General features: G+C 44.1%; 56 protein-coding genes, 1 tRNA gene, 1 pseudogene and 1 riboswitch. Of the genes and pseudogenes, 26 read left to right on the top strand and 32 right to left on the bottom strand.

What is annotated here, in order from left to right:
• Positions 1–157 precede the first annotated feature (157 nt).
• From rlmA to ACK5MF_RS03750, 4 genes are all read left to right on the top strand, one after another.
• On the top strand, positions 158–976 hold the full coding sequence (rlmA, locus tag ACK5MF_RS03765; RefSeq protein WP_416919508.1) for a 23S rRNA (guanine(745)-N(1))-methyltransferase: 819 nt from the start codon (positions 158–160) through the stop codon (positions 974–976).
• Between the two features lie 240 nt (positions 977–1,216).
• Complete coding sequence (locus ACK5MF_RS03760; RefSeq protein ID WP_416919506.1) at positions 1,217–1,573, top strand: hypothetical protein; 357 nt, start codon at positions 1,217–1,219, stop codon at positions 1,571–1,573.
• A 326-nt stretch (positions 1,574–1,899) separates the two neighbouring features.
• On the top strand, positions 1,900–2,262 hold the full coding sequence (locus ACK5MF_RS03755) for a hypothetical protein (RefSeq protein WP_416919504.1): 363 nt from the start codon (positions 1,900–1,902) through the stop codon (positions 2,260–2,262).
• 4 nt (positions 2,263–2,266) lie between these two features.
• Positions 2,267–2,857 (top strand): DUF2335 domain-containing protein, encoded by a 591-nt coding sequence (locus ACK5MF_RS03750; protein WP_416919503.1) that lies wholly within the window; start codon positions 2,267–2,269, stop codon positions 2,855–2,857.
• A gap of 114 nt (positions 2,858–2,971) precedes the next feature.
• Here the strand turns inward: ACK5MF_RS03750 and ACK5MF_RS03745 are convergent, their stop codons facing one another.
• A complete protein-coding gene (locus tag ACK5MF_RS03745) occupies positions 2,972–3,424 on the bottom strand; it encodes a YcgN family cysteine cluster protein (protein WP_416919501.1) in 453 nt (150 codons plus the stop codon).
• A 164-nt stretch (positions 3,425–3,588) separates the two neighbouring features.
• Here ACK5MF_RS03745 and ACK5MF_RS03740 point away from each other — a divergent pair, with 164 nt between their 5' ends.
• Entirely contained in the window at positions 3,589–3,837 is a 249-nt protein-coding gene (locus ACK5MF_RS03740; protein ID WP_416919499.1) for a YkgJ family cysteine cluster protein, read from the top strand.
• A 34-nt stretch (positions 3,838–3,871) separates the two neighbouring features.
• Here ACK5MF_RS03740 and recR read toward each other — a convergent pair whose 3' ends face one another.
• From recR to ACK5MF_RS03710, 6 genes are all read right to left on the bottom strand, one after another.
• Entirely contained in the window at positions 3,872–4,474 is a 603-nt protein-coding gene (recR, locus tag ACK5MF_RS03735; protein ID WP_416919497.1) for a recombination mediator RecR, read from the bottom strand.
• A gap of 14 nt (positions 4,475–4,488) precedes the next feature.
• Complete coding sequence (locus ACK5MF_RS03730; protein WP_042486139.1) at positions 4,489–4,818, bottom strand: YbaB/EbfC family nucleoid-associated protein; 330 nt, start codon at positions 4,816–4,818, stop codon at positions 4,489–4,491.
• A gap of 78 nt (positions 4,819–4,896) precedes the next feature.
• Complete coding sequence (gene dnaX, locus ACK5MF_RS03725) at positions 4,897–7,026, bottom strand: DNA polymerase III subunit gamma/tau (protein ID WP_416919494.1); 2,130 nt, start codon at positions 7,024–7,026, stop codon at positions 4,897–4,899.
• A gap of 88 nt (positions 7,027–7,114) precedes the next feature.
• Complete coding sequence (gene apt / locus ACK5MF_RS03720; RefSeq protein WP_416919492.1) at positions 7,115–7,660, bottom strand: adenine phosphoribosyltransferase; 546 nt, start codon at positions 7,658–7,660, stop codon at positions 7,115–7,117.
• A 136-nt stretch (positions 7,661–7,796) separates the two neighbouring features.
• On the bottom strand, positions 7,797–8,189 hold the full coding sequence (locus ACK5MF_RS03715; protein ID WP_416919516.1) for a YbaN family protein: 393 nt from the start codon (positions 8,187–8,189) through the stop codon (positions 7,797–7,799).
• A 379-nt stretch (positions 8,190–8,568) separates the two neighbouring features.
• Positions 8,569–9,672 (bottom strand): response regulator, encoded by a 1,104-nt coding sequence (locus ACK5MF_RS03710; RefSeq protein WP_416919490.1) that lies wholly within the window; start codon positions 9,670–9,672, stop codon positions 8,569–8,571.
• 237 nt (positions 9,673–9,909) lie between these two features.
• On the opposite strand from ACK5MF_RS03710, the gene ACK5MF_RS03705 reads away from it, so the two are divergent.
• Entirely contained in the window at positions 9,910–10,785 is an 876-nt protein-coding gene (locus ACK5MF_RS03705) for a LysR family transcriptional regulator (RefSeq protein ID WP_416919488.1), read from the top strand.
• 251 nt (positions 10,786–11,036) lie between these two features.
• Here ACK5MF_RS03705 and ACK5MF_RS03700 read toward each other — a convergent pair whose 3' ends face one another.
• The 4 genes from ACK5MF_RS03700 to ACK5MF_RS03685 form a co-directional block, all read right to left on the bottom strand.
• Complete coding sequence (locus ACK5MF_RS03700) at positions 11,037–11,585, bottom strand: NAD(P)H nitroreductase (RefSeq protein WP_416919486.1); 549 nt, start codon at positions 11,583–11,585, stop codon at positions 11,037–11,039.
• Positions 11,586–11,806: 221 nt separating this feature from the next.
• Positions 11,807–13,927 (bottom strand): fatty acid oxidation complex subunit alpha FadJ, encoded by a 2,121-nt coding sequence (gene fadJ, locus ACK5MF_RS03695; RefSeq protein ID WP_416919484.1) that lies wholly within the window; start codon positions 13,925–13,927, stop codon positions 11,807–11,809.
• Positions 13,927–15,249 (bottom strand): acetyl-CoA C-acyltransferase FadI, encoded by a 1,323-nt coding sequence (gene fadI / locus ACK5MF_RS03690; protein WP_416919514.1) that lies wholly within the window; start codon positions 15,247–15,249, stop codon positions 13,927–13,929. Before fadI ends, fadJ begins: the two co-directional genes overlap by 1 nt.
• A 509-nt stretch (positions 15,250–15,758) precedes the next feature.
• Positions 15,759–15,953 (bottom strand): hypothetical protein, encoded by a 195-nt coding sequence (locus ACK5MF_RS03685; RefSeq protein ID WP_416919482.1) that lies wholly within the window; start codon positions 15,951–15,953, stop codon positions 15,759–15,761.
• Between the two features lie 406 nt (positions 15,954–16,359).
• Here ACK5MF_RS03685 and ACK5MF_RS03680 point away from each other — a divergent pair, with 406 nt between their 5' ends.
• The 3 genes from ACK5MF_RS03680 to cobO all read left to right on the top strand — a co-directional run bounded on the left by ACK5MF_RS03680 (position 16,360) and on the right by cobO (position 19,941).
• The gene (locus tag ACK5MF_RS03680; RefSeq protein WP_416919480.1) at positions 16,360–17,619 is read left to right on the top strand and encodes an outer membrane protein transport protein; all 1,260 of its coding nucleotides are present in this window, start codon (positions 16,360–16,362) and stop codon (positions 17,617–17,619) included.
• A 299-nt stretch (positions 17,620–17,918) separates the two neighbouring features.
• Positions 17,919–19,199, top strand: a complete 1,281-nt coding sequence (locus ACK5MF_RS03675; RefSeq protein ID WP_416919478.1) for an outer membrane protein transport protein — start codon at positions 17,919–17,921, stop codon at positions 19,197–19,199.
• A gap of 136 nt (positions 19,200–19,335) precedes the next feature.
• Positions 19,336–19,941, top strand: a complete 606-nt coding sequence (gene cobO, locus ACK5MF_RS03670) for a cob(I)yrinic acid a,c-diamide adenosyltransferase (protein WP_416919476.1) — start codon at positions 19,336–19,338, stop codon at positions 19,939–19,941.
• 52 nt (positions 19,942–19,993) lie between these two features.
• Here the strand turns inward: cobO and ACK5MF_RS03665 are convergent, their stop codons facing one another.
• From ACK5MF_RS03665 to apbC, 3 genes are all read right to left on the bottom strand, one after another.
• Positions 19,994–22,144, bottom strand: coding sequence for an AsmA family protein (locus ACK5MF_RS03665; RefSeq protein ID WP_416919474.1), 2,151 nt, complete (start codon positions 22,142–22,144; stop codon positions 19,994–19,996).
• 152 nt (positions 22,145–22,296) lie between these two features.
• Positions 22,297–22,938: a uridine kinase gene (gene udk / locus ACK5MF_RS03660; RefSeq protein WP_416919473.1), complete on the bottom strand. Its 642-nt coding sequence runs from the start codon at positions 22,936–22,938 to the stop codon at positions 22,297–22,299.
• 249 nt (positions 22,939–23,187) lie between these two features.
• Complete coding sequence (gene apbC, locus ACK5MF_RS03655; protein ID WP_416919471.1) at positions 23,188–24,261, bottom strand: iron-sulfur cluster carrier protein ApbC; 1,074 nt, start codon at positions 24,259–24,261, stop codon at positions 23,188–23,190.
• Between the two features lie 158 nt (positions 24,262–24,419).
• On the opposite strand from apbC, the gene metG reads away from it, so the two are divergent.
• The 4 genes from metG (at position 24,420) to ACK5MF_RS03635 (ending at position 28,425) form a co-directional block, all read left to right on the top strand.
• Positions 24,420–26,498 carry a methionine--tRNA ligase gene (gene metG, locus ACK5MF_RS03650; protein ID WP_416919470.1) on the top strand — a complete coding sequence of 693 codons (2,079 nt, stop codon included), beginning with the start codon at positions 24,420–24,422 and terminating at the stop codon, positions 26,496–26,498.
• Between the two features lie 164 nt (positions 26,499–26,662).
• The gene (locus ACK5MF_RS03645; RefSeq protein WP_416919468.1) at positions 26,663–26,947 is read left to right on the top strand and encodes a type II toxin-antitoxin system Phd/YefM family antitoxin; all 285 of its coding nucleotides are present in this window, start codon (positions 26,663–26,665) and stop codon (positions 26,945–26,947) included.
• Positions 26,928–27,284, top strand: coding sequence for a type II toxin-antitoxin system RelE/ParE family toxin (locus ACK5MF_RS03640; protein ID WP_416919466.1), 357 nt, complete (start codon positions 26,928–26,930; stop codon positions 27,282–27,284). Before ACK5MF_RS03645 ends, ACK5MF_RS03640 begins: the two co-directional genes overlap by 20 nt.
• 334 nt (positions 27,285–27,618) lie before the next feature.
• A complete protein-coding gene (locus ACK5MF_RS03635) occupies positions 27,619–28,425 on the top strand; it encodes a hypothetical protein (RefSeq protein ID WP_416919464.1) in 807 nt (268 codons plus the stop codon).
• Positions 28,426–28,503: 78 nt separating this feature from the next.
• Here ACK5MF_RS03635 and udp read toward each other — a convergent pair whose 3' ends face one another.
• From udp to moaA, 7 genes are all read right to left on the bottom strand, one after another.
• Complete coding sequence (gene udp / locus ACK5MF_RS03630) at positions 28,504–29,262, bottom strand: uridine phosphorylase (RefSeq protein WP_416919462.1); 759 nt, start codon at positions 29,260–29,262, stop codon at positions 28,504–28,506.
• Positions 29,263–29,528: 266 nt separating this feature from the next.
• Entirely contained in the window at positions 29,529–29,945 is a 417-nt protein-coding gene (locus ACK5MF_RS03625; protein WP_416919460.1) for a CBS domain-containing protein, read from the bottom strand.
• A 168-nt stretch (positions 29,946–30,113) separates the two neighbouring features.
• Entirely contained in the window at positions 30,114–30,569 is a 456-nt protein-coding gene (gene moaE / locus ACK5MF_RS03620; protein WP_416919458.1) for a molybdopterin synthase catalytic subunit MoaE, read from the bottom strand.
• 2 nt (positions 30,570–30,571) lie between these two features.
• Positions 30,572–30,817 (bottom strand): molybdopterin synthase sulfur carrier subunit, encoded by a 246-nt coding sequence (gene moaD / locus ACK5MF_RS03615; protein ID WP_416919456.1) that lies wholly within the window; start codon positions 30,815–30,817, stop codon positions 30,572–30,574.
• Positions 30,814–31,293, bottom strand: a complete 480-nt coding sequence (gene moaC / locus ACK5MF_RS03610) for a cyclic pyranopterin monophosphate synthase MoaC (RefSeq protein WP_416919454.1) — start codon at positions 31,291–31,293, stop codon at positions 30,814–30,816. The genes moaD and moaC overlap by 4 nt, the downstream gene beginning before the upstream one ends.
• Before the next feature lie 12 nt (positions 31,294–31,305).
• On the bottom strand, positions 31,306–31,812 hold the full coding sequence (gene moaB / locus ACK5MF_RS03605; RefSeq protein ID WP_416919452.1) for a molybdenum cofactor biosynthesis protein B: 507 nt from the start codon (positions 31,810–31,812) through the stop codon (positions 31,306–31,308).
• A 140-nt stretch (positions 31,813–31,952) separates the two neighbouring features.
• Positions 31,953–32,942, bottom strand: coding sequence for a GTP 3',8-cyclase MoaA (gene moaA / locus ACK5MF_RS03600; protein WP_416919450.1), 990 nt, complete (start codon positions 32,940–32,942; stop codon positions 31,953–31,955).
• Positions 32,930–33,090, bottom strand: a riboswitch (molybdenum cofactor riboswitch). It overlaps the preceding gene by 13 nt.
• Positions 33,091–33,341: 251 nt before the next feature.
• Between moaA and ACK5MF_RS03595 the strand changes: the two genes are divergently transcribed.
• Positions 33,342–34,232: a YvcK family protein gene (locus ACK5MF_RS03595; RefSeq protein ID WP_416919448.1), complete on the top strand. Its 891-nt coding sequence runs from the start codon at positions 33,342–33,344 to the stop codon at positions 34,230–34,232.
• 171 nt (positions 34,233–34,403) lie between these two features.
• Here the strand turns inward: ACK5MF_RS03595 and luxU are convergent, their stop codons facing one another.
• The 3 genes from luxU to uvrB all read right to left on the bottom strand — a co-directional run bounded on the left by luxU (position 34,404) and on the right by uvrB (position 38,465).
• Entirely contained in the window at positions 34,404–34,766 is a 363-nt protein-coding gene (gene luxU, locus ACK5MF_RS03590; RefSeq protein ID WP_416919446.1) for a quorum-sensing phosphorelay protein LuxU, read from the bottom strand.
• Positions 34,763–36,166 (bottom strand): quorum-sensing sigma-54 dependent transcriptional regulator LuxO, encoded by a 1,404-nt coding sequence (luxO, locus tag ACK5MF_RS03585; protein ID WP_416919444.1) that lies wholly within the window; start codon positions 36,164–36,166, stop codon positions 34,763–34,765. The genes luxU and luxO overlap by 4 nt, the downstream gene beginning before the upstream one ends.
• A gap of 268 nt (positions 36,167–36,434) precedes the next feature.
• Positions 36,435–38,465, bottom strand: coding sequence for an excinuclease ABC subunit UvrB (gene uvrB, locus ACK5MF_RS03580; RefSeq protein WP_416919442.1), 2,031 nt, complete (start codon positions 38,463–38,465; stop codon positions 36,435–36,437).
• Between the two features lie 640 nt (positions 38,466–39,105).
• Here uvrB and ACK5MF_RS03575 point away from each other — a divergent pair.
• Positions 39,106–39,181, top strand: a tRNA-Asn gene (locus ACK5MF_RS03575).
• 197 nt (positions 39,182–39,378) lie between these two features.
• Here the strand turns inward: ACK5MF_RS03575 and ACK5MF_RS03570 are convergent.
• Positions 39,379–41,496, bottom strand: a complete 2,118-nt coding sequence (locus tag ACK5MF_RS03570; protein ID WP_416919440.1) for an alpha-galactosidase — start codon at positions 41,494–41,496, stop codon at positions 39,379–39,381.
• Between the two features lie 414 nt (positions 41,497–41,910).
• Here ACK5MF_RS03570 and ACK5MF_RS03565 point away from each other — a divergent pair, with 414 nt between their 5' ends.
• The gene (locus ACK5MF_RS03565) at positions 41,911–42,915 is read left to right on the top strand and encodes a substrate-binding domain-containing protein (protein WP_416919438.1); all 1,005 of its coding nucleotides are present in this window, start codon (positions 41,911–41,913) and stop codon (positions 42,913–42,915) included.
• An 8-nt stretch (positions 42,916–42,923) separates the two neighbouring features.
• Here the strand turns inward: ACK5MF_RS03565 and ACK5MF_RS03560 are convergent, their stop codons facing one another.
• Complete coding sequence (locus ACK5MF_RS03560; protein ID WP_416919436.1) at positions 42,924–43,223, bottom strand: glucose PTS transporter subunit EIIB; 300 nt, start codon at positions 43,221–43,223, stop codon at positions 42,924–42,926.
• Between the two features lie 306 nt (positions 43,224–43,529).
• Here ACK5MF_RS03560 and rsxA point away from each other — a divergent pair, with 306 nt between their 5' ends.
• The 8 genes from rsxA to gloA are packed head-to-tail and all read left to right on the top strand — an operon-like array spanning position 43,530 to position 50,258.
• A complete protein-coding gene (rsxA, locus tag ACK5MF_RS03555) occupies positions 43,530–44,111 on the top strand; it encodes an electron transport complex subunit RsxA (RefSeq protein ID WP_416919434.1) in 582 nt (193 codons plus the stop codon).
• Positions 44,111–44,698, top strand: coding sequence for an electron transport complex subunit RsxB (rsxB, locus tag ACK5MF_RS03550; RefSeq protein ID WP_416919432.1), 588 nt, complete (start codon positions 44,111–44,113; stop codon positions 44,696–44,698). Before rsxA ends, rsxB begins: the two co-directional genes overlap by 1 nt.
• Positions 44,699–44,706: 8 nt before the next feature.
• Positions 44,707–46,767, top strand: coding sequence for an electron transport complex subunit RsxC (gene rsxC, locus ACK5MF_RS03545; protein ID WP_416919430.1), 2,061 nt, complete (start codon positions 44,707–44,709; stop codon positions 46,765–46,767).
• The gene (gene rsxD, locus ACK5MF_RS03540; RefSeq protein WP_416919429.1) at positions 46,767–47,813 is read left to right on the top strand and encodes an electron transport complex subunit RsxD; all 1,047 of its coding nucleotides are present in this window, start codon (positions 46,767–46,769) and stop codon (positions 47,811–47,813) included. The genes rsxC and rsxD overlap by 1 nt, the downstream gene beginning before the upstream one ends.
• Before the next feature lie 9 nt (positions 47,814–47,822).
• Entirely contained in the window at positions 47,823–48,455 is a 633-nt protein-coding gene (rsxG, locus tag ACK5MF_RS03535; protein WP_416919427.1) for an electron transport complex subunit RsxG, read from the top strand.
• Complete coding sequence (locus tag ACK5MF_RS03530; protein ID WP_416919425.1) at positions 48,452–49,153, top strand: electron transport complex subunit E; 702 nt, start codon at positions 48,452–48,454, stop codon at positions 49,151–49,153. Before rsxG ends, ACK5MF_RS03530 begins: the two co-directional genes overlap by 4 nt.
• A gap of 37 nt (positions 49,154–49,190) precedes the next feature.
• Positions 49,191–49,832 (top strand): endonuclease III, encoded by a 642-nt coding sequence (gene nth / locus ACK5MF_RS03525; RefSeq protein ID WP_416919423.1) that lies wholly within the window; start codon positions 49,191–49,193, stop codon positions 49,830–49,832.
• Between the two features lie 9 nt (positions 49,833–49,841).
• Positions 49,842–50,258, top strand: coding sequence for a lactoylglutathione lyase (gene gloA, locus ACK5MF_RS03520; protein WP_416919421.1), 417 nt, complete (start codon positions 49,842–49,844; stop codon positions 50,256–50,258).
• Between the two features lie 69 nt (positions 50,259–50,327).
• Here gloA and motY read toward each other — a convergent pair whose 3' ends face one another.
• Positions 50,328–51,212, bottom strand: a complete 885-nt coding sequence (motY, locus tag ACK5MF_RS03515; protein ID WP_416919419.1) for a flagellar protein MotY — start codon at positions 51,210–51,212, stop codon at positions 50,328–50,330.
• A gap of 258 nt (positions 51,213–51,470) precedes the next feature.
• Between motY and rnt the strand changes: the two genes are divergently transcribed.
• Complete coding sequence (gene rnt / locus ACK5MF_RS03510; RefSeq protein WP_416919418.1) at positions 51,471–52,124, top strand: ribonuclease T; 654 nt, start codon at positions 51,471–51,473, stop codon at positions 52,122–52,124.
• Positions 52,125–52,153: 29 nt separating this feature from the next.
• Positions 52,154–53,479 (top strand): Na+/H+ antiporter family protein, encoded by a 1,326-nt coding sequence (locus ACK5MF_RS03505; protein WP_416919416.1) that lies wholly within the window; start codon positions 52,154–52,156, stop codon positions 53,477–53,479.
• Positions 53,480–53,608: 129 nt separating this feature from the next.
• Here ACK5MF_RS03505 and purF read toward each other — a convergent pair whose 3' ends face one another.
• The 5 genes and pseudogenes from purF to ACK5MF_RS03480 all read right to left on the bottom strand — a co-directional run.
• Positions 53,609–55,120, bottom strand: coding sequence for an amidophosphoribosyltransferase (purF, locus tag ACK5MF_RS03500; RefSeq protein ID WP_416919414.1), 1,512 nt, complete (start codon positions 55,118–55,120; stop codon positions 53,609–53,611).
• A 35-nt stretch (positions 55,121–55,155) separates the two neighbouring features.
• A complete protein-coding gene (locus ACK5MF_RS03495; protein WP_416919412.1) occupies positions 55,156–55,647 on the bottom strand; it encodes a CvpA family protein in 492 nt (163 codons plus the stop codon).
• Positions 55,648–55,709: 62 nt separating this feature from the next.
• The gene (locus ACK5MF_RS03490) at positions 55,710–56,261 is read right to left on the bottom strand and encodes an SPOR domain-containing protein (protein WP_416919411.1); all 552 of its coding nucleotides are present in this window, start codon (positions 56,259–56,261) and stop codon (positions 55,710–55,712) included.
• Entirely contained in the window at positions 56,262–57,527 is a 1,266-nt protein-coding gene (folC, locus tag ACK5MF_RS03485; protein WP_416919409.1) for a bifunctional tetrahydrofolate synthase/dihydrofolate synthase, read from the bottom strand.
• Between the two features lie 44 nt (positions 57,528–57,571).
• Positions 57,572–57,671, bottom strand: a pseudogene (locus ACK5MF_RS03480) (acetyl-CoA carboxylase carboxyl transferase subunit beta); the annotation flags it as partial.

Below are 57,671 nucleotides of genomic sequence, written 5' to 3'. Positions count from 1 at the left end.
CGAACCATGCACACTAAAAAAGTAATAATTCCTACAAACAAACACACACTTACCTACAAACCACTTTTTCTGGTCAGTTGCATGCCGTAGTTCGAGTCTTTTTATTTCACTCAGTTATCGCTACACTTATGCATCCATTTATTACCCTGAGAACACCATGGCTTATCAATGCCCGCTTTGCCAGCATCCCCTCACTCTTAACCAACGCACCTATTCTTGCATCAACAACCATCAGTTCGATTTAGCTAAAGAAGGCTACGTCAACTTGATGCCAGTTCAGCATAAGCGCTCGAAAGATCCAGGCGACAATAAAGAGATGATGCAAGCAAGACGTCGTTTTCTCGATGGTGGTCACTACAACCCAATGCGTGAAAAAGTTGCCCAGCTTTGCAAACACTTCTTACGAGGCAGTAACCACCAATTGCTCGATATTGGCTGCGGTGAGGGTTACTACACCACTTTCATTGCTGAACAATTAAAAGAACAATGCTCAGATTCGAATACCTTTGGTCTTGATATTTCTAAGGTAGCGATTCGATACGCTGCTAAACGATATTCAAACTGCGAATTTGCGGTGGCTTCAAGTCACCGTTTGCCTTTTGCCGATGAATCACTTGACGGGATTTTGCGTATCTATGCGCCATGTAAAGCCGATGAACTGAACCGCTGCATTAAGTCAGGTGGTATAGTGGTAACCGTGACCCCAGCCGCAAGACATTTATTTGAATTCAAACAAGGTATTTATCAAGATGTACGCTTGCATGAAGAGCAAGCTGAAGTGATTGAAAACTTCACTCTAGTGCACGAAGAAAAAGTGAATTATCTAATGACATTAAACGGTAGTGATGCGTTTGATCTACTGCAAATGACCCCCTTCGCATGGCGGGCAAGTGAAGCTTATAAAGCAGAATTAAAGCAATCAGAAAACGTAACCTGTGAAGCTGATTTTATGATTCGAGTTTTTAGAAAAGCATAATTCGTTTGTTATTCCTACTCATGCTTTGAAGTTGCAAGTAGTAAAATATCCTGCAACTTCAGCTCAAACAACACCGCTGTTCAACTATCTTCTGTCTCTCCACATAAACATCTCAGCTATGAACAAAAAGCAGGCACGCTAATTGCTTTGTAAGAATGTGGGTAAATTTGTTCAAAAAATAACACAAGTTTCACCTTAAGCTGTCGATACATATATTGAATAAGGATTCAGGAGAGCATTATGACCCCGGTAGGCGTAGGATCAGTATCTAATCTGAATGCCCCACAGGCGGCAAAAACTCAGGCTTTAGAAAGCACAGAGCCGACTTCGCCAGCTCCTTTAAAAGTTGAGCAAAATAAAGTTACCCTTTCTGATGAAGGGAAAGCTTTACTTGCGGCATTAAAAGAAGTCGAGAAAAACGGCAAAATACCTGAAGGTGATAAAACCATGACTGACAAAGTGGAATCTTTCACCTATGGCGCATTAGGCATGGAACACCCAACGAAAGTGAAAGAAGAGGAAGATTCTTCCTATTCTGCGGGGCAATATTTTTCCGCAGCGGCAACCATTGGTAGCTTATTGTTATTACTCGCTTAATCTGAGATCGCTTTAAGTTATCGACATCAAACTTATTTTTCTTGATCAAAGGATTTGACCACAAAACCAGTTTTGAGTTTCTTGCTATTTATATCCTGAGTGCAGGTTATACTAACACTATTGGGTAGCTAATCTTGATAGCGGCTTATATTAGTACATATGTTTATCTGTGCGAGTAGTAGCACAAGAATTGACATAGTAGTTATTGCACAAAATAAAACTGTCTATTAGCATTACGGACAAAAGGTGTACTTATTCATACACCAAAATTATGAACAGCTATCTTACTGATTCATAAATAGCCGAAAGGCTTTAAAGGAGAAGATATGAGTGCATTCCTTGCTGGCATTGGAAAGACTCTAAATATTTGGCCAGACACTGATTATCTAAGTTTAATACCCAAAAAAAGCCCTACACAAGAAGCGTGGGAAAACGTGGGTCGCTCTTTAGCGCACGCAATGAGTAAGCAAGATGATCTGATTAAAGAGTTGGAAACGAAACAACCCGATTATTTTTCTATTGAGCAAAAATCACACTTAAATAAGGCTAGACAGTTGCTAGATTCTTATGAAGTTGAGTCTGATAATGCCTATAGGAAAGCTCAATTAATTCAAATCGAAATCACTCGGTTAAACCAAGAGTTAGCTGAATTGCAAAGCAAACTAAACCAGTTGAGCAGCAAAGATTAAATACATGGAAGAAAAAGAAATTCGCTCAACAGATGAGACCCGAGAATCATCAGTTGATAAACATTCTAATGACAGTACCGAGAGCTCTATAGAAGTTGAAAATAAAGACTCATCTGATAATGCTATTGAAATTAGTTCAGAAGAATTAATAGAATTGGTTTCTCAAGAACAGCCAGAACTTGGCAATGTTATAAGAAACAACCCAAACGTTGAAAGGCTTGTAAAAGAAAATCCCGAGCTACTAACTCTTATCCAAGTAGCTCAAGTATCTCATCACAGAGGTCCGCTTCCTCGTCCAGATATACTCAAAGAGTACGAACAAGCTCTGCCAGGTCTCGGTCAGACAATCGTCAATATGGCCCTTGAAGATGCTGAACATAGAAGAACGATGGACGTCGCGATATTAAATGCTAAAAAACGTGACAATTTATTAGGTCAAGTTTTTGGATTTACAATAGGAACCATTGCCATTATAGCTGGTGCAGTCACTTCTACGATGGGTTCACAAATATTTGGCACCGTTCTAGGTGGCGGCGGAATCGCAGCTCTTGTTGCTGTGTTCGTCATAGGAAGAAAACCTAAAGAGCCATCTTAACAAAAACAATTACCTCAACAAGAATAACCTCACTGATTAGGTTGTCTTCACTGTCATACTAAACCTCATACTGTTCATACAATCATGTATGAACAGCACTCTCAACTTTGAAAGTTAATTATGAGGTTTTAGTCTATCAGGTAAGTTTTGGATGTGGTCCACCCAATCCACAACATCGATTTCATACACCACTTTATTACGCACGCTCTCTCCGGCAGCATGCATGGCGGCTTTTGAACCGGTAATGAGCGGATGCCATTGTGGCAGAGGCTCATTTTGTGAAAGCAGACGATAGGCACAAGTATCTGGAAGCCAGTGGAACTCATCAATTTTATCACGAGTTAACTTCAGGCACTCTTCGCCCGACTCAAAACGGTTTAGATAGTCTTTGCAAGCACAGGTTTTGCTGTTTAGCCAGCTACAAGCCACGTTGGTGTAATACACTTCGTCGCTGTCTTCATCCATCAGCTTATGCAAACAGCACTTACCGCAGCCATCACACAGTGACTCCCACTCTGTTTCTGTCATTTGATCGAGTGTCTTACTTTGCCAAAATGGAGTTGTCATTGCAGGATTCTTTTTATCAGTAACCGGGGGACGTGTTATACCGCCCCACCATTCAAATTTCAAGGGCAAATATGCTTAAAAAATCGGCTTAAAAAGTCTGCAACAGCAAATTTTTTCTGTTACCATCTGCGCCTTTATTTTCGCTTTTGCTTGCGTAGGTCTCAATGAATTGTCGACTTGGATGTGGTGCCTGTTGTATTGCACCTAGCATATCTTCTTCAATCCCAGGAATGCCGAATGGTAAACCTGCCGGTGTTCGATGCATTCAATTAAATGAAGACAACTTATGCAAGTTATTTGGTAAACCGGAAAGACCAAACGTCTGTCATGACTTCAAGCCTTGCCCTATCGTATGTGGTTCAAGCAACGCTCAAGCGCTAAAAAACCTAACCGATCTCGAACAGATGACCTGATACTGAGATCGGTTCAGTATACTACCCGGATAAATCAAGACAGTTTTTGACGACCAAGTAGAGAATGGGATAACGTTGTGCCATCAACCAACTCTAATTCACCACCGACTGGCACACCATGGGCAATACGACTTGCCGATACCTGATGTTCACGGCACAATTCAGCAATATAGTGAGCCGTGGCTTCACCTTCCACGGTTGGGTTAGTTGCCAAGATGACTTCACTAATCCCGCCTTTTTGCAGACGAAAATCGAGCACATCCAGACCAATATCACTCGGCCCAATGCCATCGAGTGGCGACAAGTGTCCCATCAGTACAAAATAACGCCCCGAGAACTGTCCAGTAGCTTCTAAAGCTGCAATGTCTGCTGGGCTTTCAACGACACACAGTTGACCATTTTCCTGGCGTTTAGGGTTATTACAGATATGGCAGGTCTCTTCTTCGGTGAATGTTCGACATTCACTGCAATGACCGATATCGACCATTGCCTGACCAAGAACTTCAGCGAGCTGGAGCCCACCTTTTCTGTCGCGCTGTAACAAATGAAAGGCCATACGTTGAGCCGACTTGGGGCCAACCCCAGGCAGACAACGTAAGGCCTCCATCAAATGCTCCAGCATATGACTGGTACGCATCAATCACCTACTTGTTAGAAAGGCATCTTCATGCCTGGTGGTAATTGCATACCGCCAGTAACCGCAGCCATTTTCTCTTTTGACGCTTCTTCGATACGACGTGCAGCATCGTTAAATGCCGCTGCAATCAAATCTTCTAGCATCTCTTTGTCGTCTTCCATCAAGCTTTCGTCGATATCAACGCGACGAACACTGTGACTGCCAGTAATCGTTACTTTTACCAAACCTGCACCAGATTCACCGGTGATTTCCATGTTTGCGATTTCTTCTTGCATCTTCTGCATGCGATCTTGCATTTGTTGGGCTTGCTTCATTAAGTTGCCCATTCCGCCTTTACCAAACATATTTATCTCTCTGGTTTATCTTTGATTATTCACATACAGTGGGGGTAAAAAGTCGAGATCTCAACCCCACTGTTTCGGTTAAATTGGTCTTACGCTGTCTTTATCCAGTTCTGCGCTAAAACGACGCTCAATAAATTGGACATTAGGATCCGATGATAGTTGATTCATGGCATGTGAAAGTTTTTCTTGGTAGAGCCTTTCACGCAGCTCAAGTGGCGTTTCACCCTCTTCCCCTAATGAGACAGACAACACGCACTCTTCACCTAATTTTGAATTGATAGCCTGTAGCAGTTCGCTTTGTGCTTTATCGGTATTGAGGTGAGCATGGCTAGAACGCAATAAAAGTTCAATCACATTGCCCTGCTTGCTATAAACCGAGTTTAATGCCAGTTGCTCTACCAGTTTTGCCGTTTCTAAACATTGGATCAGCTTTGCCCATTCATTTTGAGCACATGCTTCATCTATCAGTTTCGATGTCATCTCTGGGGTCTTTTCATGTTCCAAAGACTTTTTAATTTGAGTCGGTGTCAGTTCTTTTTTTACTTCGACATCAGCAACCGGCAAGGTTGGACGCCATTGATAAGCTTCTTGCTCTTCAGGCTCACTGGTATGATAAGAAGGCGACATCGGCGAAGCATTTTGAGCACGTAATGCCACTCGCTCCAGAACAGAAGTAGGTTTTGCAGATGCCGCTTCAGACTTTTTTGAACCGTTTCCTTGTTGACCGACATTGCCTTGCTGATGCAGACCTTCACGTTGCGATCGCAACTGATGTCTTAATCCTGTTAAAGACGACGATGTTTTGCGTTCTTGCTGAGCCGGTTCTGAAACGATTGCCTGTTCTGAAACAGTAGGCTGTTCTGCCTGCTCTGCCGGAACGTAAGGTTCTGGCTGAGAAACAGGATTTACCGGCGCCGGTTGAGCGTCACGCTGTACATTGTATTGCTCGGCATGATTCTGTGCAGGTTGACTCTGAGCTGGCGCTGATTGTGGCACAGTTTGAGCCGGAGCCGCTGAGTGTTGCGAAGCACTTGGTACTACAGGCACTTGAGCGGATAGCTCGACTTTTGTAGAGCGTGTTACTGGTTCACTTTGAGTCGATATCGCTGAGGTCAACGATACCTGAGATGGTCTGAATGCCATCATTCTCAAAGCGATCATTTCCATTCCGATACGGCCTGTTGGCGAAACCGCCAGATCGGTGCGACCTTTCAGTGCTATTTGATAATAAAGTTGAACATCCTGAGGAGTGAGCGATTGCGCTAGCCACTGGATTCTTTCTGCATCTGGTGCCGATTTATCTAAGCTTGCGGGAAGTGCTTGAAACATAGCGACACGGTGCAACTGAGTCGCAAACTGTTGCAGCAGTCCGTCCCATTCAACCCCATTTTGCGCAAAAGTCTCAATCGACTCCATCGCCTTCTGAGGTTGCTTAGTGCTGATTGATTGCAGTAAATGCAGAGCCTGGTCTGTATCCAACGTTCCTAACATGTGCGACACAATATCGTGGTTCACATGGTTATTACCAAGCGCAATAGCTTGGTCGGTCAGGCTCAACGCATCACGCATACTGCCATCGGCAGCATGGGCAATAAGACCCAGCGCTTTATTCTCAAATGCGATGTTCTCTTCACTCAGTACATGCTCAAGCTGTTGCTGAATGTTTTCGATACTAATGGGTTTGAGATGAAACTGTAGACAACGCGATAATATCGTCATCGGTAGTTTCTGAGGATCGGTGGTGGCGAGCAGGAATTTCACATACTCTGGCGGCTCTTCCAACGTCTTCAGTAAGGCATTGAAACTATGACGTGACAGCATATGAACTTCGTCTATCAGATAGACCTTAAAACGCCCCCGAGCCGGCTTATACTGAACGTTATCCAGAAGCTCACGAGTATCTTCAACTTTGGTGCGAGACGCAGCATCGATTTCTAACAAATCAACAAAGCGTCCTTGGTCAATTTCTTTACAGGTCGCACACTCGCCACACGGTGTCGATGTAATGCCTGTTTCGCAGTTAAGCCCTTTCGCAAAAAGTCGTCCAATCGTGGTTTTACCCACACCACGAGTACCACTGAAAAGATACGCATGATGCAGTTGATTGTGAGCCAAAGCATTTTCTAAAGCTGTTAATACGTGGGCTTGCCCTACCACTTCTTTAAATTTGGTAGGACGCCATTTACGCGCTAAGGCAAGATAACTCATGAAACCTTCCGTTGTAGATGTTTGTACCTAATGAATCTATTCAGTTATTGGGCATAAAAAACATAACGACCCGGCAACTGAAAAGGTATTAGTGACCTTCAAATTCACAGATGCTGTAAACGTTTAAGCCTAAACCTTCTAAACGCTTGTCACCACCAATTTCTGGTAAGTTGATAACAAATGCGGCATGTTCTACTTCACCGCCAAGTTGACGAATCAGCAGAGTTGTCGCTTCGATCGTACCACCTGTCGCTAACAGGTCATCGACCACAAGCACTTTGTCGCCAGATTTGATGGCATCGACATGGATCTCAAGTACATCAGTGCCGTATTCAAGTGCGTAGGATTGCGCGATAGTTTGGCGCGGCAATTTGCCGGGCTTACGCACTGGTACAAAACCTACGCCGAGTTCTAATGCTAATGGAGCGCCAAAAAGGAAACCACGAGCTTCTGTACCCACAACCTTGGTAAATCCCATATCCTTATACTTATCAACCAATAACTGAATAGTGGCTTGATAAGCTTGAGCATCTTCCAACAGACTCGTTACGTCACGGAACAAGATCCCTGGCTTTGGGTAGTCTTGAATAGATTTGATGCTTGATTTGATCAATGAAAGAGTTTCGGTTGTCATAACTAAATTAACTTCGGTTCGTTCAGTACAAGAATCTATGTACTGGTATTAAAATTCCGGCACACCCTAAATTAATATTTCATAGCGCCGAAAAAACAAACGCCCACTCGAAGAGTGGGCACACTTCCCGCTAATGCTAGTGATTTTCTTGCTGCTTAGCAACCAACTCGTAGGTAGGGATGCGCAGAAACCCAGTGATCAATACCACAAGCCCCAAAAACAGTAGAAGTTTTAGCCAAATATGAGCTGCAAAGCAGATAGAAAATGAAAAACTGGCGATGATGAATATGGTTCCACGAATCTTCACTTTTCTGGAAACCGCTCGATTCTGATGCCAATTTTCTAAAATAGGGCCGAATAAGGCGTGTTGATGTAACCAACTGTGAAAGCGTGGGCTCCCTCTGACGAAGCAAGCACTGGCTAACAAGATAAATGGGGTGGTTGGTAGTAAAGGAAGGATGATGCCCAGAATGCCTAGGCATACACTCACAGCACCAACAATATTATAGATGTAGCGACGAATACTGATGGTGAAACCTCTGAATTATTAGAAACCCTCGTAGCCACTAAATACGCGAATCCAAGTTAAGGTTGCGGGAAGCGTTGGGATCAATAGGGCTGCAATAAAACCTAAAAAATATAGAACGTTATATGGTTCTTTAAAATCTTTGTCTGCCATGGGTACGTCTCTAAGCTGGTGTTGAGTCTTTTTTGTTGCATCACGTTATGCGCGAGTAAATAAAATGATGCACGTTTGTTTTAGGCGCAGACTATACCTTAAACAAATGCACATAAACACTGAGCAACTGTAGGGTTATTAATTCGTAGACGCTAGCCGCATATAACTATACTTACCCATATAGCTGTACTCATCCATATAGCTATACTCAAATACTCACACCAAGCAGTTAGGAACCGACATTATGATGTATATCTAACAAGAAACTGCTTACCCCTACTTTACCTAAAGAGAGTTGGCACCCATCGTGGATAAGAAGATCTTTGGTAATAAAGTTTTTCAAACAGTTTTCACCGAGATCCACTCCTGCCGCAATATGCTGAGTCATATAACCATTTGACCATTGACTATCTAAGCCAGCGGGCAAAATTGACAGGGTACCATCGGTTAAATTGGCGATACCAAACAGTGCGGAAACAGGCTTGGCACAAGGGGAACATTCCAATCCTTTTTCTAAAATATCCGCCAAGTCTTTCAGATCGGCACTGAAGCTACGAAGGTTGCGTAAATAATCATGAAACAGCGCTCTCACCAATAACGTACTGGCTACATTCTCTTCGTCATTGCTCGCTGAGTCGACTAAATAAAAAGCAAACTGTCCGTTCATTAGCCATGCATAATCGAAAACTAATGGCATACTGCTCGTAGACTGCAGCAGACGATAACTGCATTTCCAGGCGCCTTGTGAAGTATCATTATCGGGCAACAGTGCATGCAGTAAATCGCGAGCGGCATTGGGGTTAGCGCGTAAAAAATCTAAATGCCAGTGAAGCTCTTGCTCTTCCGGAACATCACCCCCACCCTCAACGCGAAACCACTGACTGGAAAAATCGCGGTGGTCACCGATATGATTACTGGTATCTTCTAAAGTGCTCTGTATCGCACAACCTAAATGAGCTTGATTACCAATTGGTTTGACCAAAAAGTCTTTAATACCGTAACGTAAAGCTCTCGCCACATCAGACATATCCCCAGTTGCCGATACAACAATCAGAGGCAGCGATGGGTATTCCAAACTCACTTCTTCTACGAACTCTATACCATCCAAAACGGGCATAGATAAATCACACAAAACCAGATCGGGTTCAATCGTTCTTAACTTTTTCAGCCCATCGAGACCATTTTCAGCCTCCATGACTTCATAACCTTGTGCAGAGAGGTAACCATTCGTAACTCGTCTAAAAATGGGGTCATCATCAACCAACATAATTAGTTTCTTATAAACCGATTCAGGCATCGGATTCGGTTCCACTCGTGGAGGAGTCTTGTACATAGCCTAACCTCACTATGCGTTTGTTGTTTGCGATGATGTTGACTTCAAAGCAGATGAATTCGTTATTTAAAAAATAGTCAGTAAATAACGTTTATACAAATATTCCACTTTAACGCCCTGATCAATACTATATGTACGCAAAGTCACAAAATCGTCAAACAAGTTGACATGACTCAACCTTTGACTTTTGATATCCGTATAAGTTATGCAAATTCGTAAAATAATGTGTCAGGAAAAATGAAACTAGACGATCTCAATCTCTTTCGACTGGTAGTAGAGAATGGAAGTTACACGGCAACTTCTCGCAAAACGATGATTCCAGTTGCAACGATCACTCGACGCATTCAAGCCTTAGAAGACTCGTTAAATCTCAGGCTTCTCAATCGACACGCACGTAAACTTTCGCTGACAGAAGCTGGCGAACGTTTTTTTAAAGATTGCTCTCCTTTATTGCATCGTTTGGCATCAATGGCAGAAGAAATTACCGATGAATGTCGCGGCGCATCGGGTAAACTCAAAATTTCTTCACCATCAAATCTCACCAAACGTTTGATGATGCCGATGTTCAACGAGTTCATGAAGCAATATCCAGAAATTAATATTGAGCTGACAACAAGCAATCAAGCAGACCAACTCGATCCAACCGAATGGGATGTTATCTTTAGAATTGGTCCACAGCGTGACTCGAGCTTAATTGCTCGTAAAATCAGTGAAGTCAAAGATATTTTGGTAGCAAGTCCTATCTACCTAGCTAAGAGCCCTGCACCCAAGCATGCTGAAGAGTTAAGTCGCCATTCGCTACTCAAAGGACACCCGCTATTAAAATGGCAACTCACCAACACCGAAGGCGAAACAGTGATTAACCTAGATAAAGGGCGCTTTCAAGCCAACACCTTAGATGTGGTGCGTATCGCTTGTTCTGAAGGGTTAGGGATTACCTTGATGCCAGACGTGATGATCACTGAATACCTTGCTGAAGGCAGCCTGATCCGCGTTCTTGACCAGTGGAGCGCTAACCCACGCGATATCTACATGCTTTATAACCACAAAGATCACTTACCTGAAAAGGTTCGTCTCTTTATCGATTTTGTTATCGCTTACCACCTGCATTAATATCATTCTAGATAGAAATGTGACCAGAATGTGCATCTGTGTCACAGTAAATGGGCATCGAACACAAACACGCATAAACCCATCCATGGGGCTCCATCGAGCCATCCATGGCTCGGAGGGTTTGCTTATCGACACCCATTTACTGATCATAAACTTTTCCAGAATGGCATAATGTATCAAAAAAGGGTCTTTCGACCCTTTTTTGTTCATCTGGTTTTACTTCTGTTAGTAGCCGACAAACAAATAGTAACCTACAGAAATTCGACAAACTTGCTGAGCTCACGCTCTGGCACTTTCATGGTTGTACCTTCAGGTGTGCCTAAGTAAAGAAAACCCACCACCTGATCTTCGCCTTCTAAGCCAAAAGCATTTCTCACTTCAGAATGGAACATCAGATTACCGGAGCGCCAAATCCCCTGAAAGCCTTGTGCCACAGCTGCCATTTGCATTGCCTGAAGCGCGCAACCCGCGGATAAGTGCTGCTCAAATGCTGGTACTTTGTCATGAGGTGTTACTTTGGCGATAACGGTAATCACCATCGGAGCTCTAAATGGCGCATCTTTCATCTTAGCCACGGAAGCTTCATCGTTATTGCCCGCAGTTGCCGCTTTAACCAAAATGTCAGAAAGTTTATGAAGACCACTACCCTGAGCAATAACAAAACGCCAGGGAGTTAGGTTGGCGTGATCCGGTGCGCGCAAACCTGCACGAATAATATTTTCCAAAGCTTTACCTTCTGGAGCAGGTGCTTCCAGCTTAGCCATAGAGCGGCGATTGAGCAGCAGTTCGAGAGCATCCATAATAAGTCCTTCTTAAGCGCTTAATTTGTTGCAGATATGAATCTAAACCAATCCTAGCATAGAAACTTTTATTCTCATCAATGCAAAAAGTGAGGTTTTCACCTCACTTCAAACTGATGAAAAACCCAATATCGTCCTGCGAAGATAAAAATCTAAACCCCGTATTATGTGTAAGAGCGAGATCCCGGATAAATACTGCGTATTTTCCAGGATGACAGTCATCAATAGAATGTTTCGCCCGTTCCTGCGCGAGTTAGTAAACCATCACAAGGTGCAAATCTGTCACCATATTTCTCGGCATGCTGATTCATCATTTCCACCAGCTTAGGCAGACCGATATGATCCATATAGCGGAAAGGTCCACCTAAAAACGGCGGGAAACCAATGCCGAATATCGCGCCAATATCACCATCTCGTGGGCTACGGATAATACCTTCATCCAAACAACGTACAGCTTCATTGAGCATTGCTAACAAGCAACGCTGAGAAATTTCGCTCTCCTTGAGATGTGACTCAGGTTTCAAATTCAGTAGCTTATAGACTGACTTATCGACCTCTTTTTTCTTGCTGCCTTTGTAGATATAGAAGCCTTTACCAGACTTACGACCTTTGCGGTTGTCATTAAGCAACTTATCGAAAACCTCAGGGCCTTGAAAACGAGGGCCAAGTTCTTTAACCAATATCGGCATAATTTTGGCGCCAATATCAATACCGACTTCATCCAACAAAGTAATAGGTCCGACAGGGAACCCTGCATTTAGCAAAGCGGTATCAATCTCTTCGATAGGCACACCAGCCATCAATATTTGTGCCGACTCATTCATATAAGGCGCAAGAATACGGTTGACGTAAAAACCGGCTTTGTCTTTAACCACAATAGGTGTTTTACCTTGTTTGCGAGCCAGAGCGACAACCGTTGATACGGTTTCATCTGACGTCGTTGCGTGCGGTATCACTTCAACCAACGGCATCTTTTCTACCGGGCTAAAGTAATGCAGACCCACAACATTCTCAGGGCGAACCGCTTTTGCTGCAATTTGATGAATAGGCAGTGAAGAAGTATTGGTGGCGAAAATCGTCGTTGGTTTTGCGTGCGATTCAATGTCTGACACCATAGTTTGCTTCAAGGCGAGATCTTCAAATACCGCTTCAATAACAACGTCGGTCAAGTTGAACGCGGTAAAGTCTGTACCGCCAGACAACCTCATCATTTCATGCTGCACCTGAACGCTCGTTAAAATGCGACGTTTACGTTGCTTGTCAAACAGCCCATAGTTGTATTTCAATGCATTGAGCACACCGTCATTTGAGACATCTTTAATACGTACTGGCACCTTCGCTTTTGATGCGCTGACATGACTGATACCCGCGCCCATCAGACCACCGCCTAACACCCCTACTCGCTCGACTTTTCTTGGCTCAACATCACTACCGTTTTCTTTCTTCATTTCTGTAGTGGCAAAGAAGATAGAGCGCAGAGCTTTCGATTCGGACGTCATCACTAATTCACCAAATCTTTCCGCTTCTAACTGAAGCCCTGCTTTCATGCCTTTTTCTAAGCCAAATTGAATCACTTCCAATATCGCTTTAGCCGCAGGATAGTTTCCGCGCGTCTTTTGTTCTGTCTTCTTAGAGGCCTGTTCGAACACAAACTTACGGCCAAACTGAGTTCGCGAAATCAGTCTTTCTTTCGTCGTCAGTTTGCCTTTGCTGCGCTTTTTATTTTTCTCATTAACAAAGCGTTTGGCGACATCCAATAGCACACTATTCGGTACACATGCATCAACCACACCTAACTTCTTCGCTTTGGCTGCACGCAGTTGTTTGCCAGTAAGAATGAGATCCAAAGAGGCTAATAGGCCAATTAGTCGCGGTAGGCGCTGAGTACCACCAGAGCCCGGAAGTAAACCGAGCATCACTTCAGGCAAACCTAAACGAGTTTTGTCATCATCACTGCACACGCGGTAATCACACGCTAAAGCAAGCTCTAAACCACCACCCAAACATGGGCCATGAATCGCGGCAACGACAGGAAATGGCAGGTCAGATAACTGTTGGAATATCTGTTGTCCTTGGGCGGCTAACTCCTGTGCTTGTTTTGCCGAAGTGCAACCATCCAACATTCTCACATCGGCACCAGCAATAAAATTATCTGGTTTGAGAGAATGGATGATCAAACCTTTCACTTGGTTTTGAGGCTGATTGAGCTCTGAGAACACCTGTTGCATTTCTGCGGCGAACGCCGCTTGCAGAGTATTCATTTTTTCCCCTGGCACGTCGATAGCAAGCCAAGCAATACTCTCTGCATCAATTTTCAGATGGAACGCTTTTGACTCACTCATTACTCAACCTCCAAAATCATTGCTACACCCAGTCCACCGGCTGCACATGCAGTATTCAATGCAAGACCACCACCTCGTCGTTTTAGTTCGCGAAGCGTTTGAGTGATCATCCGAGCACCGGTCGCGGCAAACGGGTGCCCATAAGCAATTGAGCCACCAAGGACATTAAACTTATCCATATCCACTTCACCGATCGTCTGGCTACGACCTAATACCTGCTTTGCAAACTTATCACTGGCAAACATTTTCAAGTTCGCCAATGTTTGCGCGGCAAAGGCTTCATGCATATCTATCAAGGTTAAATCCGACAAGTTAATGCCCGCTCGATCCAAAGCGATAGGGGTTGCATGGGAAGGTCCCATTAGCATGTCTTGCTCAACACCAATTGCGGAAAAAGCGTAAGAACGAATGAAGCCCATAATGTCGAGCCCTAACTCTTTCGCTTTACCTTCACGCATCAGCATAATGGCCGCTGCGCCGTCAGTCAGAGGCGTACTGTTCGCCGCGGTGACCGTGCCATACTGGCGGTCGAAAGCTGGACGAAGTTTGGCGTAACCTTCTAATGTGGAGTCATGGCGGATGTTGTTATCCTGATCGACCCACTTCTTATAAGGTTCAGGAAAAGCAGTCATGACTTCGCCGCGAATTTTGCCATCATTCCAGGCAGCAGATGCCAGTGTATGTGAGCGATGAGCTAATGCATCTTGGTCAGCACGGGAAATTCCATGTGTTTTCGCCATTTGTTCAGCAGTTTGTCCCATGGAAAGTCCTGTTGAGTATTCTGCAACCGCGGGGGGCACTGGCATTAAGTCCCTCAAAGACAACGACTTCAATACATTGAATTTTTGACCAAGCGTTTTGCTTTTGCTCAATGCCAACAGACTTGCAGCCAATTTTCTTGAAACGCCAATAGGTAAAACAGATGAAGAGTCTGCCCCCCCTGCAATACCGATATCAATCGCTCCAGCCATAATACTTTCCGCAACGTTTACCGCTGATTGAAAGCTGGTTGCACAAGCTCGTGTCACACTGTAAGCATCGGTATTGATGTTCATACCCGTACCGAGAACAATCTCCCGCGCAATATTTGGCGCCGCAGGCATTTGAACCACCTGACCAAACACAACCTGTTCAATCAGATTCGCTTCGATATTGGTGCGAGCAAGCAGTTCGCTGACCACCATTTTCCCGAGGTCAACCGCTGGAACCTGACTGAATTCAGTACTCTGGCGTAAAAAAGGCGTTCGAAGACCGGCAACGATAGCAACACGTTCACCAGAGCGCGTTTTGAGTTCTTGTTTGCCAACTACCTGTTTGCCCATTAGCTGTTTACCCATTACTTTTCCTTAGAATAAGAGGTCTGACCTGACCATTGTAACGAGAATGTTAATGCAATCAAACGAGTATTTAGAAAACGTGATATCGGCGGCGAATCTACTGTTCAGGCGTTCACGATTTATTTGGAGCGAGAATAAGAGAGGTATGAAATAAAACTGCCAAAAAGAACAATTGAAAGCAAAAAAAAACCACACAAATCTGTGTGGTCGGAATATATAGTAAAACAATTAACTTACGCCAATTGAAAATAATCAGTTTCCTGATTAGGAGAAAGTAAAGTCAGCCTTCAAAAGGAAGTGTCATCTTGCTCAACATGCTAGTCACAAGGACTAACTAGATGACGTGAATAACTATAACCGCTCCTGAGCAACAAATTTTGAAATAGATCAATTTTAATGTGATTTTTTAAGATCAATGAAATTAATTCTATTAAAAAGCTGTTTTAAGCATCTATTTCCTGACTAACACGACAGAGCCACAGGAGTCTCGGGGGTCAATGACAGAAATATTGGCGAAGAAACTGGCTAACCATACTGTCGATAACGGTAACAATAAACAAAGATAATACGATGCTCTCAGCAATCATTGCTAGCTTTAGTGATAAAGGATCAGTGAAATCCTCAAATTCAACCAGAACACAGTGAATTCCTCGGCTAACCCCAGCTAAATAACCCATCTTAGCTGACAATAAACCCACCAATTGTATGGGTTTATTGCATTTAAGTTAGAGCTAAAGCTCTAATAAATCGCGATTTCTTACAAATTCATGTCAGTTATCCACCATTTCTGTAATTTTCTCGACCAATTAGACAATGGTCGGATTTCTATATTGTAGACTAGATACTAGGATCAGCCCCCAACTGAGCAATTGCTCAAAAAAGCCCATTAGAGGCTAATGCCAATCAGTTAAGAGAATCCTCGTTCCCATGCTCTGCGTGGGAATGCATATCTGACTCACAGAAAGTCAGATTAACTGCCTATTTTGGCTTTGGTATGCATTCCCACGGGGGACCGTGGGAACGAGAATTATGTCTTTTTGAGCTTAACTGACAAACATTACCCATTAGAGGCTATACAAAAAAAAGGAAACACTAATGAACAAGACGCGTCTGTTTCAACGTTCGCTATTAGCAGTGACAGTAACTTTAGCTACGCAGCAAGCTATGGCTGCTGGCTTCCAGCTCAACGCTCAATCAGCAACTGGCCTAGGCCGTGCATTTGCTGGTGATGCTGTAATCGCAGATAACGCTTCAGTAATGGCGCGTAACCCTGCAGCAATGGCACTTTTCGACAAAATGGAACTATCGCTAGGTTTCGAGTCGATTACGACTATGATTGAAGTGAAAGATGCTAGCTACACTGTTCCAGTTCTTGGAGCTAGTGATGTAGATAGTACTGATGATGTTGGTAGCACATCAATCGCACCGAACATCCATCTTATCGTTCCAGTAAATGAAAAATTTGCTTGGGGTATAAATGCATACACTAACTTTGGCACAAAAACCGAATTCTCTGATAATTATACAGCTCAAGAATACGGCGGTTTAACCGACGTTAAAAGTGTAAACTTCGGTCTTGCTGGCTCTTACCGACTAAACCAACAACTTAGCTTTGGTGCAGGCTTAGACTTGATCTACGGTCAAGGAACATTCAAGCGCTCTACCAGCTCGTCCCTAGAAACCATTACTAGTGGAACTCTTTCGCAAGGTACATCGTTGGTAAATATCGATAAGGCTGATGGTTGGGCAGTTGGATTTAACTTAGGTACCGTTTACGAACTCGATGAAAATAACCGCTTTGGTTTTGGTTATCACTATAGCCCAGAGTTCAAAGCAAAAGATGACAACGGTCAAGAAATCACTCTACCACTACCTGATATCGCAGAGTTTTCAGGTTTCCACAAAATCGAAGATACCTCGTTTGCGGTTCACTATAGTGTTCAATGGATCGGTTGGAGTGCATTCGACAAGATTGAAATGCGTAACTTACAAGCAGGATCGCTTGCAGGTAAGTCATATGACAAACAGTACCAATGGCAAGATGGCTGGCATTACTCGGTTGGTGGTACTTACTACCTAAACAGTGATTGGACGCTACGTGCAGGTTATATGTATGACACTAGCGCTCAAGATGAAATGACTTCAATCTCTGTACCAGACTCTGATCGTCAGTGGTTATCTGCTGGCTTCTCTTATGCAATTGACAATGCATCTAATGTAGACTTTGGTTTCACTTATCTAATTGGTAAAGATACCCAAGTCGATGAATCTGTAACCGCTTTAAGTACCAGTGTTTCTGCGACAACTCGCGCTGATGCGATCATGATGGGCTTACAATACAGCCGCTCTTTCTAATAAAGAATTAGCAACAACATCGCTGCTAAAGGGCTGGTTTTCCAGCCCTTTTCTATTTCCTAACACGACGGCTTAATTCATTTAAGCGAACACTTGTGTTATGAAATAGCTATTACCACCTACACGTGTACGCTGAAAAACAGTTACCACAAAAATATAACCAGTTAATTTATCCATATAATAAATTTATATAGCATATTATTCTTAATACAGTTCGCAAATAGATTTACGTTATTCATCTGTTGTGTTCGCTTTTAGACTTTGCCGTTCAAATTTTAAAAAATTCAGCGAACATAAGAATGAAAACACACAAGACTCTCCTTACTTTAGCAGTGGCCGCTAGCTTAGCTAGCGTATCAACTTTATCTCAAGCAGCAGGTTTTCAACTTGCTGAATACTCAGCAACGGGATTGGGTCGCGCATACGCCGGTGAAGCAGCGATGGCAGACAATGCTGGCGCTCAATGGCGTAACCCGGCAATGCTGACTTATCTAAAAGGTACACAGGTTTCAACTGGCGCTATTTATGTTAATCCAAACATTGATGTACATGGCGACGTGACATTAGGCAGCTCTTCAACTGGTGCTGAATCGAATGATTATGCCAACGACGCTGTGGTACCGAGTTTTTACCTATCACACCAAATCAACGACCAACTGGTATCAGGCGTTGCATTCGGCACAAATTACGGTATGGAAACAGAACTAAGCTCTGACTTTGCCGCAAGCCACTTCGGTAACGAAGCGATGGTTAAAACCATGGAAGTGAACGCTAACCTGGGTTATCAGCTAACAGAAGCGGTGAGTATTGGTGGTGGCGTCCGTTATGTGATGGGCGAAGGTCACTTTGGCGCTACCGCTCCAGAAAATAACGCCTACCATTTGCCACAAGGTACTACTCTAAAATATATGGAAGGTGATGATACGGCATGGGGCTGGCAAGCTGGCGCTGCATGGCAAATCAACCCAAACAACCGTATTGGCGTCTCTTATAAGTCAGAAGTCGATCTAAAATTGTCTGGCACTGCGAAAATCTTCAATGGCTCAACCGTACTCAATGATAGCGGTTATATGATCCTGACCATGCCAGCAAGCGCAGAACTGGCGAGTTTCCATCAATTAACAGAAAAACTCGCTATTCACAGCAGCATTAACTGGACTGACTGGAGCAGCTTCGAACAACTTGAAGCCGAGTTGAATAAATTAGGCACTCAAATGGTTAAAGAGGAAAACTGGGAAGATAACTACCGCTTCGCAATCGGTGCAACTTACCAGTTAGATGCAAAACTAGCTCTACGCAGTGGTGTTGCTTACGACATGGGTGCGGTAAGCGGGCAAAACCGAACCATCACCATCCCAGAAACAGATCGCATCTGGTTAAGCCTTGGTGCTGGCTATAACGTCACAGAGCAGCTTACTGTCGATGCTGGCTTTACTTATATTGTGGCAAAAGATGCATCAATTAAAGAGTCACGCGGTTATGAATCGGATGACAAAGCAGCAGCCGTTGGTGGCTCATTTGTTGGTCAAACAACCGGTAGTGTTTGGCTACTCGGCGTACAAGCAAGTTACCGTTTTTAATCGCACGCTTACATAATTTAAGAGACCAGTATTCACGACTGGTCTCTTTTTTAATTCCTTGCTTTTGCTCTGTGTTTGCTCACGCCTCGTTAAGCTATCATAGTCATAACGATCAGATTGAAAAAAGGGAATGGTTATGCCCAGCGATGATGTAAAACAAGAGCGTCACAAAGCGCGCCAGCAGAAAGTGAAAGAAAAAGTGGATGCCCGCGTTGCCGCAGCTCAAGAAGTGAAAGGGTTGTTGTTGGTGATCACTGGCAATGGTAAAGGAAAATCCACTTCAGGATTTGGTACTATTGCCCGCGCCGTTGGACACAATAAGAAATGCGCCGTCGCTCAGTTTATTAAAGGAACGTGGGACAACGGTGAACGAAACTTGCTTGAGAAGTTGGGGGTTGAGTTCCAGATAATGGCAACCGGCTTTACTTGGGATACACAAAACAAAGAAAGTGATACGGCTGCGGCGCAGATAGTCTGGCAAGAATGTAAACGCATGCTTAAAGACGAGTCTATCGATGTCATCCTGTTTGATGAACTGACCTATATGGTTAATTACGGTTACATTGAACTGGATGAAGTTGTCGCAGCGCTTGAGAGTCGCCCCCCTATGCAGTCAGTGATCATTACAGGCAGAGCCGCTCACCGCACTTTGATTGATTTGGCAGATACCGTTTCAGAAGTGAAGAACACCAAACACGCTTTTGAAGCGGGCGTAAAAGCATTGCAAGGCATTGACTGGTAGTTAATTCCCCTCTCTAACACCCCCTCAACTGAGGGGGTGTACCAACAGAAAATTAGTTAAACAGGCCTTTCAGTAAGCTATCAACCACTTTCTTGGTATCTTCGTTTTTGATCTTATCGCTCAATTTTTCGATACCTCGATCCACTTCTTTTTTCGCTTTCTGTTTGAGAACATCGTCAAATACTAATTTGTATTTAGGATCAGACCATTTACCGGAGATATTCACCGGAATAGTCACATCACGCAGTTCATCAACATCTTTGCCACCTTGACCTTTCAGCGATCCGACAACGGATGTGCTTAAAGTAAAGTCTACCGTCTCATTTAAGTAGTTGGCTTTACCCTGACCTCGAATACGCAGTGCTGGTGACTGCATCTGCAAATCATCCGTCGTCACATTACCTTTGTCCAATTTCAGTGTCGCTGTCATAGCGCTGAAATCGGTTTTCTTCACTTGGTCCGCTTCTGTGGTATCGCCACCAGTAATTTTGGCGTAGTTGGTGCGTAACATATGCGCGATGTTGATACCATTGACAGCACCATCGGCAAAATTGATTGCCACAGTACCAACAAGGTTCTCCTGAATTCCTGTAGGCGTTAAGCTTTTACCTTGCACGTTAACGTCGATGTTACCGGTACCTTCAAGCATATCGTTATCAAGCACATCCACCAGCATAGGTTGTACTTTCACCCCCTTAACCGATTTCTTGATCGTATAAGTCGCCGGTGTTTTTCTTGCGTCCACCACCGCTGAAGCGGCAACACTTCCTTGATATAAATTGGCAGTCAACGATTTCAGCGTTACCAGCCCACGGTTAACCACAAAATCGGCTTTCACTTGCTGCATTTTTGCATTACTCGCTTTGAGCTTATCAATAGTAATGTCACCCGCCACATCCAATGTTTTCAGTGCAGAAAGATCAGGTTCCACTTCTTGTTGACTAGTGGTTATTGGTTTAGCTGGAGAAGCTGTTGGTTGAGCACTGCTATCCGATGGTTTAGCGTTAGTTGTTTGCTCTGTACCTAGCAAGGCATCCACATCAATATCTGGACTATGCAGGCTAAATCTAACTTGCGGAATATCGTCAAGGACAACATTGAGCTTGCCGTCAAACTGCAATGCATTGGCTGTCAACTGCGCAAGAACAACATTGAGAGTGCTTTTGCTGATATCAAAAGCAATATCCGATTGCATGCCGACTTGCATTGGTGATTGAGGCAATGCCGCACCTTCTAAGTTCGCCTCCAGTTTGAACCCATTGGCCGCAACTTTAGTGATTTCTTTGTTCACCACTAATGAACTTGAGCCTTTGGCATCCAACATCATGTCGGCGGCCTTACCCTTTACAGAAAATTCCAGTGTGTTGGGTTTGTCGAAATCAAACGTTGCCAAAGCTAACTTCGCCGATTCAATATTGTTTGATTGATCGCTAAAGCTCGCATCAACAGCGATATTACGCAGATGATACTCAACAAAATCACTGGTTAACTTAATCTCAGCATTCGCAGCAGCAGCAAATTTCTGCTGGTTATTGGTTCCCTTCGCTGAAACTTTTACCGATGTCCACTTCTCAACCTCGAATTCATCGATCTGCAACTGAACATCGTAGAGCTTTGTTGTGGTACCCGCTTTATGATCTTGGATATCTAACAGCGCATTGTTTACCGTTACTCCGGCCAATTGAATTGACCAGTCTTGAAGGCTATTACCTTGAGCGGCATTATCAGACGACGACGAGGTATCACCAGACGAAGCGCTATCTTGAGGTTGCGTTGAAGTTTGAGATTCAACCGCGTCTTGCGATGTTTTTGCCTGAGTCAAACTGTCTAGGTTGGTTGTACCATCTTTGAGCGTTTCAAAATAGATTTCCGCGCCATCAAGCTGGATATTGCCAATCACTAGCTGCTTGTCCAGTAGTGGCATCACAGAAACATCAACACCAACGTTGTCGACTTTAAACAAATTGGGATGGGAAAAACCTTCAGGGTTTTTCAGCTCGGTTTTACCTATGTCAAAGCCGATAGAAGGGAAAAATTGCCAACCGATATCCCCTTCGATAACGAGGTCGAGCCCGGTTTGCTTTTTCGTTTGTTCAACAATTAGCGGCTTGAACTGATTAGGATTTACCAACAAAACAAGTGCTGCAACCGCGCCTAAAACGACGACCAAAAGTACAGCAACCAAGAGCAACAGTTTTTTCATCTGTTTTATCCTTGCTTGAAAACATCAACACCCGTGATTAACCGATGCTTTTTAATCGGTTAATCAATGATATAGATATAAAAAAAGTGGCACTTAAAGTGCCACTTTTCAGTTAAAAAATAAAGTCGGCTAATGCCAAGCATTAGTCAAAATTATGATTTTAGCAATTTTGCGATGTGTGCTTTTAATACATCAATAGCTATACGGTTTTTTCCACCACGAGGAACGATAATATCAGCATATTGTTTTGACGGTTCAATAAACTGGAGGAACATAGGACGAACCGTTTTTTGATATTGCTTCAATACTGAATCCATAGTACGACCACGATCTTCCACATCACGCTTAACACGGCGCAATAGGCAGATATCTAGTGGCGTATCCATAAATACAGTGACTTGCATCAGTTCACGCAGACGTGGATCCGTCAGCAGCAGAATACCCTCTAAAATAATGACTTTCTTTGGCGTCATTGTCTTGGTGTTATCTGTTCGAGTATGCTCTGTGTAGCTGTACTCTGGAACGTCAACGGCTTGACCGTTCATCAATTGTGTTAGATGTTCACACAATAAATCATGGTCCAACGCACTTGGGTGGTCGTAATTGGTTTTAACACGCTCTTCCATGCTCAGTTGGCTTTGGTCTTTGTAATAGCAATCTTCCGTAATCACACCAATTTGGTGGTCACCCACTTTCGCACTCAGTTCATTGTAAATGGTGCTCGCTATCAGGCTTTTACCAGAAGCTGATGCGCCGGCGATACCAACGATGACGCATTGATTATTATCAGACATGTATGTGCACTCGATACGTGTATTTGGGGGATAAAGTTAAACCGCCTGATTATAGGGAGTTAAAAAAAGTTATACCAGTTTGCATTTGCTTTAAATGTCAGGAATTTCTGATATTGGACAATAAAAAGTCAGAACAAACGATTACATCCGCTCTGATCGATTTAATCAGCATTGATATCTTATATCCCCGCCCTCAGCGGGCGAGGGTTTACGGCGAAATGGCTAACCGCCACTATTCCATCATGTTTACTATTCCACCATAGTAAACATGATGGACTCTGGTTTAACCTTTCCCTGCCAATACATAGATGCACAGACCCTTCCGGCTAATTGAATGTATTCGGCGGTATGCTCACTTTCTGGACGTGAGACGACCGTTGGTTTACCAGCATCAATATCTTCACGCATACTGATGTGCAGCGGAATTTGCGCAAGCAACGATAACCCAAACTCATTGGCGAGGGTCTGCGCACCACCACGACCAAAGATGTGCTCCTTTTCACCGCAATGGCTACAGATGTGATAGCTCATATTCTCGACCATACCAATAACCGGAACATCCACTTTGTCAAACATTGCCGCACCTTTACGAGCATCCGCCAATGCCAAATCTTGCGGTGTGGTAACGATAAGAGCACCTGTCACCGGAATTTGCTGCGAAAGCGTCAGTTGAATATCACCGGTACCCGGTGGCATATCAATCACCAAATAATCTAATTCTGGCCATTCTGTCTCATTGAGCAGTTGCGCCAATGCTTTCGACGCCATAGGACCGCGCCAGATAGTCGCGTCTGACTTATCCACCAGATAACCGATAGAATGCGTGTAGATGCCATGCGCTTTGATTGGCTGCATCCATTTATTGTCACGAACTTCTGGTTTGGCATCGAGTTGTCCCAACATCATTGGTACCGAAGGGCCATAGATATCGGCGTCAAGCAAACCGACTTTGGCACCGCATTTGGCAATCGCTAATGCTAAGTTTACCGCCGTTGTTGACTTGCCCACTCCACCTTTGGCTGAAGTCACCGCAATAATGTTTTTCACCCCACGCACTTCTGCAGCGACGTGAGTCTCTAGCGCTTTAGGGCTGATAACAACCTCATAGTGGAAAGAAGGTACTTCACCTGACTGCTGCTGTTGGCTAATCCAACTTGAAAGATCTTCAGCTAAAGAGCATGAGGCAAAAGGAAGTGTTATTTTAAAACCTTGAGCTTCAACCGAAACAATGTTTGCTTGCGAAGCCCACTCAGGGATAAGAAAAGGATGCTGAAATTGGTTTAACCAATCACAAAAATCTTGCTTTGAACTGAATTGACGCATAGGTCCTCCTTGTTTGCTCTATGCTACCACCAGCGAAGCCAGTACTGAACCCTGAAAAAACTAAGGCAATCACAGCTTTGATACCTTGGAGTTAGGTGGCTCATGGGGTAGTATTACCCATCAAATTTTTATACCTATCAAGAAAGCGAATATTAAGTATGGCAAACGATCCAAGACTCTCTACCGCAAGGAAATTGCTGGTAACTTGTGCCCTTCCGTACGCTAATGGTTCGATCCACTTAGGTCATATGCTTGAACACATCCAAGCTGACATCTGGGTTCGCTACCAACGTCTACGCGGCAACACTGTAAACTTCATCTGTGCTGACGATGCTCACGGCACGCCAATTATGCTAAAAGCACAACAGATGGGTATGACACCAGAAGAGATGATCGCCGTTGTTAGTGAAGAACACCAAAAAGACTTCGCTGGCTTTGATATCAGCTTTGACAACTACCACAGCACACATTCAGATGAAAACCGTGAGCTGGCTTCACACATTTATCTAGAGCTGAAAAAGAACGGTTTTATTTCTAGCCGAACTATTTCTCAATTGTTCGATCCTGAAAAAGAGATGTTCTTGCCAGACCGTTTCGTAAAAGGCACTTGTCCTAAGTGTAAGTCAGAAGACCAATACGGCGACAACTGTGACGCTTGTGGTGAGACCTATAGCCCAACTGAGCTTATCAATCCTAAGTCTGCAGTTTCTGGTGCTACGCCAATCATGAAAGATTCTGAGCACTTCTTCTTCGACCTGCCTCAGTTTGAAAGCATGCTAAAAGAGTGGACTCGTTCAGGTTCTCTTCAAGCTGAAACCGCCAACAAAATGCAAGAGTGGTTTGAGTCTGGCCTGCAACAATGGGACATCTCCCGCGATGCACCTTACTTCGGTTTTGAAATTCCAGGCGAAAAAGGCAAGTTTTTCTACGTTTGGCTGGATGCACCGATTGGCTACATGGGTTCATTTAAAAACCTATGTAACAAACGCAGCGATTTAGATTTCGACGAATACTGGAACAAAGACAGCAAAACAGAGCTTTACCACTTCATCGGTAAAGACATCGTTTACTTCCACAGCCTATTTTGGCCTGCGATGCTCGACGGTTCTGGTTTCCGTAAACCAAACAACGTATTCGTTCACGGCTATGTCACCGTTAACGGTGCGAAGATGTCTAAATCTAAGGGCACTTTCATCAAAGCAAGTACTTACTTAGAGCATTTAGATCCAGAATGTCTGCGTTACTACTACGCTGCGAAGCTCAATAACCGTATTGACGATCTAGACCTTAACCTTGAAGGCTTCACTCAACGTGTCAATGCTGATGTGGTTAACAAGATTGTCAACCTTGCTTCTCGTAACGCAGGTTTCATTGCTAAGCGTTTTGCTGGCAAGCTTTCAGACAACTTTGCTGAACCAGAACTTTATAACGAATTCGTAGCCGCGGCTGACCGTATTGCCGAGCAATTTGAAGCTCGTGAATTTGGTCGCGCGATTCGTGAAATTACGGCACTGGCAGACAAAGCGAACCAATACGTGGATGAAAAAGCACCTTGGGTTGTTGCCAAACAAGAAGGTCAAGATCAAGAACTGCAAGATATCTGTTCTGTCGGTATCAACCTGTTCCGCGTACTTATGACTTACCTAAAACCGGTCATGCCAGAGCTAGCTGCTCGCAGTGAAGCATTCCTAAACCAAGAATTAACTTGGGAAGGTATCGCAGCTCCGTTAACGAGCCATGAGATCACAGCGTTTAAGGCACTGTTCAACCGTATCGATCCTAAGAACATCGAAGCGATGATCGAAGCATCGAAAGAAGATGCAGCCGCTGAAGTCGCTGCGAAACAAAAAGCAGAAGCTGCCAAATTTTCTAAAGAAAGTGCAACTGAGCTAAGCAAAGACCCGATTGCAGAAGAAATCGAATTTGATGACTTTGCAAAAATTGACCTGCGTATTGCCAAAATTGTTTCATGCGAAGCGGTGCCAAAAGCAGACAAGCTACTGAAATTCCAGTTAGATATTGGTGGTGAAATGCGCCAAGTATTCTCTGGCATTAAAGCCGCTTACCAACCAGAAGAGTTAGTCGGTAAGCTTACCGTGGTGGTTGCCAACCTTAAGCCTCGTAAGATGAAATTCGGTATGTCTGAAGGCATGATCCTAGCCGCTGGTCCTGGTGGCAGTGAATTATGGATTCTAGAGCCACACGAAGGCGCTCAGCCTGGTATGCGTGTGATGTAATTGCCGCTTAAAGCAAACTTTTTAAAAGCCCTAGCGTGATTCGTTAGGGCTTTTTTGTTCATCGCTAGGTCTATTAAAAAACTAAATTTAGTCCTGCCATTGATGTAGGACTTAATTTGGCTTAAATTTAGTTCAAGCGTTTATCAAAGAGGAAGCGACCAAACATGAGAACAGAAACAGTAAGTTATTTGAAAAAAAATGCGGCAGATTTGCCAGTCAATGAACCGTTAGTAATTACACAAAATGGTATACCTAAATATGTTGTTGAATCTTATGAAGATAAAAGACAACGTGATGAGGCAATCGCTATGATGAAGTTAGTCACTTTTGCTAAGCAAGATGTCACTAATGGTCGTGTAAGTACTCTCGATAGTCTTAAAAATCGTTTGTCAGAGCGACGAACAAAATTGGATGGAGAGAACAATAACCATGACAAAAAAACCAGTTAGTATTTACACAACAGAGACCTTTGAAAAAACGCTTGATAATGTCATCACTCACTATAGTCAGTGGAATGATGAAGCAGTGATTATCGAGCGTGTTGAGGATGCATTAAGAGAGTTCGAACAACAAGTTAGTGAGCAGCCCTATTCGTATTCACGTAACCCTGAGCTAATGAGTTTAGGTGTTAATTCGGTTCGTAACGTAAACTTCAAAGGTTTTCGTTTGCTTTACGAGGTAAATGAGTATGAAGACGAGGTGCGTATTGATTTGTTGCTCTTTTTAAGCACTAAACAGAGCGTTGAAAAGCAGCTTATAGACTATTGTCTGTTCCAAAATTTATAGTCATCTGAAGTAATAAGTGGAAACCCACTATCGGATGACACGTAACTTTGAGAGTTTAACCGCTCCAAACGGTTAAATGCTCATTCCAAACTGTCCATAATTGACCGCCCCTGAACTTTCAGTTTTTTTATGAACCAGTTCACACTTTTAGTTCAATTTGCACATTAATGGTGCGAAATTTCAATTGATTAAACTTTAACCTATTGATTTAAAAAGAAATAAACCTTGGCATTAAAGCTGCAATTCCTTTAGTAAACAATAAAATCCTTTCACTGGTTGACGCACAGTTGCAGCGGTTGTGTCTCAACGACAAGGTAGCAACAAGGAGTTGGTTATGTTTGTCATTGTCTCGATGCTGATCTCAATCGGCATACTTGGTTTGATGTTCTTCTATTCAAAGCAAAGAGAATCAACTTTGCAACGTAAGTACGAACTTCTTATCGATCTTCGGCAACTATTATATCTGAGCCGCCAACATCGCAGTGCGACTCACCACGCACTGATGTTTGGTGAGAAAAGAGATGCAGAGCTGAGCCATTTACAAGATTTACTGCACGAAAAATCAAACCACCTGATCTCAACTTCACACTTCGATAACAAACCTATGTATCGCGTACTGCAGCTTAAACTAAAAGCGTTGATGAATAACTGGCAGGACAGAAGTGTGTCCCGCAATCAGATGATGCATGGCAAAGCGATTCGCCACTGCATGTTTTTGATGGATGAAGTGATGCTGGCTTGGTTGGTGGAGTCAAACCGAGAAGATTTAAGCAATGAGTACCACATGAACTGGCAACAAGTGATCGATTCGATGGATACTCTGACACAATTACGAATTGCTATTGAAGATATGCATACCCAGGATGGTTCAGCACGTTTACGTCATTACTGCGATTTATTGCGACGTAAACTCAATCAGCTTGCATTGATTAGCCCACTTTCAATTGCATCTCCAGCATGCTCTAAAGCCATGCATCTATTAAGTGAGCTCCATGAGAATCCAGCTTTCGACATCTCTCAAGAGCAGCTATATCAACTGACTTCAGATGTGTCGCTAAGTATTGCCCATGTTTACGACCAAATGCTGGCGGATGTGAGTGAAAGCCTCTACATCCCTTTACCAAAACTCATCGTTGCATGATGAACGAAAAACGCCATACTGCAAAAAGTATGGCGTTTTACAATGTGCTTCTTGTCTAAGTTGTTATAAATTCAAGCTCTAAAGCATCTTACGAGCGGCTTCAACTACCACTTTAATTGAACGAGCTTCTGTCTCTTTAAGCGTTGCGTGATCTGGAATTTCTTTTTGAGTACGGTTGATGATAACGCCAGCCACACAACCGGCTTTCAAACCGGAACTTGCACACATAGTCAGTAGCGTTGCAGATTCCATTTCAAAGTTCAGTACGCCCATTTCTTGCCACTCTTTCATTGAACCCTGGAAGCGCTTAACCACACGACCAGTGAACGTGTCATAACGCTCCTGACCCGGGTAGAAGGTATCACTTGAAGCGGTAATACCCATGTGAACAGCCGCGCCGCTCTCTTCAGCTGCTTGCTTCATCGCAATCGCCACATCAAAATCAGGTACGGCAGGAAACTCCATTGGAGCAAAGTGAAGGCTTGCACCATCAAGACGAACAGAACCTGTGGTCACAATCATGTCACCAACATTAACATGTGGCTGAATAGCACCGGTGGTGCCAACACGTAAGAAGCTACGAACGCCGAGTTGTGCCAACTCTTCCACCGCGATAGAAGTTGAAGGTCCACCGATACCCGTTGAACAAACAACAACGGACTTACCGTCTAATTCTGCACGGTAAAGCGTGTATTCGCGGTGGCTTGCTAGAAATACAGGGTTATCCATCAGTTCTGCAATTTTTTGTACACGTGCTGGATCACCCGGGATGATCGCAAGAGTGGCGCCATTAAGATCAGCTTCGGTAACACCAAGATGGAATACGGCTTTAGACATAAGTTGCTCCTTCATGTGGCTTATTCAGCTCATAAATATAATTAGGTACAGCACAACTTTAGCTTACTGCACAAAGTTATAGAGTGACAATAATCACACCAATGAAAGCAAATAACACTTTCGTTTCACCATTAAGAGATTCGTATCACATAAAATGGCGATATCGACTATTTTTAAAGCAAAAAAAGACACAGTTAATTTCTGTGCCTTCAGCTATCAGTTTCAGCTGAGAATATCGGTTTCAACTGCGAAACTCGTCGTCATGTTTATACAGGATGCTTAAAACAGTTAGCTAACGTTTTTCCTATCGCACGTAATACATCGCGTCGTGTAATGATTCCGACTAACTTGCCGCTATCTACCACTGGATACACTTTCGGTTTGCCGACTTTCATCATATCAGCCAGTTCTATGACCGACATCTCAGGTGATACGGAAAGGACCTCTTTGTGCATACAGTCACTTACGATATGAGTGTCTTGGCAGAAATAACTGACTTTGACCAACTTATCGAGCAGATCCTGTTCAGAAAGAAAACCAATCACACGCTCTTTGTCATCGATGACCGGTCCACCTAAGTGATCAGAACGAATCACCTTATCTAATGCGGCAGACAAAGACATATCAGGAGTAAAGGTCACCGCTTTTACGGTCATATAATCTTTTACTTTTAGTGAATCCATTTCAGTCTCCTTAGATTCCTTACGTAAAGGGGGCTAATACTCTAAGTGTTGACTAATTTCTTGATTTTACTAAATGGGAATCACCAATTATTTCGATAGTTTTAAACTATTAGCGCAAATAACATCGATTGTTTGTAACTTTGAAACAACTTCATTAGCCCGAAAACACTACTTAGCCCAACGAAGCGCAGCTTTAGCATCCGATTCACGAGAGTCTATCCAGCGAGCGCCCTCGTCGGTTCTCTCTTTCTTCCAAAATGGAGCTTTAGTTTTTAAATAGTCCATGACAAACTCACAAGCTTCAAAAGAAGCCGAGCGGTGAGCACTACTTACGCCGACAAAAACCACTTGGTCGCCAATATCGAGATCGCCAATACGGTGAATCAAGCGCAGTTGAAGTAACGGCCAACGTAAATTCGCCTCTTCACAAATTTCGTTAAGGGATTTCTCAGTCATGCCAGGGTAATGTTCTAAGTGCAACCCAGTAACGTGATCACCTAAGTTCATGTCACGAACTTTGCCAATGAAAGTCACCACCGCCCCTGCATCTGTACCAGACGAAAGTGTTGCATATTCCTGTGCAACGCAGAAGTCTTCTACCTGAACCGAAACATATGCGTTCATCGTTAACCTCCCGTTACTGGTGGAAAGAATGCGACTTCATCACCATCTGTCAGAGGAAAGTCCATCGGTACAATGGACTGATTCACCGCGGCAAGCAGCTTACCTGACTCTAAAGCCAAAGCCCATTTATCCGACTGCGCGGCAAGATGAGCACGTAAATCTTCGACTGAAGCAAACTCATGCTCTAGTGTCAGTCCATCACAATCAACCAACTCTCTCGTTTGGGCAAAAAACAACACACTAATCATACATCTACCTTAAAGTGACCTGACTTACCGCCCGTTTTTTCCAGCAAACGAATTTGCCCGATCACCATATCTTTCTGCACCGCTTTACACATATCGTAAATCGTTAACGCTGCCACAGAAGCCGCCGTTAAGGCTTCCATTTCAACACCTGTTTTTCCGGCCAATTTACATACCGATTCAATCCGCACTTTGTTTTCCGCTGCTATCGCTTCGAGCTGAACTTCTACTTTAGACAGTAACAAAGGATGGCAAAGCGGAATTAAATCCCATGTTTTCTTTGCTGCCTGAATACCAGCGATACGCGCCGTAGCAAATACATCACCTTTGTGATGTTGACCAGAGACGATCAGTTGCAACGTTTCTGGCGCCATATGCACAAAAGCTTCGGCACGCGCTTCTCTTACTGTTTCCGCTTTGGCAGAAACATCCACCATGTTCGCTTCACCCGAAGCGTTGATATGAGTGAATTGGGTCATAATTGTTCACTCTTATAAATGCGGCATAAAATTACATGGGCGATGGCTAGCATCTAGCTGTTGTTTGATAATTTTTGTCCAGCCAGTGCGACATGCGCCTGTTGAACCTGGCATGGCAAAAATAACCGTATGGTTTGCAAAACCAGCCACTGCGCGTGATTGAATGGTAGACGTGCCAATCTCTTCATAAGAGACCATGCGGAACAGCTCACCAAAGCCTTCCACTTCTTTGTCAAATAGAGGCTTTAACGCTTCAGGCGTGCTGTCACGAGAGGTAAAACCAGTACCACCAGTGATTAATACCGCTTGAACTTTTTCATCAGCAATCCACTGCGAAACGACCGCACGGATTTTGTACATGTCATCAATCACGATTTGCTTGTCTGCCAAATGGTGACCCGCTTCTTGAAGTTGCTCGGCAAAGTAGCGACCAGAAGTATCATTTTCTTCTGTTCGCGTATCTGAAACGGTTAGAACTGCGATATTTGCTGGCTGAAATTTGCTTTCTGCGTGACCCATTTGCCCACCCTAATGTAATTTTCTAGTTCGTTAATTTAATTAGACTAACCTCGAAAGCCTGACGCTTTCGCGATGTAATCTGAATACCAATAATCTGAATATCAATAAACAGCGGCCTCTGTTAACCGCCAGTACTAATTTTAACCGCCAATAGAAGCTAAATGCGGCGTCATACCTGTGTTTCCCTGTTGAAGAAAATGGCTGACGGATTTGTTTTGTAACTGCATCTGAATACGCGCGATCAGCTCTGCTTCTTGTGCGTCTTGTTGTAATAAATCTCTGAGATCAATACCTTGCTCGCCAAACAGGCAGAGATGAAGTTTGCCAAGAGCAGAAACTCTCAGACGGTTACAGCTCTCACAGAAATTCTTTTCGTACGGCATGATAAGACCGATTTCCCCCAGATAATCGGGGTGAATAAAGACCTGTGCGGGACCATCATTGTGCTCTTTTGCCTTTAGAATCCAACCATTGGCAATCAATTGGTTACGAATAGTGACACCAGAGATATGATGCTGAGTAAACAAATCATCCATTTCACCGGTTTGCATCAGTTCAATAAAACGCAATTGGATTGGGCGATGTTTAATCCAGTTCAGAAATAGTGGAAGTTCGTTGTGGTTACGATCTTTCATCAACACCACATTCACTTTGACTTGCTGATAGCCAACTTCAAACGCGCGATCGATACCGGCCATCACTTGATGGAAGCGGTTTTCACCGGTGATTTGCTGAAACATTCTTGGATCTAAGCTATCAACACTGACATTGATATGAGTCAGACCGGCCTCTTTCCATTCTGCAACGCCCTTTTCCATCCGATAACCATTGGTCGTGGTAGCGATTTTTTTTATGTTCGGTTTGTCAGCTACTATACGAATAATATCGGTAAAATCTTTGCGTAACGTCGGTTCACCGCCAGTAATGCGGATTTTTGAAGTACCGCAATCAGCAAACGCATTCACCACACGATTGATTTCAGGAAGGGTTAAAAAAGATGAGTTTTTGCTGCCCGACGGTTTATAACCATCAGGCAGGCAATAAGTACATTTGAAGTTACATACATCGGTAACTGATAGGCGCAAATAATAAAATTTACGCTGGAATTTATCTTCGAATTGTTGCGCCAAGGAACACCTTTCCAAATACGGGAGGCACAAGCATTTCCACTTATGCCCTTGTGACAACATGCCACTGGCTTATTCATCATATTGCTTATAACGTATGCTTATAACGCATTGCTAACTTAGATGAGCAAGCTCGGAGTTATGGCAGCCGGTTAGCAAGTGAGAAACTTATCTAATCAGCGACTACTGAGTGTAAAATACTGAAAAAATCGTCATGTTTCTAGTAAATCAGTTACAAAAGAAAACCAATGTCCTAATTTACCTCCAAATAAGTACATGTCGTTATCGGTATCCTGTACATTCTAGTATATCCAAGTAACTTGCGTGGTGAGCTAGCTCATACCAGAGCAATAATGACTTCTATTGAACCTAGCTATATCAAGGATTAGAAGAATAAAAACTATGAATTTATATCAAGATAAAAAAGTGGTTGCGATAGGCGGTGGTCATGGGTTAGGACGCATTTTAGCTGCGTTGAAACATTTTGGTTCTAACGCAACTGGCATTGTGACAACCACTGACAACGGTGGGTCGACAGGACGTATTCGTCATTGCCAAGGTGGTATCGCATGGGGCGATACTCGTAATTGTATTAACCAGTTGATTACCGATCCTTCCATCAGTTCGATGATGTTTGAATACCGTTTTAAAGGCAGCGGCGAACTCGATGGTCATAATCTGGGCAACCTAATGTTAACGGCATTAGATAACTTATCCGTGCGTCCTCTGGATGCCATTAACCTTATCCGAGCTATGCTCAAAGTCGATGTCAATATCATTCCGATGTCTGAACACCCTTCTGATCTCACCGCTTTGGCCACCAATGGTCAATGGGTTACCGGTGAAACCAGTGTCGATGAAATGGAAGATGATCTGTTACGCCTTGATCTTGAACCCACAGTACCAGCAACCCTAGAAGGCGTGGAGGCGATTGCTCAGGCAGATGCCATTATCCTTGGTCCGGGCAGTTTTCTTACCAGTATTATGCCGCCTTTGCTGTTACCGAAAATTGGTCAGGCAATATTCGGCAACAAACAAGCCAAAGTGATCTTTGTGGAAAACTTATCACCAGAATATGGCCCTGCTGGGCGCATGAGCTTAAAGCAGAAACTGGAGTGGTGTGAGAGAGCCTGTCAAAACCGCAAGATTGATGCGGTACTGGGTCCACAAGAACATCCCGACCTAAAAGAGAGATGGAACTGTATCACTCGCGATTTAGCATCACCAAACCGCGATTGGCGTCATGACCGAGACAAATTACGTCTGGTCATCGAAGAACAGCTAAACGGTTAACGACCGCAATGAACAGCTTGTTCATTTACCTGATTAATCCTAGGTAAAAATATGATCAAATTGAGCATTGGTGGAACAGCGAATGGGCATCGAACACAAACACACATAAACCCTTCCATGGGGCTCCGCTGAGCCATCCTTGGCTCAGAAGGTTTGCTTATCGATACCCATTCACTGATCCGAAATTTTTCTAGAACGGTATAACTGCTGATAGTAGCCGTGAGTCTGATTGAGAATATCGACCATATTCGCGGCTTCAATCCCTTCATCAAAGTGTTCACCTAACTTTGCTTTTGCATCGATGTCGAGCGCTTTAGCACAAAGCTTATCAGCACCAAAGCTGGCAGCACTACTTTTTAGCGCATGACTAATATCTTTAAGGTACTGAGTTTTATCGGTTAACTCATCACCAGTTAAACTCTGTTGATAAGCGACCAGCTCGCCAAGAAAGATTTCAACCAACAGAGGAACGTTTTCCCCGCCAATTTCTCTCGCCAATTTATCTATTTTGCCCTGATTTAGCACTTCCATCACGACTTACTTTCCTTCTCTTTTTCATTCCACGTTTGTAGTTTTCGATAAAGGGTTGAAGGGCTAACATCCAGATAACCCGCCGCTTTAGGAATGTTACCATCACACGCTTCTATCGCTTTTTCGATCGCCTGTTTCTCTATCATCCAAAGAGGAAATATTTCATGAGCACTTATCGGAGCACTGATTGGCATTTCAACCGATTCAACACGTTGCTGAGGTACGTTCAGCGGTGGTGGTAACATCTCTTTCAATATCTCTTTACCATCATTCAAAACCACCACATTGCGCAATACGTTCTGCAATTGTCGGACGTTACCCGGCCACTCATAACGTCTAAAGCGTTCAACCACTTCGGGTGACAAACGCACAAAGCCTTTGCCTTCTTCTTTGGACATATAACCTAACAACGAATAAGCAATTTCGATCACATCATCGCTACGCTCACGTAAAGGTGGCAGATGTAAAGGAATGACATATAGGCGGTAATACAAGTCTTGCCTAAAACGCCCTTCCTGCACTTCTTTCCATGGGTCACGGTTGGTTGCACAAACAAATCGTACATCGACACTTTTCATTTTTGAGAAACCCACTTTTTGAAATGTTCCGGTCTGAATAAAACGCAGCAATTTTGTTTGCAATTCTAGATCCATCTCGCACAGTTCATCGAGAAATAGCGTGCCACCGTCTGCCAATTCGGCTGCACCTTGGCGATCTGAAGCTGCGCCAGTAAAGGCGCCTTTTACGTGACCAAACAGTTCGCTCTCAATCAGATCTTTAGGAATCGCAGCACAGTTAATAGCAATAAACGGCTTATCGCCTCGTTTACTCGCGGCATGAATCGCTTCAGCACACACTTCTTTACCAGTACCGCTCTCGCCCGTAATAAAGATGCTCGCCTTACTGGTTGCCGCCGAGTCTATAGTACGATAAACCGCTTGCATGGTTTGGCTACTGCCAATAAAACCTTGATAGTTTTGGTTATTAATACCATCTACATCATTTTTCAGCTTACTGGCTTTGCGAATGGCATTGTTTACCGTGACCCGTAATCGGTCTGCTTCGCAAGGCTTAATCAAGAAGTCCTGAGCACCGTGCCGCATCGCTTCTACTGCCGTATCAATCGAGCCGTGAGCGGTCATAAATATGACCGGAACATCAGGTGATTTCAGTTTCACTTCGTGTAAAACGTCCATACCCGTCATATCTGGCAGCCGAAGATCAAGAAGAATCAAATCCGGCTCACGCGCGGCAATACTTTCAATTGCTTCGCGCCCTGTGCCGACGATATTGATGTCTATTTCAAGTGGAGTGAGATAAGAACGATACAACGCCGCAACGGATGCCGTATCTTCCACCATCAATAAGTACTTTGCCTTTTGTGGTGTGTAATTGTGTTGCATAATCTAGCCATTTATTATTTGCATTTTGCTTGATGATTGCATTAGAAGTTGCATTTTGCAAACAAGCTGCAGCAAAACCATATATTTAGTATGAAAATCAGCCCATATCAGCATGTCATACATGGCACACTAAATGCTAATTTCATAGTGACCCTAACGGGTCACCTAGCCAACTGACGTTGTTAGTGAATATGATATTCACAAAATTACAGCCAATAGAGCGATTTCTATTGGCTATTTTTTACCCAACATTTTCACCAATAAATGGCTAAGAATTGGTAATAAACTGCTTTCTTAACTCTTCAATCTGATCGCGTGTTTTCGCCGCTAACTCAAACTCTAAGTTTTGCGCATACTTGTACATTTGACCTTCAAGCTTACTGATCTCTTTATCCAATTGCTGCGGCGTCAAAGAACCATAATTTGCGGCATCTTCAGCAACTTTAGACAACGCAACCACTTTGCTCGTTTTCTGTTTGCGAGATTTAGCAATGTCGCCAATCTCCATAATGTCTTTGATATTACGTTTTAGCGCCTGAGGTTTAAGCCCCATCTCTTCGTTGTACGCATGTTGTTTTTCACGACGGCGATCAGTTTCATCCATCGCCTTTTTCATCGACTTAGTAATGCTGTCTGCGTAAAGAATCGCTTTCCCTTCGATATTACGTGCCGCACGACCAATGGTCTGTATCAGTGAACGCTCTGAGCGCAAAAAGCCCTCTTTATCCGCATCCAAAATAGCCACCAGCGATACTTCAGGCATGTCTAAGCCTTCACGCAGCAAGTTAATACCGACGAGAACATCAAACTCTCCCAGACGTAAATCGCGGATAATTTCGACCCGTTCAACAGTATCAATATCCGAGTGCAGATATCTGACTTTCACGCCATGTTCATGCAGATATTCGGTCAGATCTTCTGCCATACGTTTGGTTAACGTTGTGACTAACACCCTCTCGTCTTTCGCTGCACGAATGCGGATCTCCGAAAGCAAATCATCCACTTGCGTTGACACTGGGCGAACTTCAAGTTGTGGATCTAATAAACCGGTCGGGCGTACAACCTGATCAGCTACTTCACCGCCAGATTTTTCCAATTCATAGTTACCCGGTGTCGCAGAGACAAAAATCGTTTGTGGTGCCAGAGCTTCGAATTCTTCAAATTTGAGCGGCCGGTTATCCAACGCTGACGGCAGACGGAAACCAAATTCCACTAATGTCTCTTTACGCGAGCGGTCACCTTTAAACATCGCACCGATTTGCGGTACCGTAACGTGTGATTCGTCAATCACCAACAAACCATCGTGCGGCAGGTAATCAAACAGTGTCGGTGGTGGTTCACCCTCGTTACGACCACTCAGGAATCGAGAGTAGTTTTCAATGCCGGAGCAAAAACCTAATTCGTTCATCATTTCAATATCGAACTGGGTTCTTTGTGTAATGCGCTGCTCTTCCAGTAACTTGTTGTTCTCAAGCAAATATTTGCGACGCGATTCAAGTTCGACTTTAATGCTTTCAATCGCTTCCAAAATCCGTTCACGCGGAGTGACATAGTGGGTTTTCGGATATACCGTAAAGCGAGGCAAATCTCTTTGCTTGATCGCACCCGTTAATGGATCAAACAGGCTGATACAATCAACTTCATCGTCGAACATTTCCACACGCACCGCATCTTGGTCTGATTCGGCAGGGAAAATATCAATAACTTCGCCACGTACACGGAACTGGCCACGTTCGAACGCCACATCATTGCGTGAATATTGAAGCTCAGCGAGTCGACGTAACATATCTCGCTGATCAATTACATCTCCTCGACGCAAATGAAGCATCATTTTCAAATAGGAATCGGGGTCACCCAGACCATAAATCGCAGACACAGACGCAACGATAATGGCATCTTTACGCTCAAGCAGGGCTTTAGTCGCAGAAAGACGCATTTGTTCAATATGAGCGTTAACCGAAGAGTCCTTCTCAATGAAGGTATCTGTGGTCGGTACGTAGGCTTCTGGTTGGTAGTAGTCATAGTAAGAAACGAAATATTCGACAGCATTGTTCGGAAAGAATGATTTCATCTCGCCATAAAGCTGAGCGGCAAGAGTCTTGTTCGGTGCGAGCAAAATAGTCGGTCGCTGAGACTGAGCGATAACATTCGCCAGAGTAAATGTTTTACCTGACCCCGTGACACCTAACAGTGTTTGATGAGCCAATCCGGCTTCTATTCCTTGCAAAAGTTGTTCTATGGCTTGAGGCTGATCGCCGGACGGACGATAGTCTGATACCAATTCAAACGCCTTACTCATTACGCATTCTTCCTGCAATCTTTACTCGGAGGTGTAAAACAGAGAGCTATTGTCGCTGCTTGGATTGCAGCATGGCAAGTCATAATTACCAATCACAAAACCAATCCATAGAAATCAACAATTAACCTCACAGAAAAACATTAATGAAACAAATGTAAATTCACAAATCAAACTTGTGTTTCAGATCTATCAGAGCAGAAAAATAGTATTCGCATCTATCTTGGAAGTTTGTTAACATCACTGCCCCGCCGAGTTATATCTGTTTAAAATTCCAAAAAATTAATCCACTGGTTTTCCCCAAAATATTTATTTTTAACATTAACTTTACTTTATTACTCTTATCTCAAAGCTGATTAAACAACAGTGGATAACCAGATTTACACAAACAAATTCAATCAGTTATCAATTTAATACAATCGATTACATTTAAATTTCTCACTTAAATAGCCACAACCAAAAAGATTGCTCAAGTTTCATTAACACACTTATCCACAAATTTGGTGGATAAGTAAATCCAACTCAATACCCATAAGGGGTACAGAAAAGTAAACTGTTTTTTTTGAAAAAAATCGCTAATTTTTGCAGTGTAAAGGTTGACACTCTCCGCCCCTCTAAGTAACATCCGCTCGCGTAATGCAATTCCCCCTTAGTTCAGTCGGTAGAACGGCGGACTGTTAATCCGTATGTCGCAAGTTCAAGTCTTGCAGGGGGAGCCAAATTCCAGAAGAAAGACGTCCTAGGACGTCTTTTTTTGTATCTAAACCTAGCTATTTCAAGGGATTGCATTCTCTTAACGTCTTTTCCTGACTCGTACTAGCTTAGAAGTTTAAGTACACAAATAGGTACATTGTCCGTATGTTCCAATTTACGGTGTACGTACTGATGCCTGTCTTTTAAGTCATTTGAATAGCCTTTATCTAATCTTATCCAGCTTTATTAATATTGCCGTTTCAGCATCGAGGATCGGCATTGTTAGCCCGACGTTTTGCCACCATTCACCTGAGACCTCACAGCCTGTTGTCGTCCATTCGGGCTGACAAGCCACAATACGGTTGAAGTTACTAGGCTTATCAATCACTGATACTTGATAAACGGACTCTGGGTCTAAGCCAACCATACGCAAGTGACCACTTAATGAGTAAGTTGGCATCGCAAGCTGAGAGACTAACACCACCGCTTCAGTCTGGTCTTGCGATACAACAGCATGGATCTGATGAGCTTTGTCTTCACTGGGAACACGCCACGTCGTTCCGCTGTGTAATAACGGACGAAGCACTTTGTGCAATTTTACATAATGTTCAAAGCCTTGTTTTTCTTCTTGGTTCTCTTTTACCGGGTCTAGCTCAATACCCATGTGTCCAAATAAAGCCGTTAGTCCCCTGAACTCAATACTGTGTCTACGGCGCGTACTGTGGCAATGACTAGCGCCGATATGACTGCCCATCACTTCCGGCGGAAAGAAATAACTCATGCCACGTTGAATGCTCTGACGTTCTAAAGCATCGTTATTGTCTGATGCCCAGAAACGTTGCGTGCGTTTTAACACTTCATAATCAATGCGCCCACCGCCCGCAGCGCACGATTCGATATCCACCAGTGGGTGCTTAGCTCGAACCTTATCCACCAACTGATAGTAACGCTGTGTCTGTTTATGTGCGGCAGCCTGACCGGCATGAGCAGGCTGAACCACTTCCCTGTTCATATCCCACTTGATATAAGCAATGTTGTAGCTAGACAAAAAATGGTCAAGTCGTTCAAACAGATAATTAAATGCGTCTTCATTCTGCAAATCAATTACATACTGGTTACGCCCAGTCGGCTGCTCATACCCTTCCACTGCCAGTAACCATTCAGGGTGTTGGCGGTAAAGATCTGAATTTTTGTTGACCATTTCCGGCTCAAACCACAAACCAAATTCCATGCCAAGCTGATTGACGTGCTCAACAATGGGTGTCAACCCCAGAGGATATTTGCTTTCATCGAGGAACCAGTCGCCCAATGCCGCTTTATCGTCGTTACGTCCTTTGAACCAGCCATCATCAATAATAAAGCGTTCGATACCCATTTCTGCCGCCTGCGATGCCATCGACATAATGTAGTCAGGATCATGGTCAAAATAGATGCCTTCCCACGTGTTGAGATGGATTGGGCGCGGTTTAGATGAAAAATCTTTAGATAAAATGGAATGGCGTACATGAGCATGAAACTGCTGACTCATCCCGTTTAGCCCTTTATCACTGTAGCTAGCATACAGCCAAGGCGTGGTGACACTTTCCCCTTGTGCCAAAGCGACTTCGCCTGCGAAATAAATCACTTCCGCTTGCACAAGACGACGCCCATCGGCCTTCACATCAGCACGCATTCGATGGTTACCACTCCAGGCGAAATGGAACCCCCACACATCACCGATTATTTCATCGAAATGCTGCTCACCTGCGACCAATGCTGGATAGTGTTCATGGGAAGTCCGTCCGCGACGGTTTTCCTGCTGATACCCTCCCTGAGTTAAAGCTTGACGAGCTGTTTGAAACTCGTGAACCCATCGACCAAAGAAAGTCATCAGTTCGTTGGCTCTTGCCGGCAAAGGTAAGGTATTGGCTAAACGATTGACCTGATAAACGCCCGCTTTTAAATTGGTTAGCGTGTGGCGGATTTTCACCACATCATCGGAGTCTAAACAGAGTTCCGTCGTCAGTGCCAAGCCTGCAAGCTCATCAACATTTTCAATGCGCACGCCTGTGTCAATTTCCGAGATCTGCTGTACAACAAAAACCGGAGCCCAATCGATACCACCACGATGCCCTTCTACACCCGGGCTATTAAAAGCACCACGCCCCAATTCAGGACTGAGTGTCATTGCAACGTCTTTATCCAGACGGCCATAAGGTACAGGACGGTACAAACTCTTCCTGAAATTCTCTGGAGCACCTCGAACAGGTTTTCCCCAATGGAGGATTTCGGCAAACTCTCCAACTTCAACAATAAGCTGGCTACGCTTACCGGTTAAGTTAATTAATACAGGCTCCGTCACTGTCCATTCTCCTTCAACCCTTTGAATTTCCGATATCATAAGCAAAACAGAGAAACTTTCTGTGATTGACACCATAATCATGGAAACGTTTCCATCCATCTTAACTATTCATCTCAATTATTCATCTCTATACCCAAACGACTTGCAGTGGCAGCTAGCCGTAGCATAGAGATTTGGCTTATTCGCTATTGGAAATAACTGTACATTGGAAATAATTAAAAGCTTGAGCTTGCGCATTAGTTAGACTTTAAGCTCTTGAGTTGAGTGGACAACCGATATTTAATAAACGCTATCAAAAGTCACTAGACCTGAAAACATTTTCAGAGAACTGCTTTTACCGTTCGCACTCGATACGTTTGAGTACGTGGAAACGATATTAAAACCTTCTCATCAATACCTGAGGCAGATGCAAATATGGCGACCATAAAAGATGTTGCACGAGAAGCTGGCGTGTCCATTGCAACCACATCTCGCGTGATCAATAACGCCCCACACACCAGCGAAACAGCAATTACTGCCGTCAAAGCGGCGATGGAAAAACTAGGATATCGCCCCAATGCAAACGCGCGAGCACTAGTGAGTAAGTCATCCAACGCTATTGGCGTTTTGGTCAGTGACGTTTCTGCACCTTTTTTTGGCATCATGGTAAAAGCGATAGATACCATCGCCAGTGAACAAGAAAAGCAATTACTGGTCGGCAATGGCTATCATGATGCGGAAAAAGAGCGCAGTGCCATCAATTTGTTGATCAACAGTCGCTGTGAATCCCTTGTGTTGCACAGCAAAGGAATGAGCGACGACGAACTAACGAAACTAGCAAAAGAAGTCCCGGGAATGGTACTGATCAACCGAGTGGTGCTAGGAATTGCCAATCGCTGCATTGCATTAGATAACCGTCGCGGCGCCTACATCGCGACCGAGTATCTGATTAAAAACGGTCACAAACATATCGGGTATATTGCCTCTAGCCATAATATTGACGACGCCCATGACCGGCTTGCTGGTTACTTTGATGCACTGCGTGATCACGGCATAGAAGCCAGAAATGAATACGTTGAATATGGCGAACCCGATGAACTTGGTGGTGAACAGGCTATGGTTAATCTGATGGCAAAAAATACCGCTATTACCGCTGTGGCGACCTACAACGACTATATGGCCGCAGGCTGCTTAGTGTTACTGCAAGAAAATGGAATTCGAATTCCGGAAGAGATGTCGGTAATAGGATTTGATGACGGACACATGGCTCGCTTTGTCTACCCGCGTCTCACGACTATTCGTTATCCGATCCAATTAATGGCGAACGAGGCGGTCAAACTTTCTTTGCAGCTAGTCAACAACGAACAGGTGGATCGCACCAATAGCAAACTTTTCATGCCCACTTTGGTTCGGCGCTCATCAGTAGGCAGAGCTCGGTAAGCTCCCTCCTAAAGAGCTTGGAGCCTATCGTCGATTTCCTGTGCGTAGTTATTCGCTTTTACGCCATAGACGATCTGCACATTGTGTTTATCTAGCCGAACCACACCAAAGGCTCCGTTGTATTTCAGGAAATCGGCATCGACCAAATCCGCATCATTAAGCTGCAATCTCAGCCTTGTGGCACACGCAACGGCATGAACAATATTATCTAAACCGCCCACCGCTGCCACTATGCCGTCGGTTTCCTGACCAATGTTTGGGTTGACTTCCACTAAAAAATTAAAAAACTGGCGAATTTTATCAATCATAGAAACCTGCTAGTGTCTGAGATAATTTGCTGTCAATACAATGAATAAGCCTAGAATGTATACATTAGCATAAACTATGCTATAGACACGCACGAAGAAAAATCAGCGTTTTAGGATAAAAACCTCATACCGAACAAAGTCAGATCATAGACAAGAGCTTTAAAGCATATTGCTGGAAGATCTCAATCTAGCACGTAAAATTTGCTGTTTTTTTATTCTGAAATTGAAAACCTTATCTTTCGTTGGTTGTTATTGACTACGCAAAGCAGGATAATACCGAGATCGGAACGAAGACATTACATAATTATGACCGAATATCTTTTGTTGTTAGTCGGCACTGTGCTGGTGAACAACTTTGTACTGGTAAAGTTTTTGGGCTTGTGTCCTTTCATGGGCGTATCCAAAAAGTTAGAAACTGCAATTGGCATGGGGTTAGCGACGACATTCGTTTTAACCTTGGCTTCCGTATGTTCGTATCTTGTAGAAAGTTACATCCTTAAGCCTTTAGCTATTGAATACCTGCGCACCATGAGCTTTATCCTCGTGATTGCGGTTGTGGTTCAATTTACTGAAATGGTGGTACACAAAACCAGCCCGACACTTTATCGCTTGTTAGGTATTTTCCTGCCACTTATTACGACCAACTGTGCCGTGTTAGGTGTGGCATTACTGAACATCAATGAAAACCATAACTTCATTCAGTCGATCATCTACGGTTTTGGTGCAGCGGTGGGTTTCTCAATGGTGTTGATTCTGTTTGCTTCGATGCGAGAACGTATTCAAGTAGCTGATGTGCCCGCTCCATTTAAAGGTGCTTCTATTGCTATGATCACCGCGGGTTTGATGTCGCTTGCCTTTATGGGCTTTACCGGATTGGTGAAGTTGTAATGAGTACCATATTAATTGCTGTCATTGCTATTGCCGTTCTTGCTGCACTGTTCGGCGCTATTCTGGGCTTTGCTTCGATTCGTTTTAAAGTTGAAGCAGACCCTATCGTTGACCAAATCGATGCTATTTTGCCGCAGACACAATGCGGTCAATGTGGCTACCCGGGCTGCCGTCCTTATGCGGAAGCCATTGCCAATGGCGACCAGATCAACAAATGCCCTCCGGGCGGTCAACAGACGATAGAGAAACTTGCAGACTTAATGGGCGTGGATGTTCAAGAATCTGCGCACGATTTGAGTAGCAAAGTAAAAACCGTTGCTTTTATTCATGAAGACATGTGTATCGGCTGTACTAAGTGTATTCAGGCTTGCCCTGTAGACGCAATTGTCGGCGGCACTAAAGCACTGCATACCGTCATCAAAGATGAGTGTACTGGCTGTGACCTCTGCGTTGCACCTTGCCCAACAGATTGTATTGAAATGATCCCTGTTGTAACCACCACAGAGACTTGGAAATGGCAGCTCAATGCAATTCCTGTCGTTGACGTGACTCATGCAGCAACCTCTCGTCAAAGCAACCGGGATTAAGGATTCATATGTTGTCATTAATCGAACAAATTAGAACGGGTAGCCTGTGGTCATTTCCGGGCGGCATTCACCCAGCAGAAAACAAACAACAGTCGAATCAATCAGCGATAGCTCAAGCCAGCATTCCAAGTGAAATTGTATTACCCGTTAAACAACATATCGGTAAACCGGGCGATCTGCTGGTTAATATTGGTGACACGGTCAAAAAAGGTCAGGCTTTAACCCAATACACGTCAACATTCATGTTGCCGGTACATGCACCAACTTCCGGTGTAATTAAAGCCATAGAACCAAGAACAACCGCACATCCTTCAGGTCTGGCGGAACTTTGCATCGTGATTGAATCTGACGGTCAGGACAGCTGGATTGAAAAACAAGGTGTTGAAGACTTCACACAATGCTCACCAGATGCGCTGATTGAGATTATTCGTCAATCAGGGATTTCAGGTATGGGTGGCGCAGGCTTCCCAACGGCAAAGAAAATCCAGTCGGGCTTATCACGCACCGATATTCTGATTATTAATGCTGCAGAGTGTGAACCGTACATCACCGCTGACGATGTTCTGATGAGAGAAAACGCTCAAGAAATCATTCAAGGCATCAGCATTGTCGAGCACATTCTAAAACCAAAGCTGACCATTATTGGTATTGAAGATAACAAGCCGAAAGCGATTCAAGCTCTGCAACATGCATCGTTAAACAAAGATATTGTCATTCGCGTTATTCCAACCAAATACCCGTCAGGTGGTGAAAAGCAACTGATTAAGATTCTGACCAATCTTGAAGTACCTAATGGCAAAATCCCTGCTGATATCGGTTTAATGGTGCAAAACGTCGGTTCTATTCAAGCCATTAAACGGGCAGTGATCGATGGTGAACCTTTAATTCGTCGCGTTGTGACACTGACAGGCAACAGTTTTAAAAAGCCCAAAAACGTCTGGACATTGTTGGGCACACCCGTTCAGGCTCTGCTTGATGAGTTTGGTTATCAAGCGGATAAAAAACTGCCGCGTTTGATTATGGGGGGGCCTATGATGGGCTTTACCCTACCACATGCTAATGTGCCAATCACCAAGACATCCAACTGTATTCTTGCTCCAACTCGCCAAGAAATTGTACCTCAATCCTATGAAATGCCGTGTATTCGCTGTGGTCAATGTGCGGAAGTATGCCCGGCATCACTTCTCCCACAGCAACTGCAATGGCATGCAAAAGCAGAAGAATTCGACAAGTGTGAAGAACTGCATTTAAAAGACTGTATTGAATGCGGCGCGTGTGCATACGTCTGCCCAAGTGAAATTCCACTGGTTCAGTACTATCGCCAGGCAAAAGCAGAAATCCGTACTCGTAAGATTGAATCAGATGCCGCTGAACGTGCTCGACTTCGATTCGAAGAGAAAAAAGAACGTATGGAACGTGATAAAGCGGAACGAGAAAATCGCTTTAAAGCAGCAGCAGAAACTCGCCGTCAGGAGATGACCACCAGCGATGGTGAAAACGCGATTGCAGCAGCCATTGCACGAGTGAAAGCACAGAAACAACCATCAGCAACTACAGATTCAGCAGTGAAACCTGCGGTAGCCGCAGCCATTGCCAAAGCGAAAGCAAAACAAGCAGAAGCGGCAAAAACTGGCGCAGCTGAACCTGACAACGCTGAGATGATCAAGCTGCGTGAAGAGCGCAAACGTCAGGCTCGTGAACGTAAACTCGAGAAAGAATCACAAACAGACGTGATGGTATCTCCGGCTAACGACAAAAAAGCCGCGGTTGCTGAAGCTATTGCTCGTGCAAAAGCTCGCAAAGCCCAGCAAGAATCCACGTCTGCTGAAGAAGAAAATCAGGCTAAAACCGAAACGTCTGACGATGCGAAAAAAGCAGCGGTTGCCGCAGCTATCGCCCGTGCAAAAGCTCGCAAAGCGCAGCAAGAATCTGCTCCTACGCAAGAAGAAAATCAGGCTAAAACCGAAACGTCTGACGATGCGAAAAAAGCCGCAGTCGCTGCAGCCATCGCCCGCGCTAAAGCTCGCAAAGCGGAGCAACAAAATAAAAATACCGAGGAGAATAACTAGTGTCTTTCTTTATAGCTAGTTCCCCACATACACATATCAAACGCAGCACTTCTGATTTGATGAAGTGGGTAGCGTTATGCGCACTGCCGGGCTTATTTGCTCAAACCTATTTCTTCGGTTTTGGTACCTTAATTCAATTGGTCTTTGCTATCCTTGTTGCGCTCACATTTGAAGCAGCGGTAATGAAATTACGTAAGCGCCCAGCCTATTTTGCACTGAGAGATCACAGCGCTATCGTTACCGCATGGCTATTGGCTGTAGCGATTCCGCCAATGTCACCTTGGTGGATTGTGTTTATTGGCCTCGTGTTCGCGATTTTGATTGCCAAGCACCTATACGGTGGACTCGGTCAAAATCCGTTTAACCCTGCAATGGTTGCCTACGTAGTTTTGCTTATCTCCTTCCCTGTGCAGATGACAAGTTGGATAGCACCACATCAGTTGGCACCAGATAGCATCTCGTTCAGTGATTCGCTTTCGCTTATCTTTACTGGTTTCGATTCTGACGGATTGTCTCTGCAGCAAATTCGAACCGGTATCGACGGTATGACCATGGCAACACCACTTGATTCGTTAAAAACGTCGCTAAAGGCGGGTCATACGCTATCAGAAGTCATGGCTCAGCCACAGTTTGGATCTTTAGCAGGCATCGGTTGGGAATGGGTAAACCTTGCTTACTTAGCTGGCGGTATTGTCCTTCTTAGACTGAGAGTGATTAACTGGCACATTCCAGTTGCGTTTCTAACCAGCTTAGTAGTGATCAGCACATTGGCAGTACTGCTTGCTCCGGGGACAACAGCATCACCATTAGTGCATCTATTCTCTGGCGCGACTATGCTCGGTGCATTTTTCATTGCGACAGATCCGGTTACGGCTTCAACGACCGTTAAAGGGCGTTTAATCTTTGGTGCATTCATCGGTGCGATGGTGTTCATCATTCGCAGTTGGGGTGGTTTTCCAGATGGTGTTGCGTTTGCAGTACTGCTGGCTAACATGTGTGTACCGCTGATCGACTACTACACCAAACCCCGCACTTACGGGCACTAAGGAGCAAAAATGTTAACCGCTATTAGAAACAACGGTCTCATCCTTGCTGCTTTTGCTTGTTTATCAACAGGAGTAGTGGCGTTGACTCACCAATTGACCGAGTCACAGATTAAGAAGCAAGAAAACATTCAATTGCTATCGGTTTTGAACCAAGTCATTCCTGCAAAACTGCATGACAACGAGCTTTCACAATCGTGTATTTTGCTTAATGACCCTGCGCTTGGCACTGACAATGATATGCCCGCCTATGTGGCTACATTAAACGGCCAACCAAGCGCAATTGCGGTTGAAGCGATTGCACCTGATGGTTACAACGGTGCCATTAAAGTCATTGTTGGTATCAAAAATGATGGCACGATAACCGGAACCCGAGTTCTGGCACATAATGAAACTCCCGGACTGGGCGACAAAATTGACCTAAGAATCAGTGATTGGATACTAAGCTTTAAAGGTAAATCGGTAACAACAGACAGTGAAGCGCAATGGAAAGTTCGCAAAGACGGCGGTCAATTTGACCAGTTTACTGGCGCAACAATAACCCCTCGCGCTGTGGTTAAAGCAGTGAAAAAAGCCGTGGCTTACGTAAATAATCATCGTGAGACATTAGCGAAGCAAACCTATAACTGCGGAGATAAACAATGAACAGTGAACATAAGGCACTGATGAAAAACGGTATGTGGGAGAACAACCCGGCTTTAGTTCAGTTGCTTGGTTTGTGCCCATTGCTTGCCGTTTCTTCCACCGTGACTAACGCTCTGGGTTTGGGCATTGCTACCATGCTGGTACTTGTCAGCTCAAACGTAACCATTTCTTTAGTGCGTGACTATGTGCCAAAAGAAGTACGTATTCCCGTGTTTGTGATGATCATTGCCGCCTTAGTTACTTGTGTTCAGTTGCTAATGAATGCCTACGCGTATGGATTGTATTTATCGTTAGGTATCTTTATTCCGCTTATAGTGACCAACTGCATCATTATTGGTCGTGCTGAAGCTTTTGCTTCTAAAAATGACGTGTTACCTTCAGCTCAAGATGGCTTGTGGATGGGGCTAGGCATGACTTCTGTTCTGGTTGTGCTGGGTTCAATGCGAGAAATTATTGGTAAAGGCACCTTATTTGATGGCGCGGATTTGCTACTGGGTCATTGGGCAAAAGTACTACGAATTGAAATTTTCCATTTTGATAACAGCTTCCTGCTTGCATTGTTACCACCGGGCGCGTTTTTTGGTGTGGGTCTGCTTATTGCACTCAAGAATGTTATCGACAAACACCTTGCAGCACGTCAACCAAAACCAGAAAAGCCAACTATCGAACGTGCACGAGTGACTAACGTATCGTCTTAAAAATAAAAACTAAAAACCGTGGAAACAGCGCAGAGCAATGAACAAAGATAAAAGAATACAGATCCTCGAGCGACTGAGAGAAAACAACCCGAAACCAGAAACCGAGCTCAACTGGAACTCACCTTTTGAACTGCTGATCGCCGTTTTATTGTCGGCTCAAGCGACTGATGTCAGTGTTAACAAAGCGACTGACAAATTATATGCCGTGGCGAACACCCCTCAAGCCATCTTTGATTTGGGGGTTGAGGGCGTCAAAGAGTATATAAAAACTATCGGTCTTTTTAACTCGAAAGCAGAAAACGTTATCAAAACTTGCCGGATTTTGCTTGATAAACACAACAGCGAAGTGCCAGAAAACCGAGAAGCACTCGAAGCGCTACCCGGAGTCGGTCGTAAGACGGCAAACGTGGTATTAAATACCGCATTCGGTTGGCCAACCATCGCTGTAGATACCCATATTTACCGAGTCGCTAACCGAACCAAATTTGCCATAGGGAAAACGGTCGACGATGTCGAACAAAAACTACTTAAAGTTGTTCCGGCAGAATTTAAATTAGATGTCCACCACTGGCTAATTTTACATGGCAGATACACTTGCATCGCACGTAAGCCTCGCTGTGGCAGTTGCCTAATTGAAGACCTTTGTGAATATAAAGATAAAATTTACCCTGAAAACTAGGAGCCCAAAATGTCAAACAACCGTGTTCTACATACCATGCTACGCGTCGGTGATTTAGACAAATCTATCGAGTTCTACACCAAAGTTATGGGTATGGAATTACTACGTAAAAGCGAAAATCCTGAATACAAATACACTCTTGCGTTCGTTGGTTACGGAGATGAATCACAAGGTGCTGTGATTGAATTAACCTATAACTGGGGAGTAGCAGAGTACGACCTAGGTAAAGGCTTCGGTCACATCGCTATTGGCGTTGACGATATCTACGCGACTTGTGACGCAATTAAAGCGGTTGGTGGCAACGTGACTCGTGAGCCTGGTCCTGTGAAAGGTGGAACAACGCACATTGCATTCGTTAAAGATCCCGATGGTTACATGATCGAGCTTATCCAAAACCGTCAAGCAAGCGCTGCGCTAGAAGGTTAATTATTCTTTTACGCTAGTGATCACAAAAACACCGCCTGAGCGGTGTTTTTGTTTATCTATATTTAGAAACTAAACCTGAGTACGACCTAGCGAAATCACGACACGACGGTTTTTATCTTTGCCAATCGGCGATTCGTTATCGGCGATCGGACGGCGCTTACCAAACCCCTGCACCTGAATTCTGTCTTCCGATAAACCCAGTGACTGAAAATAATTGCGTAGTCTCTCTGCACGCTTTTCAGACAAACTTTGACTTTCATTTTTGCTATCACTTGAATCCGTATAAGCAGAAACTAATACCAAGTCAATATCAGGATTGTAGCGAATGTACTCTGCAATCTGCGCTAGACGCTTCTGTGAAGCCTTATTCAAATCAACACTATTGCCACGGTCGTAATGCAGAATCGTGAACGAGATATCTTCGAAATTGTAGGGCAGCAGATTGGCAATACAGTCACTAAAGACGTTGTATTGAGATTGAAACAGCACGGATGAAAGAGCGACTTCAATACGTTGATCACGGCTCTGCCAATCTTGATAGCTGAACGTCGGATAACGGCCTTTTTCCAGCTCACTCAACAATGTCCACGCAGACTGACCACCAATATAGCCATCAAACTGTTTGAAGAATTGAATGTTAGTAATGCGATCAGCACTTTCCCCAGGTCGCCATGCTGGCGGCATAGAAACTAAGCTAACATTACGTGTTTCGCCCATAGGGCGACGCATTTTCAGCTCAAAATCCAAATTCAGTTTTTTACTGGCTCGAGCGGAAAATTCTGCATCACCATAATTTGGAATAGGATGTACAAGCCGACACTCAAGCGGTGTATTCATCACCATCTGCCATTTAGACTGTTGTGGCGTTGCCACATAACGCTTCTCTAGTGCCGATGCGGCAACAGGCGCCAATAGAGTGGCAGTAGCTAAACTTGTAACAAGCCATTTATTCATAAGGACTTTTTTCTCTTAATACTGCGTGTCATCGTGGCGAATCATTGCCACTAACTTCAACCTGACATAGTTAATGCAAAAATCCCGCCAGATTAACTCAAAAGCCACAACGCAAAATTATTTTCAGACGATGAAGACCACTTTATCTGATATAGCTAAATCTTGAATCAATTAATTGTCTCTAAATAGAGTGCTCAGGTTTTTCTTGCCGTCATAACATGCAATAATGCCGCCCTTGTCGCAATCACTAGAGCCAGCATGACTGATTTAAAACAAGCAAAGACATTAAAAGAGCGTTTCCGTGGTTATTTTCCTGTCGTTATCGATGTAGAAACAGCAGGATTCAACGCTCAAACCGATGCCCTATTGGAAATTTGCGCAGTGACTTTGCGTATGGACGAAAACGGCGATTTACACCCAGCTTCTACCATTCATTTTCATGTTGAGCCTTTTGAAGGCGCCAATCTAGAAAAGGCCGCTCTTGAATTCACGGGTATCTATGACCCCTTTAGTCCTCTGCGTGGCGCGGTTTCTGAAGACCATGCATTAAAAGAGATCTACAAACTTGTTCGTAAAGAGCAAAAAGCCACAGATTGCAGCCGTGCGATTATCGTCGCGCATAACGCCAATTTTGACCACAGTTTTGTCATGGCGGCAAGCGAACGAAACAAACTAAAACGAGTACCTTTTCACCCTTTCGCAACGTTTGATACTGCAACGCTAAGCGGTCTTGCCTATGGTCAAACGGTGCTGGCTAAGGCATGCAAAGCGGCCGGAATGGAATTTGATAATCGTGAAGCACATTCAGCGCTTTACGATACTCAGAAAACCGCAGAGCTATTCTGTGGCATCGTCAACAAATGGAAAGCCCTTGGCGGTTGGCCACTTGCCGACGAAAAAGAAAACAACTAAAACCAAACACAACTTGAAATGAGAATAATATGAATCCTGTAGTCATTTCCGTTTGCGTCATGCTGCTGCTTGCTCTGATGCGCGTAAACGTTGTAGTTGCCCTAACCTTCAGCGCTATCGTTGGTGGTTTAGTGGCAGGTATGAGCTTAAATGATACCGTAGCGGCTTTCGAAAGCGGCTTGGGTGGCGGTGCAACTATCGCACTTAGCTACGCAATGCTCGGCACGTTTGCTGTTGCCATCTCTAAATCTGGTATCACTGATTTGCTGGCGCAAAGTGTGATTAAGCGTCTTCATGGTAAAGAACATGGAGCGGCAACCACTGGTTTAAAATACGCCGTTTTGGTTGCTTTGCTGCTAATGGCGATTTCTTCGCAAAACGTTATTCCAGTGCATATCGCCTTCATCCCAATTTTGATTCCGCCGCTACTCGGCGTGTTTGCCAAGCTTAAACTTGATCGTCGTTTAGTTGCCTGTGTACTTACCTTTGGTTTGATCACTCCTTATATGGTGCTACCGGTTGGTTTTGGCGGTATTTTCTTAAACAATATCCTGCTTAAGAACCTGCACGAGAACGGCTTGAACAATATCACTGCAGGCCAAGTTCCTATGGCAATGTTGCTACCAGCGATTGGCATGATCGTCGGTTTACTTATTGCGGTATTTTTCAGTTACCGTAAGCCTCGTGAATATCAAGAGACTGAGCTGACGGTTGTTCAGCATCAAGCGAACGAAATCGATAAGAAACACGTTGGCATTGCCGCTGTCGGTATTGTGGTTGCATTAGCGGTTCAGCTTGCGACAGGTTCAATGATCATTGGAGCATTAGCTGGATTTATGGTGTTTACTTTCGGCGGTGTTATCGCTTGGAAAGAAACTCATGATGTGTTCACCAAAGGTGTTCATATGATGGCAATGATCGGCTTTATCATGATTTCTGCAGCAGGCTTTGCCGCTGTAATGAAAGGCACCGGGGGCGTTGAATCATTAGTGAGCGCGTTATCAACCAGTATCGGTGACAATAAACCTTTAGCTGCATTGCTAATGCTTGTGGTAGGTTTGCTGGTAACTATGGGTATCGGTTCTTCGTTCTCAACCATTCCAATTATCGCCACCATCTATGTACCTTTGTGTATCGCTTTTGGTTTTTCTCCGATGGCAACCGTAGCACTCGTTGGAACAGCAGCTGCATTAGGTGATGCTGGCTCACCGGCTTCTGACTCAACGCTAGGTCCGACATCTGGTTTGAACGCTGATGGTCAACACGAACACATTTGGGAAACCGTTGTACCGACTTTTCTTCACTACAACTTGCCGTTAGTTGTATTTGGTTGGATTGCGGCTATGGTGCTTTAACCCATTAGCTTTCAACCCCGCATATTGAAATTATGGGGTTGATAAAACGTAAGACATTAAAAAAGCTTCCCTCGAGAAGCTTTTTTGCTATTCACTGACTATCAACGTCAAAATGCTTGGTAAAAGTGATTAAGCACCTTCGTTGTACAATTCGAGGCTTGCTAGATCCTGAATTTCACGCTGTGCTTTAACATCATCACCGCGCATCGACTCCAAGTAGTCTAAGTATTGCTGATCAATATCGCCTGTCACGTACTCACCGTTAAATACTGACGCTTCAAACTGCGCGATATCAGGGTTACCAGCGCGTACTGCATCTTCTAAATCTTCGAGAGTTTGGAAGATAAGCGCATCCGCTCCAATTTGTTTACAGATATCAGCGTTATCACGACCGTGAGCAATCAGCTCATTTGCCGTTGGCATGTCGATACCATAGACGTTAGGGAAACGAATCTCAGGTGCCGCTGACACCATGTAAACTTTCGCTGCACCCGAATCACGAGCCATTTCGATAATCTGCTCAGAAGTCGTTCCACGCACGATTGAGTCATCAACAAGCAGCACATTCTTATCTTTAAACTCAGATCGGATTGCGTTGAGTTTGCGACGCACTGATTTCTTACGTTGCTGTTGACCCGGCATAATAAACGTACGGCCAACATAACGGTTCTTCACAAAGCCTTGGCGGTACGGTTTATCAATTGCTTGTGCGATTTGTAGTGCGATATCGTTTGATGTTTCTGGAATTGGAATCACAACATCAATGTCCAGATCGGCGAATTCGTTCTTAATACGCTCGCCCAGACGCTTACCCATTTCAACGCGTGCGCTGTAAACCGAAATTTTATCGATGAAAGAATCAGGACGAGCAAAGTAAACGAACTCAAAAATACAAGGCGTTAGGCTCGGGCTGTCTGCACACTGCTTAGTGAACAGCTCACCTTCAAACGTTGCATAAATCGCTTCACCCGGTGCGACATCACGCACAAAGTCGAAACCTACGGCATCTAATGCCACAGATTCTGACGCGACCATATATTCAGTTCGACCATTCGCTTCACGCTTACCAAGGCAAAGTGGACGAATACCGTGCGGGTCGCGAAAAGCAATCATACCGTGACCGATAATCATAGCAGTCACTGCGTATGCGCCACGAATAGTGCGGTGTACGTTTGCCACTGCGCGGAAGACATCTTCAGAAGTCACATTGCCTCTTACTGTGTCAATTTCATGCGCCAATACGTTTAGCAATACTTCAGAATCTGAGGTGGTGTTGATATGACGACGATCTTTTTCGAACAACTTGTCACGCACCGCGTTCGCATTGGTCAGGTTGCCGTTGTGAGCAAGCGTAATACCGAACGGAGAGTTTACGTAAAAAGGTTGAGCTTCCGATGCACTTGAGCTGCCAGCCGTTGGGTAGCGAACGTGTCCAATACCAACAGTACCTTGAAGACGCTGCATGTGTTTGGCTTCAAAGACATCTTTTACTAAACCGTTCGCCTTGCGCAGACGAAAACGATTACTTTCTATGGTACAAATACCAGCGGCATCTTGGCCACGATGCTGCAATACCGTTAAAGCGTCATAGATAGACTGGTTTACAGGCGTTGTGCCCACGATTCCAACAATACCACACATGTCCTAATCCTCGATTTGCGTCAGTAACTGACGCGTTATATCGCGTCAGATAGAAAACTTGATGTTGCTTGTATGTGTTCAAACAGAGGCGCAATCACACGGCTAAACTCCGGCACTAATTGCGAACTCTTCCACCACTCTGAATCTGATAACGTGGTAAAGGTATCAACGAAAAACAGCGCTGCTGCAACGATAAGAACCCCACGCAATGCGCCAAATACGACGCCAAGGATTCTATCCGTACCAGATAAACCTGTTTTCTGCACCAATTGCGAAATCACATAGTTCACAATCGCCCCCACCACTAATGTTGCTACAAACAATGCAGCAATGGCAGCGCCGTTGCGGAACATATCGTCTTTAATATTGGTAAAGTACACCGCCAGTTTTGCATAGTACTGTGAAGCGATAAAAAATGCGCCACACCAGATAATTAATGACAAGGCTTCTTTCGCAAAGCCACGGATCAAACTGATCAAAGCTGACAAGCCGATCACACTTAAAATGACAATATCTAACCAATTCATGAGTTCTTACATCTTAAGTTGGCGCGCATTTTAACAGAAAAAAACGCGACGCAAACGTTTTCTTATGGGTTTAGTGGTTTAAATTTAAGCAATTGACCTTTTGAACCGGTAACTTTCTCTAATTCCAGCAGTTGTCTCTCAAGCTTACTTTTTGAGACATCTGGTCCGATGATCACTCGCGTAAAACCGTTTTCTTGTTTGCTATGAGCTTGATAACCGCGTTTTTGCAGATCGCTCACCACACTTTGTGCATTTTCTGCATTCTTCAAAGCCATCAACTGAATGATCCACGCGCTATCTTGGTAATCATTTTTCTCAGGTACTTCTTTGACGACAGTTTCGATTGGCTTCTGAACTGATGTCGGCGAATTGGAAGTTTGACTTGTCTGCTGTGTTGCGGATACAGGAGATTCAGGCAAAGCAACGTCATCTTCCACCGGCTCAAGGACTTCAAACTTTTCAACATCACTATTCAGCTCAGGCTTGATAGGAATGCTGGTCATTTCTTCTTGATAGTGCATTTTCTTACCATCAAGAACATCAGGTAAAACGATGACGCCAACCGCCACCAAAATAATAGTACCCACTAAACGGCTTTGAAATTTACTTGCCATTTACGCTCCTTTATTTCTCCAGTGCTCAAGCACTTCACCGACTGTGTGGAAAGAACCTGCAACGATTATGACATCACCTCCGGTGGCCCTTGTCATCGCACTTTCAAATGCACTGACAGGATTCGCATATTGCTCCTGCCCTTCCCCCAAATGCTGACACAACTCGCTCGCAGCAGCGGCTCTAGGACCTGACAAAGAAGCCGGATACCAGTGACTCACAACCGGTTTTAAGACTTCGATAGTAGATTTAATGTCTTTATCGTGCAGCATCCCAAGCACCATATGTATATTTTGCTCAGGGAATTGACTACGAATTTGCGACGCAAGATATTCAGCCGAATGAGGATTATGTGCCACATCAAGCATCACAACCGGTTTATCGCATATACGTTGCATACGACCAGCCAGTTTTGCTTTGCGTAGACCTTCGACGATATTGACGTCGCTTAACTCTAATCCTGAACAGCCTAAAGCCATCAGCGCCGTCGCTGCGTTTGCCAGCGGAAGTGTTGGCATTGGTAAATCGGTAAGATCGAATGATCCGCTGCGCCATTGCCACATGGAATCCGATACTTTGTCATAATCAAACTGGATACCAACTTGATAGAACTCAGCACCAATGTCGTCCGCATGGGCAGCTACCGTTGATGGAGGCTTAGGCTGACCACAAATTGCCGGTTTGCCCGCGCGGAAAATGCCGGCCTTCTCAAAACCGATGACATTAATATCGTCACCCAACCAATCAACATGGTCGATCGCCAAACTGGTTATCACAGACACGTCATGCTCAACCACATTGGTTGCATCCAAACGTCCACCAAGACCGACCTCTAACAGTACGACATCGACTTTTTCAGTCTGAAAAACACGAAGTGCAGCCAATGTGCCAAATTCAAACAGACTTAAGCTAATGTCGCCGCGCTGCTCGTCAACAAAAGCAAAAGCTTGCGTGTGTTGTTCATCGCTAACATCAACACCGTTAATACGCACGCGTTCGTTATAGCTAATAAGGTGTGGGGAACTGTATACACCGACTGAGTAGCCAGCATCTAACAGGATGCTTTCCATTAACGCACAAGTAGAACCTTTACCGTTAGTTCCGGCGACAGTGATCACTGTAGCAGCAGGTTTAGTAAGAGAGGCTTTAGTGGCAACCGCTTGAACGCGATCTAAGCCTAAATCAATTGCAGATGTGTGAATATGAGTTAAATAGTCAAGCCACATCGATAGTGAGGATGTGGCTTGAGGAATTAGGTTTCGTTTCATCTAACGTAGAACCATTGTTTTCTTTGGTTTAGTTAGCGCCTACTTTACCCTTTTTTGTTCGCTTCTGGTACTGAATATGCAGCCTCTTGTGGCGCATCGTTCACAGAAACAACCAGAGGAGATTTTTGGTTGGTCATCTTCGCC

It is taken from the genome of Vibrio sp. (assembly GCF_047973365.1).
Taxonomy (GTDB): Bacteria; Pseudomonadota; Gammaproteobacteria; order Enterobacterales; family Vibrionaceae; genus Vibrio.
Note: the sequence above shows the minus strand (reverse complement) of the source record. Positions and strands in the feature narration are given on the sequence as shown.

What these genes read in the sequence shown, in the direction of transcription:
- rlmA (WP_416919508.1), top strand. Translation starts at nt 158, where the DNA reads ATGGCTTATCAATGCCCGCTTTGCCAGCATCCCCTCACTCTTAACCAA.
- ACK5MF_RS03760 (WP_416919506.1), top strand. Translation starts at nt 1,217, where the DNA reads ATGACCCCGGTAGGCGTAGGATCAGTATCTAATCTGAATGCCCCACAG.
- ACK5MF_RS03755 (WP_416919504.1), top strand. Translation starts at nt 1,900, where the DNA reads ATGAGTGCATTCCTTGCTGGCATTGGAAAGACTCTAAATATTTGGCCA.
- ACK5MF_RS03750 (WP_416919503.1), top strand. Translation starts at nt 2,267, where the DNA reads ATGGAAGAAAAAGAAATTCGCTCAACAGATGAGACCCGAGAATCATCA.
- ACK5MF_RS03745 (WP_416919501.1), bottom strand. Translation starts at nt 3,424, where the DNA reads ATGACAACTCCATTTTGGCAAAGTAAGACACTCGATCAAATGACAGAA.
- ACK5MF_RS03740 (WP_416919499.1), top strand. Translation starts at nt 3,589, where the DNA reads ATGAATTGTCGACTTGGATGTGGTGCCTGTTGTATTGCACCTAGCATA.
- recR (WP_416919497.1), bottom strand. Translation starts at nt 4,474, where the DNA reads ATGCGTACCAGTCATATGCTGGAGCATTTGATGGAGGCCTTACGTTGT.
- ACK5MF_RS03730 (WP_042486139.1), bottom strand. Translation starts at nt 4,818, where the DNA reads ATGTTTGGTAAAGGCGGAATGGGCAACTTAATGAAGCAAGCCCAACAA.
- dnaX (WP_416919494.1), bottom strand. Translation starts at nt 7,026, where the DNA reads ATGAGTTATCTTGCCTTAGCGCGTAAATGGCGTCCTACCAAATTTAAA.
- apt (WP_416919492.1), bottom strand. Translation starts at nt 7,660, where the DNA reads ATGACAACCGAAACTCTTTCATTGATCAAATCAAGCATCAAATCTATT.
- ACK5MF_RS03710 (WP_416919490.1), bottom strand. Translation starts at nt 9,672, where the DNA reads ATGTACAAGACTCCTCCACGAGTGGAACCGAATCCGATGCCTGAATCG.
- ACK5MF_RS03705 (WP_416919488.1), top strand. Translation starts at nt 9,910, where the DNA reads ATGAAACTAGACGATCTCAATCTCTTTCGACTGGTAGTAGAGAATGGA.
- ACK5MF_RS03700 (WP_416919486.1), bottom strand. Translation starts at nt 11,585, where the DNA reads ATGGATGCTCTCGAACTGCTGCTCAATCGCCGCTCTATGGCTAAGCTG.
- fadJ (WP_416919484.1), bottom strand. Translation starts at nt 13,927, where the DNA reads ATGAGTGAGTCAAAAGCGTTCCATCTGAAAATTGATGCAGAGAGTATT.
- fadI (WP_416919514.1), bottom strand. Translation starts at nt 15,249, where the DNA reads ATGGGCAAACAGGTAGTTGGCAAACAAGAACTCAAAACGCGCTCTGGT.
- ACK5MF_RS03680 (WP_416919480.1), top strand. Translation starts at nt 16,360, where the DNA reads ATGAACAAGACGCGTCTGTTTCAACGTTCGCTATTAGCAGTGACAGTA.
- ACK5MF_RS03675 (WP_416919478.1), top strand. Translation starts at nt 17,919, where the DNA reads ATGAAAACACACAAGACTCTCCTTACTTTAGCAGTGGCCGCTAGCTTA.
- cobO (WP_416919476.1), top strand. Translation starts at nt 19,336, where the DNA reads ATGCCCAGCGATGATGTAAAACAAGAGCGTCACAAAGCGCGCCAGCAG.
- ACK5MF_RS03665 (WP_416919474.1), bottom strand. Translation starts at nt 22,144, where the DNA reads ATGAAAAAACTGTTGCTCTTGGTTGCTGTACTTTTGGTCGTCGTTTTA.
- udk (WP_416919473.1), bottom strand. Translation starts at nt 22,938, where the DNA reads ATGTCTGATAATAATCAATGCGTCATCGTTGGTATCGCCGGCGCATCA.
- apbC (WP_416919471.1), bottom strand. Translation starts at nt 24,261, where the DNA reads ATGCGTCAATTCAGTTCAAAGCAAGATTTTTGTGATTGGTTAAACCAA.
- metG (WP_416919470.1), top strand. Translation starts at nt 24,420, where the DNA reads ATGGCAAACGATCCAAGACTCTCTACCGCAAGGAAATTGCTGGTAACT.
- ACK5MF_RS03645 (WP_416919468.1), top strand. Translation starts at nt 26,663, where the DNA reads ATGAGAACAGAAACAGTAAGTTATTTGAAAAAAAATGCGGCAGATTTG.
- ACK5MF_RS03640 (WP_416919466.1), top strand. Translation starts at nt 26,928, where the DNA reads ATGACAAAAAAACCAGTTAGTATTTACACAACAGAGACCTTTGAAAAA.
- ACK5MF_RS03635 (WP_416919464.1), top strand. Translation starts at nt 27,619, where the DNA reads ATGTTTGTCATTGTCTCGATGCTGATCTCAATCGGCATACTTGGTTTG.
- udp (WP_416919462.1), bottom strand. Translation starts at nt 29,262, where the DNA reads ATGTCTAAAGCCGTATTCCATCTTGGTGTTACCGAAGCTGATCTTAAT.
- ACK5MF_RS03625 (WP_416919460.1), bottom strand. Translation starts at nt 29,945, where the DNA reads ATGGATTCACTAAAAGTAAAAGATTATATGACCGTAAAAGCGGTGACC.
- moaE (WP_416919458.1), bottom strand. Translation starts at nt 30,569, where the DNA reads ATGAACGCATATGTTTCGGTTCAGGTAGAAGACTTCTGCGTTGCACAG.
- moaD (WP_416919456.1), bottom strand. Translation starts at nt 30,817, where the DNA reads ATGATTAGTGTGTTGTTTTTTGCCCAAACGAGAGAGTTGGTTGATTGT.
- moaC (WP_416919454.1), bottom strand. Translation starts at nt 31,293, where the DNA reads ATGACCCAATTCACTCATATCAACGCTTCGGGTGAAGCGAACATGGTG.
- moaB (WP_416919452.1), bottom strand. Translation starts at nt 31,812, where the DNA reads ATGGGTCACGCAGAAAGCAAATTTCAGCCAGCAAATATCGCAGTTCTA.
- ACK5MF_RS03595 (WP_416919448.1), top strand. Translation starts at nt 33,342, where the DNA reads ATGAATTTATATCAAGATAAAAAAGTGGTTGCGATAGGCGGTGGTCAT.
- luxO (WP_416919444.1), bottom strand. Translation starts at nt 36,166, where the DNA reads ATGCAACACAATTACACACCACAAAAGGCAAAGTACTTATTGATGGTG.
- uvrB (WP_416919442.1), bottom strand. Translation starts at nt 38,465, where the DNA reads ATGAGTAAGGCGTTTGAATTGGTATCAGACTATCGTCCGTCCGGCGAT.
- ACK5MF_RS03565 (WP_416919438.1), top strand. Translation starts at nt 41,911, where the DNA reads ATGGCGACCATAAAAGATGTTGCACGAGAAGCTGGCGTGTCCATTGCA.
- ACK5MF_RS03560 (WP_416919436.1), bottom strand. Translation starts at nt 43,223, where the DNA reads ATGATTGATAAAATTCGCCAGTTTTTTAATTTTTTAGTGGAAGTCAAC.
- rsxA (WP_416919434.1), top strand. Translation starts at nt 43,530, where the DNA reads ATGACCGAATATCTTTTGTTGTTAGTCGGCACTGTGCTGGTGAACAAC.
- rsxB (WP_416919432.1), top strand. Translation starts at nt 44,111, where the DNA reads ATGAGTACCATATTAATTGCTGTCATTGCTATTGCCGTTCTTGCTGCA.
- rsxC (WP_416919430.1), top strand. Translation starts at nt 44,707, where the DNA reads ATGTTGTCATTAATCGAACAAATTAGAACGGGTAGCCTGTGGTCATTT.
- rsxG (WP_416919427.1), top strand. Translation starts at nt 47,823, where the DNA reads ATGTTAACCGCTATTAGAAACAACGGTCTCATCCTTGCTGCTTTTGCT.
- ACK5MF_RS03530 (WP_416919425.1), top strand. Translation starts at nt 48,452, where the DNA reads ATGAACAGTGAACATAAGGCACTGATGAAAAACGGTATGTGGGAGAAC.
- nth (WP_416919423.1), top strand. Translation starts at nt 49,191, where the DNA reads ATGAACAAAGATAAAAGAATACAGATCCTCGAGCGACTGAGAGAAAAC.
- gloA (WP_416919421.1), top strand. Translation starts at nt 49,842, where the DNA reads ATGTCAAACAACCGTGTTCTACATACCATGCTACGCGTCGGTGATTTA.
- motY (WP_416919419.1), bottom strand. Translation starts at nt 51,212, where the DNA reads ATGAATAAATGGCTTGTTACAAGTTTAGCTACTGCCACTCTATTGGCG.
- rnt (WP_416919418.1), top strand. Translation starts at nt 51,471, where the DNA reads ATGACTGATTTAAAACAAGCAAAGACATTAAAAGAGCGTTTCCGTGGT.
- ACK5MF_RS03505 (WP_416919416.1), top strand. Translation starts at nt 52,154, where the DNA reads ATGAATCCTGTAGTCATTTCCGTTTGCGTCATGCTGCTGCTTGCTCTG.
- purF (WP_416919414.1), bottom strand. Translation starts at nt 55,120, where the DNA reads ATGTGTGGTATTGTTGGAATCGTGGGCACAACGCCTGTAAACCAGTCT.
- ACK5MF_RS03495 (WP_416919412.1), bottom strand. Translation starts at nt 55,647, where the DNA reads ATGAATTGGTTAGATATTGTCATTTTAAGTGTGATCGGCTTGTCAGCT.
- ACK5MF_RS03490 (WP_416919411.1), bottom strand. Translation starts at nt 56,261, where the DNA reads ATGGCAAGTAAATTTCAAAGCCGTTTAGTGGGTACTATTATTTTGGTG.
- folC (WP_416919409.1), bottom strand. Translation starts at nt 57,527, where the DNA reads ATGAAACGAAACCTAATTCCTCAAGCCACATCCTCACTATCGATGTGG.